This is a genomic window from Peribacillus sp. NPDC096622, assembly GCF_044762665.1.
GTDB lineage: Bacteria > Bacillota > Bacilli > Bacillales > DSM-1321 > Peribacillus > Peribacillus frigoritolerans_B.
Map to the genome: position 1 here is coordinate 115,344 of NZ_JBIWES010000007.1, position 57,671 is coordinate 173,014.

At 40.6% G+C, this 57,671-nt stretch carries 56 protein-coding genes (2 of these 56 cut by a window edge); 39 read left to right on the plus strand and 17 right to left on the minus strand.

Going from position 1 to position 57,671, the window contains the following annotated elements; all coding sequences use genetic code 11:
* Positions 1-208, plus strand: partial view of a cyanophycin synthetase gene (gene cphA, locus ACIQYG_RS14605; protein WP_402839101.1) — the 3' portion only. It extends 2,414 nt beyond the left edge of the window; 208 of the gene's 2,622 nt are visible here — the last part of the coding sequence; the start codon falls outside the window, past its left edge; the stop codon is at positions 206-208.
* 104 nt (positions 209-312) lie between these two features.
* Here cphA and yidC read toward each other — a convergent pair whose 3' ends face one another.
* On the minus strand, positions 313-1,098 hold the full coding sequence (yidC, locus tag ACIQYG_RS14610) for a membrane protein insertase YidC (RefSeq protein ID WP_402839103.1): 786 nt from the start codon (positions 1,096-1,098) through the stop codon (positions 313-315).
* Positions 1,099-1,126: 28 nt separating this feature from the next.
* Entirely contained in the window at positions 1,127-1,414 is a 288-nt protein-coding gene (locus ACIQYG_RS14615; protein WP_402839105.1) for a hypothetical protein, read from the minus strand.
* 299 nt (positions 1,415-1,713) lie between these two features.
* On the opposite strand from ACIQYG_RS14615, the gene ACIQYG_RS14620 reads away from it, so the two are divergent.
* Positions 1,714-2,172 carry a hypothetical protein gene (locus tag ACIQYG_RS14620; protein ID WP_402839107.1) on the plus strand — a complete coding sequence of 153 codons (459 nt, stop codon included), beginning with the start codon at positions 1,714-1,716 and terminating at the stop codon, positions 2,170-2,172.
* Positions 2,173-2,296: 124 nt separating this feature from the next.
* On the opposite strand, the gene ACIQYG_RS14625 is transcribed toward ACIQYG_RS14620, so the two are convergent.
* On the minus strand, positions 2,297-3,118 hold the full coding sequence (locus ACIQYG_RS14625) for a glycerophosphodiester phosphodiesterase (RefSeq protein WP_402839109.1): 822 nt from the start codon (positions 3,116-3,118) through the stop codon (positions 2,297-2,299).
* A gap of 172 nt (positions 3,119-3,290) precedes the next feature.
* On the opposite strand from ACIQYG_RS14625, the gene ACIQYG_RS14630 reads away from it, so the two are divergent.
* Positions 3,291-4,607, plus strand: a complete 1,317-nt coding sequence (locus ACIQYG_RS14630; protein ID WP_402839111.1) for an MFS transporter — start codon at positions 3,291-3,293, stop codon at positions 4,605-4,607.
* Between the two features lie 53 nt (positions 4,608-4,660).
* Here the strand turns inward: ACIQYG_RS14630 and ACIQYG_RS14635 are convergent, their stop codons facing one another.
* Entirely contained in the window at positions 4,661-5,077 is a 417-nt protein-coding gene (locus ACIQYG_RS14635) for an organic hydroperoxide resistance protein (protein WP_402839113.1), read from the minus strand.
* A 189-nt stretch (positions 5,078-5,266) separates the two neighbouring features.
* Between ACIQYG_RS14635 and ACIQYG_RS14640 the strand changes: the two genes are divergently transcribed.
* The 3 genes from ACIQYG_RS14640 to ACIQYG_RS14650 are packed head-to-tail and all read left to right on the plus strand — an operon-like array spanning position 5,267 to position 8,488.
* Entirely contained in the window at positions 5,267-5,650 is a 384-nt protein-coding gene (locus ACIQYG_RS14640) for a GntR family transcriptional regulator (RefSeq protein ID WP_402839346.1), read from the plus strand.
* Complete coding sequence (locus tag ACIQYG_RS14645) at positions 5,647-6,546, plus strand: ABC transporter ATP-binding protein (protein WP_402839115.1); 900 nt, start codon at positions 5,647-5,649, stop codon at positions 6,544-6,546. Before ACIQYG_RS14640 ends, ACIQYG_RS14645 begins: the two co-directional genes overlap by 4 nt.
* A complete protein-coding gene (locus ACIQYG_RS14650) occupies positions 6,521-8,488 on the plus strand; it encodes a DUF6449 domain-containing protein (RefSeq protein ID WP_402839117.1) in 1,968 nt (655 codons plus the stop codon). Before ACIQYG_RS14645 ends, ACIQYG_RS14650 begins: the two co-directional genes overlap by 26 nt.
* 98 nt (positions 8,489-8,586) lie before the next feature.
* Here ACIQYG_RS14650 and ACIQYG_RS14655 read toward each other — a convergent pair whose 3' ends face one another.
* Entirely contained in the window at positions 8,587-8,790 is a 204-nt protein-coding gene (locus ACIQYG_RS14655) for a cold-shock protein (protein WP_061462203.1), read from the minus strand.
* Positions 8,791-9,686: 896 nt separating this feature from the next.
* Between ACIQYG_RS14655 and ACIQYG_RS14660 the strand changes: the two genes are divergently transcribed.
* Entirely contained in the window at positions 9,687-11,261 is a 1,575-nt protein-coding gene (locus tag ACIQYG_RS14660; RefSeq protein ID WP_402839120.1) for a peptide chain release factor 3, read from the plus strand.
* 764 nt (positions 11,262-12,025) lie between these two features.
* Positions 12,026-13,405 (plus strand): Na+/H+ antiporter NhaC, encoded by a 1,380-nt coding sequence (gene nhaC, locus ACIQYG_RS14665; protein ID WP_402839122.1) that lies wholly within the window; start codon positions 12,026-12,028, stop codon positions 13,403-13,405.
* A 108-nt stretch (positions 13,406-13,513) separates the two neighbouring features.
* Here nhaC and ACIQYG_RS14670 read toward each other — a convergent pair whose 3' ends face one another.
* Positions 13,514-14,707 carry an FtsW/RodA/SpoVE family cell cycle protein gene (locus ACIQYG_RS14670; protein ID WP_402839124.1) on the minus strand — a complete coding sequence of 398 codons (1,194 nt, stop codon included), beginning with the start codon at positions 14,705-14,707 and terminating at the stop codon, positions 13,514-13,516.
* Positions 14,708-15,292: 585 nt separating this feature from the next.
* Here ACIQYG_RS14670 and ACIQYG_RS14675 point away from each other — a divergent pair.
* The 4 genes from ACIQYG_RS14675 to ACIQYG_RS14690 all read left to right on the plus strand — a co-directional run bounded on the left by ACIQYG_RS14675 (position 15,293) and on the right by ACIQYG_RS14690 (position 20,276).
* The gene (locus tag ACIQYG_RS14675; RefSeq protein WP_402839126.1) at positions 15,293-16,852 is read left to right on the plus strand and encodes an aldehyde dehydrogenase family protein; all 1,560 of its coding nucleotides are present in this window, start codon (positions 15,293-15,295) and stop codon (positions 16,850-16,852) included.
* A 259-nt stretch (positions 16,853-17,111) separates the two neighbouring features.
* Positions 17,112-17,894, plus strand: coding sequence for a TerC family protein (locus tag ACIQYG_RS14680; RefSeq protein WP_402839128.1), 783 nt, complete (start codon positions 17,112-17,114; stop codon positions 17,892-17,894).
* 355 nt (positions 17,895-18,249) lie between these two features.
* Positions 18,250-18,993 (plus strand): RNA polymerase sigma factor SigI, encoded by a 744-nt coding sequence (gene sigI, locus ACIQYG_RS14685; RefSeq protein WP_402839130.1) that lies wholly within the window; start codon positions 18,250-18,252, stop codon positions 18,991-18,993.
* Positions 18,990-20,276: an anti-sigma factor domain-containing protein gene (locus tag ACIQYG_RS14690; protein WP_402839133.1), complete on the plus strand. Its 1,287-nt coding sequence runs from the start codon at positions 18,990-18,992 to the stop codon at positions 20,274-20,276. Before sigI ends, ACIQYG_RS14690 begins: the two co-directional genes overlap by 4 nt.
* A gap of 56 nt (positions 20,277-20,332) precedes the next feature.
* On the opposite strand, the gene ACIQYG_RS14695 is transcribed toward ACIQYG_RS14690, so the two are convergent.
* Complete coding sequence (locus ACIQYG_RS14695) at positions 20,333-20,524, minus strand: alpha/beta-type small acid-soluble spore protein (protein ID WP_034314196.1); 192 nt, start codon at positions 20,522-20,524, stop codon at positions 20,333-20,335.
* 232 nt (positions 20,525-20,756) lie between these two features.
* Here ACIQYG_RS14695 and ACIQYG_RS14700 point away from each other — a divergent pair, with 232 nt between their 5' ends.
* The 14 genes from ACIQYG_RS14700 to ACIQYG_RS14765 all read left to right on the plus strand — a co-directional run bounded on the left by ACIQYG_RS14700 (position 20,757) and on the right by ACIQYG_RS14765 (position 34,594).
* Positions 20,757-22,109: a TrkH family potassium uptake protein gene (locus tag ACIQYG_RS14700; RefSeq protein ID WP_402839135.1), complete on the plus strand. Its 1,353-nt coding sequence runs from the start codon at positions 20,757-20,759 to the stop codon at positions 22,107-22,109.
* A 193-nt stretch (positions 22,110-22,302) separates the two neighbouring features.
* Entirely contained in the window at positions 22,303-23,625 is a 1,323-nt protein-coding gene (locus tag ACIQYG_RS14705; protein WP_402839137.1) for an ATP-binding protein, read from the plus strand.
* Between the two features lie 106 nt (positions 23,626-23,731).
* Positions 23,732-24,961 carry an acyl-CoA dehydrogenase family protein gene (locus ACIQYG_RS14710; RefSeq protein ID WP_402839139.1) on the plus strand — a complete coding sequence of 410 codons (1,230 nt, stop codon included), beginning with the start codon at positions 23,732-23,734 and terminating at the stop codon, positions 24,959-24,961.
* Positions 24,958-25,731 carry an SDR family oxidoreductase gene (locus ACIQYG_RS14715; RefSeq protein ID WP_402839141.1) on the plus strand — a complete coding sequence of 258 codons (774 nt, stop codon included), beginning with the start codon at positions 24,958-24,960 and terminating at the stop codon, positions 25,729-25,731. Before ACIQYG_RS14710 ends, ACIQYG_RS14715 begins: the two co-directional genes overlap by 4 nt.
* 38 nt (positions 25,732-25,769) lie before the next feature.
* Entirely contained in the window at positions 25,770-27,380 is a 1,611-nt protein-coding gene (locus tag ACIQYG_RS14720) for a long-chain-fatty-acid--CoA ligase (RefSeq protein ID WP_402839348.1), read from the plus strand.
* Between the two features lie 72 nt (positions 27,381-27,452).
* Complete coding sequence (locus ACIQYG_RS14725; protein ID WP_402839143.1) at positions 27,453-28,016, plus strand: TetR/AcrR family transcriptional regulator; 564 nt, start codon at positions 27,453-27,455, stop codon at positions 28,014-28,016.
* 39 nt (positions 28,017-28,055) lie between these two features.
* Positions 28,056-28,940: a 3-hydroxyacyl-CoA dehydrogenase family protein gene (locus tag ACIQYG_RS14730; protein WP_402839144.1), complete on the plus strand. Its 885-nt coding sequence runs from the start codon at positions 28,056-28,058 to the stop codon at positions 28,938-28,940.
* A complete protein-coding gene (locus ACIQYG_RS14735; protein WP_402839146.1) occupies positions 28,940-29,725 on the plus strand; it encodes an enoyl-CoA hydratase in 786 nt (261 codons plus the stop codon). Before ACIQYG_RS14730 ends, ACIQYG_RS14735 begins: the two co-directional genes overlap by 1 nt.
* Positions 29,726-29,740: 15 nt before the next feature.
* A complete protein-coding gene (locus ACIQYG_RS14740) occupies positions 29,741-30,142 on the plus strand; it encodes an acyl-CoA thioesterase (RefSeq protein ID WP_402839148.1) in 402 nt (133 codons plus the stop codon).
* A gap of 29 nt (positions 30,143-30,171) precedes the next feature.
* Positions 30,172-31,233 (plus strand): phosphotransferase family protein, encoded by a 1,062-nt coding sequence (locus ACIQYG_RS14745; protein WP_402839149.1) that lies wholly within the window; start codon positions 30,172-30,174, stop codon positions 31,231-31,233.
* A gap of 4 nt (positions 31,234-31,237) precedes the next feature.
* Positions 31,238-31,996, plus strand: a complete 759-nt coding sequence (locus ACIQYG_RS14750; RefSeq protein ID WP_402839151.1) for a 2-phosphosulfolactate phosphatase — start codon at positions 31,238-31,240, stop codon at positions 31,994-31,996.
* 28 nt (positions 31,997-32,024) lie between these two features.
* Positions 32,025-32,804, plus strand: a complete 780-nt coding sequence (locus tag ACIQYG_RS14755; RefSeq protein WP_402839153.1) for an SDR family NAD(P)-dependent oxidoreductase — start codon at positions 32,025-32,027, stop codon at positions 32,802-32,804.
* 16 nt (positions 32,805-32,820) lie between these two features.
* Positions 32,821-33,600 (plus strand): enoyl-CoA hydratase/isomerase family protein, encoded by a 780-nt coding sequence (locus ACIQYG_RS14760; protein WP_402839156.1) that lies wholly within the window; start codon positions 32,821-32,823, stop codon positions 33,598-33,600.
* A 16-nt stretch (positions 33,601-33,616) separates the two neighbouring features.
* A complete protein-coding gene (locus ACIQYG_RS14765; RefSeq protein ID WP_402839159.1) occupies positions 33,617-34,594 on the plus strand; it encodes a quinone oxidoreductase family protein in 978 nt (325 codons plus the stop codon).
* A gap of 66 nt (positions 34,595-34,660) precedes the next feature.
* Here the strand turns inward: ACIQYG_RS14765 and ACIQYG_RS14770 are convergent, their stop codons facing one another.
* The gene (locus ACIQYG_RS14770) at positions 34,661-34,996 is read right to left on the minus strand and encodes a DUF3905 domain-containing protein (RefSeq protein WP_402839161.1); all 336 of its coding nucleotides are present in this window, start codon (positions 34,994-34,996) and stop codon (positions 34,661-34,663) included.
* A 122-nt stretch (positions 34,997-35,118) separates the two neighbouring features.
* Between ACIQYG_RS14770 and ACIQYG_RS14775 the strand changes: the two genes are divergently transcribed.
* Both ACIQYG_RS14775 and ACIQYG_RS14780 read left to right on the plus strand, forming a co-directional pair.
* Complete coding sequence (locus ACIQYG_RS14775; RefSeq protein WP_057278994.1) at positions 35,119-35,283, plus strand: hypothetical protein; 165 nt, start codon at positions 35,119-35,121, stop codon at positions 35,281-35,283.
* Positions 35,276-35,422 carry a hypothetical protein gene (locus ACIQYG_RS14780; RefSeq protein ID WP_164468810.1) on the plus strand — a complete coding sequence of 49 codons (147 nt, stop codon included), beginning with the start codon at positions 35,276-35,278 and terminating at the stop codon, positions 35,420-35,422. Before ACIQYG_RS14775 ends, ACIQYG_RS14780 begins: the two co-directional genes overlap by 8 nt.
* Positions 35,423-35,459: 37 nt before the next feature.
* On the opposite strand, the gene ACIQYG_RS14785 is transcribed toward ACIQYG_RS14780, so the two are convergent.
* Together ACIQYG_RS14785 and ACIQYG_RS14790 are read right to left on the minus strand one after the other, a co-directional pair.
* Positions 35,460-37,220 carry a B12-binding domain-containing radical SAM protein gene (locus ACIQYG_RS14785; RefSeq protein WP_402839350.1) on the minus strand — a complete coding sequence of 587 codons (1,761 nt, stop codon included), beginning with the start codon at positions 37,218-37,220 and terminating at the stop codon, positions 35,460-35,462.
* Between the two features lie 188 nt (positions 37,221-37,408).
* A complete protein-coding gene (locus tag ACIQYG_RS14790) occupies positions 37,409-38,434 on the minus strand; it encodes an acyltransferase family protein (RefSeq protein WP_402839164.1) in 1,026 nt (341 codons plus the stop codon).
* Positions 38,435-38,709: 275 nt separating this feature from the next.
* Here ACIQYG_RS14790 and ACIQYG_RS14795 point away from each other — a divergent pair, with 275 nt between their 5' ends.
* Positions 38,710-40,869 carry a PAS domain S-box protein gene (locus tag ACIQYG_RS14795; RefSeq protein WP_402839166.1) on the plus strand — a complete coding sequence of 720 codons (2,160 nt, stop codon included), beginning with the start codon at positions 38,710-38,712 and terminating at the stop codon, positions 40,867-40,869.
* Positions 40,870-41,358: 489 nt separating this feature from the next.
* Positions 41,359-41,601 (plus strand): aspartyl-phosphate phosphatase Spo0E family protein, encoded by a 243-nt coding sequence (locus tag ACIQYG_RS14800; RefSeq protein WP_402839168.1) that lies wholly within the window; start codon positions 41,359-41,361, stop codon positions 41,599-41,601.
* A 298-nt stretch (positions 41,602-41,899) separates the two neighbouring features.
* On the opposite strand, the gene ACIQYG_RS14805 is transcribed toward ACIQYG_RS14800, so the two are convergent.
* The 3 genes from ACIQYG_RS14805 to ACIQYG_RS14815 form a co-directional block, all read right to left on the minus strand.
* Positions 41,900-42,631, minus strand: coding sequence for a ZIP family metal transporter (locus ACIQYG_RS14805; RefSeq protein WP_402839170.1), 732 nt, complete (start codon positions 42,629-42,631; stop codon positions 41,900-41,902).
* Positions 42,632-42,744: 113 nt separating this feature from the next.
* A complete protein-coding gene (locus ACIQYG_RS14810; protein WP_402839172.1) occupies positions 42,745-43,968 on the minus strand; it encodes an MFS transporter in 1,224 nt (407 codons plus the stop codon).
* 143 nt (positions 43,969-44,111) lie between these two features.
* A complete protein-coding gene (locus ACIQYG_RS14815) occupies positions 44,112-45,608 on the minus strand; it encodes an ATP-binding protein (RefSeq protein WP_402839174.1) in 1,497 nt (498 codons plus the stop codon).
* Between the two features lie 156 nt (positions 45,609-45,764).
* Here ACIQYG_RS14815 and ACIQYG_RS14820 point away from each other — a divergent pair, with 156 nt between their 5' ends.
* From ACIQYG_RS14820 to ACIQYG_RS14830, 3 genes are all read left to right on the plus strand, one after another.
* Positions 45,765-46,202: a MarR family winged helix-turn-helix transcriptional regulator gene (locus ACIQYG_RS14820; protein ID WP_034314147.1), complete on the plus strand. Its 438-nt coding sequence runs from the start codon at positions 45,765-45,767 to the stop codon at positions 46,200-46,202.
* 219 nt (positions 46,203-46,421) lie between these two features.
* Complete coding sequence (locus ACIQYG_RS14825; protein ID WP_402839178.1) at positions 46,422-48,116, plus strand: M3 family oligoendopeptidase; 1,695 nt, start codon at positions 46,422-46,424, stop codon at positions 48,114-48,116.
* 439 nt (positions 48,117-48,555) lie between these two features.
* Entirely contained in the window at positions 48,556-49,596 is a 1,041-nt protein-coding gene (locus ACIQYG_RS14830) for a YkvI family membrane protein (protein ID WP_402839180.1), read from the plus strand.
* Positions 49,597-49,647: 51 nt separating this feature from the next.
* Here ACIQYG_RS14830 and ACIQYG_RS14835 read toward each other — a convergent pair whose 3' ends face one another.
* Positions 49,648-50,274, minus strand: coding sequence for a hypothetical protein (locus tag ACIQYG_RS14835; protein WP_402839183.1), 627 nt, complete (start codon positions 50,272-50,274; stop codon positions 49,648-49,650).
* 194 nt (positions 50,275-50,468) lie between these two features.
* Entirely contained in the window at positions 50,469-50,645 is a 177-nt protein-coding gene (locus ACIQYG_RS14840) for a YkvS family protein (protein WP_064505160.1), read from the minus strand.
* Between the two features lie 454 nt (positions 50,646-51,099).
* Here ACIQYG_RS14840 and ACIQYG_RS14845 point away from each other — a divergent pair, with 454 nt between their 5' ends.
* On the plus strand, positions 51,100-51,294 hold the full coding sequence (locus tag ACIQYG_RS14845) for a hypothetical protein (RefSeq protein WP_402839185.1): 195 nt from the start codon (positions 51,100-51,102) through the stop codon (positions 51,292-51,294).
* A gap of 47 nt (positions 51,295-51,341) precedes the next feature.
* Here the strand turns inward: ACIQYG_RS14845 and ACIQYG_RS14850 are convergent, their stop codons facing one another.
* Positions 51,342-51,833, minus strand: a complete 492-nt coding sequence (locus tag ACIQYG_RS14850) for a sigma-70 family RNA polymerase sigma factor (RefSeq protein WP_402839188.1) — start codon at positions 51,831-51,833, stop codon at positions 51,342-51,344.
* Between the two features lie 851 nt (positions 51,834-52,684).
* A complete protein-coding gene (locus ACIQYG_RS14855) occupies positions 52,685-53,503 on the minus strand; it encodes a thermonuclease family protein (RefSeq protein ID WP_402839190.1) in 819 nt (272 codons plus the stop codon).
* Between the two features lie 175 nt (positions 53,504-53,678).
* On the opposite strand from ACIQYG_RS14855, the gene ACIQYG_RS14860 reads away from it, so the two are divergent.
* The 5 genes from ACIQYG_RS14860 to ACIQYG_RS14880 form a co-directional block, all read left to right on the plus strand.
* Complete coding sequence (locus ACIQYG_RS14860) at positions 53,679-54,311, plus strand: ABC transporter ATP-binding protein (RefSeq protein WP_483878389.1); 633 nt, start codon at positions 53,679-53,681, stop codon at positions 54,309-54,311.
* On the plus strand, positions 54,311-55,096 hold the full coding sequence (locus ACIQYG_RS14865) for an ABC transporter permease (protein ID WP_402839193.1): 786 nt from the start codon (positions 54,311-54,313) through the stop codon (positions 55,094-55,096). The genes ACIQYG_RS14860 and ACIQYG_RS14865 overlap by 1 nt, the downstream gene beginning before the upstream one ends.
* A gap of 212 nt (positions 55,097-55,308) precedes the next feature.
* Positions 55,309-55,575: a phosphocarrier protein HPr gene (locus tag ACIQYG_RS14870; RefSeq protein ID WP_034314127.1), complete on the plus strand. Its 267-nt coding sequence runs from the start codon at positions 55,309-55,311 to the stop codon at positions 55,573-55,575.
* On the plus strand, positions 55,575-57,293 hold the full coding sequence (gene ptsP / locus ACIQYG_RS14875; protein ID WP_402839195.1) for a phosphoenolpyruvate--protein phosphotransferase: 1,719 nt from the start codon (positions 55,575-55,577) through the stop codon (positions 57,291-57,293). The genes ACIQYG_RS14870 and ptsP overlap by 1 nt, the downstream gene beginning before the upstream one ends.
* 319 nt (positions 57,294-57,612) lie before the next feature.
* A protein-coding gene (locus ACIQYG_RS14880; RefSeq protein ID WP_402839197.1) for an SDR family oxidoreductase crosses the window boundary here: on the plus strand, positions 57,613-57,671 show its start. 727 nt of this gene lie beyond the right edge of the window; the window shows 59 of its 786 coding nt (coding positions 1-59); it begins with the start codon at positions 57,613-57,615; its stop codon lies beyond the right edge, outside the window.

Below are 57,671 nucleotides of genomic sequence, written 5' to 3' on the forward strand. Positions count from 1 at the left end.
AGAAGTAGCCGGGCTGCTTCAGGAAGCTGCGGTAGAAGCCGGGTTACAAAAAGATCGGATATTCATCGAACCTAATGAATTGGACGCATTCATAAAAGCCTGGGAAACATCACAACCGGGTGACCTATTATTGTTCTTTTACACGGATTTCGAATATGTAGAGAGGTTTTTCGAAAAGGTTTCAACAAATCCGTTGCCGAAGAAATAAAACAAAGTGGGTTTCGCCCTTAAAAACCCTTTACTGTCAAACGCAAGCTTGAGGAGTTTCAGAGAAGTGGGAAGTGAATGTTGAAAAAAGCTAATCCAAGTGGATTAGCTTTTTTTCATAACCGTTTCATTTGCAGCCGGGACAGCGGCATGGTCTTTTTTATATATTCGCTGAAGCACGATTGACTGAACAATCATGAATATACCTCCGATTGACCAATATAGCGGCAATGCAGCAGGAGCGGAGAAAGAAATGAATAAAATCATTGCTGGTGAGAGCAAGCTCATCATCTTCATTTGTTTCTGCTGTTCTTCCGGCATTTGTCTCATGGAAATGACCGATTGGAAGTAATAAATGACACCAGCAATAATCGCCATGGCAATATTCGGCTGGCCTAGGCTGTACCAAAGGAAACTATGTGTAGCAATTTCATGGGAACCTTGAATCGCATAATAAAAGCCCATTAGAATCGGCATTTGAATTAAGAGCGGCAGACAGCCCATGTTTAAAGGATTGACTCCATGTTTTTGGTAAAGCTGCATCATTTCCTGTTGGAGAGCCTTTTGTTTAGCAGGGTCTTTCGTCTCTTTGATTTTCTGCTGGATTGCTGTCATTTCCGGTTTCAGCCCATTCATCTTCGTTTTCATGCTAAGCTGTGTTTTATATTGCTTGGCAGTCAGTGGAAGCAAGACAAGGCGAATCAAAAATGTCATCATGATGATGCTTAAACCATAGTTGCCATTAAATAAATCAGCATTAAATTCTAGCATTTTTGTCATGGGGTTAACCAATGCTGTATGAAATGGACCGCTAGTTGCTGCTGAGCAACCTGTCAAAAGGGTCGTTGCCAAAAATAGGATGGCAATTAAAAACATGTTTTTCTTCTTCAATATAATTTCCTCCTCGAATTGTTATTGTTTAAACAACTAGAAGGAGGCTTGGCTCATCGGAATCATCTGGTGAACCCTTTTGCCGGATAAATGTGAAAAAGCGCTGTGCACCGCGCCAGTCAAAAATGCTGCCTGCATGAACAGGGGATTTACTTTTATCTGTATGAACTGAAGCTTGATATTTGTCATTCAAGAGCGATTGCTTTTTATTTAAGAAGTAAAACGCGGCCAGTGGAAAGACAAAGGTAAATAAGTAACCTGCCCATACCGCATGGCGAACGGTCTGATAATCGAATTCTAATAATAATTCCCACATAGGAATCCCTCGTTTTTTCTAAGATAAGAAAATTTGTTCAAAAATGATTTAGGGCCTGAAATGACTTTTGACCATATTGAGTTTAAATCATTAACAACACTATATCAATTCTAGTGCAAGAAAGCTAAAAATTATAGGGATTTTTTCAAAAAATAAACAGGGAATATTTTCTGAGGCATTATTTTTAGATAATAGATCAAATAGAAACCAAATTCGAGTTTGTACAGAGCAAAGATTGCACACATGGTCGTTCATCTACATACGGATAAAAGGAAGTTCATATATGAGGTGAAAAAGGTATGAAACCATACGATTCATTCGATCAACGGAACCACCATAACGGTAATGGCCAAAATGCACATCCCCGAAAAATGGGCAATGATTTCTTGGCAGCGCCATATCCATTAGAAAATCAGATAATGGATGTAAGGACCCCCCCTGGCCCGCCTGGTCCGTCCTACGGAGGGGGCCAGCCGCCGCCACGGCCGCCGCACGGAGGAGGCCCGCCTCATATAGCTCCGCCATTATTCACTCCACAACTTCACGATGGAATGTATAAGTCAATGGACACTGGTTCAATGAAAGGGTGTTTATACAAACATACGTATGTTTGGCTTAAGAATGGCCGCTCATTTTGGTTTTACCCAACATATGTCGGCTATAATTCCGTGGCGGGTTATCGATGGAGACGAAGTCAACAGCGATGGGCCTATTATGGAACGGATGCCCATGAGATACAATTCTTTCATTGTTATTAAAAAAACAATCCGCATTTGCGGATTGTTCAGTTTGTAGACAAAAGGGGGGATTCGGAATGGTCTCACCCTGAGCCGTGTAAAGAACTAGTCATCCTTCATGTTTTTTCACATATCATCCAAAGTTTCAATCCAAAAAGTAATCAGGAAAATCAGAAATGATACCATCTAACTGCATCATTTTGAACATGCGTATTTGTTTTTTATTGTTGACGGTCCATGTAAATACTTTCATCCCGTGCTTTTGGATCCGCATTTGCAGCTTCGTACTCAAAATCGTTTGCTTTGGATTCAAAAATGATGCAAACTCGGCAATTTCTTTTAATTTTTGGTCATTAATTCGACGTTTTATCAAAACGCCCACTTGTATGTCAGGCATTAATTGATGAAACCTTTTCATGGATTCCATATCGAATGAATGAACCATTATCTTATTTTTACTTGTTGAATTTTCCTGGAATTTCACTAATTCTTCTGCAAGTTTCTGTTCAATGCCGGGATAAGCAGAGGGATGCTTCAATTCGATTAAAATTCCTGCTTCAGACCCGAAATTCTCCAATACCTCACTTAGTAAAGGAATCCTTTCGTTTTTATAGCGAGAATGATACCAGCTTCCTGCATCCAGTTCCTTTAATTCGGCTGCCGTGTAATCACGGAGATTCCCTTTGCCGTTTGTGGTTCGATCCAGGGTGGGATCATGATGAACCACAAGGACATCATCTTTACTAAGATGGATATCCACTTCGAGGAAGTCAGCTCCCAATTCAATTGCTTTACTATAGGATGCCATTGTATTCTCGGGGCAATATCCAGATGCACCTCGATGTCCAATTTTAAGGGGGGAATGCTTCATCATTAAGCTTTCAGGGAAATCACTCTTTGATCTTTTAGTGTAGAGAGTGAACAGGACAAGCATGGTTACCACGATAATTAGAAAAAATGCAATCATCTTTCACACTCCTATTAGGCACAATGATTTAGCAGGACAGTCTCATTTCATAATTTTACATGTTAGGCAGGAAAAAATCATGTTTTAAACAATGTTATAATCCGACTTAAAGGATTTATTGGAAAGGTATGGAATACATATAATTTAAGTATCAATAAGGGGGGGAAAGAAGATGGAAATGCAGGTGAAACCGAAGTCAAAAAAATGGAAGGGGAATTTTGGTTTATATTTTTCCCTTCCCATTCTCTCTTGGGCGTTTTACGATTTTGCCAATACGATTTTTTCTTCTAATATCAACACGATTTTCTTTCCATTCTTCCTACAGGAACAGATTGGGGAAAATGCCGTTCTTGATCAGATTGCGAGTACCTTCATTTCCTACGCTAATGCGATTGCCAGTTTGTTTCTTGTTTTGTTTTCCCCACTGTTCGGTGTCTTGATCGATCGAACGGGAAAAATGAAAAAATACATTATGATTTTCACACTCATTTCTGTTGTGTGTACATTTTTAATGGGGGTATTTGGAGGGACGCCGTTCAATGGAAAGATTCTGGGCATTCCCATTTCCTTGGCGATCGTCATTCTTTTATTTGTGATAGCAAAGTTTTTCTATCATTCGAGTCTTGTTTTCTATGATACGATGATGAGTGATTTAGGCACGAAACAGCAATTGCCGCTTATATCAGGGTTTGGCGTGGCGGTAGGCTACCTTGGAACGTTAGTGGGACTGTCAATCTATCCATTCATAAGTAAAGGGAGTTCACATGAAGCCTTCATTCCCACGGCCATTTTATTTCTGGTTTTTTCCCTTCCCTTATTCTTTTTTTTAAAAGAGTCTCCAAAACAGCAAAAGGCGAAAGAACCTTTTTTATCCGGTTATAAGGAAATTAAATCAACATTTAAAGAGATGCAATCCTATCGATCGGTTTTTACATTCATGATTGCTTATTTCTTTTTAAATGATGCAATTGCGACCACTATCGGCATGATGGCCGTATATGCCAAGACTGTTGTTGGATTTTCCTCTAGCGGATTCATTTTGCTTTACTTGGTATCGACAATATCGAGTATTGCCGGATCGTTTCTGTTTGGATACATCACGCAGTCGAAGGGACCGCGGGTGGCTGTGACATATGTGGGAGTTCTGCTCTTGGTCGCTTTATTTATAGCGGTCTTCGCACAAACCGCCCTTTGGTTCTGGGTTGCAGGGAGTATGTTCGGCATTTCGCTAGGTTCGATGTGGGTGACATCACGGACGTATATCATTGAATTGACTCCGGATGAGAAGAGGGGGCAATTTTTTGGGCTATTTGCATTCTCTGGAAAAGTCTCTTCAATAATCGGTCCGCTATTATATGGAACGATAACGTTGATATTCCATGACCTCGGTACATTGGCGAGCCGGATGGCATTAGGGTCATTGATCATCATGGCGATAATAGGTTTGGGCTTTCTTTTGAAAATGAAGGGATTGGAAGAAGTGAAATAAGAAAAAGGGAATGGAGCCGGCCTTAATGCCGCATCCATTCCCTTGCATAAACTTTATACCAAAATCAAGGTGACATCGACGTTCCCGCGAGTTGCTTTTGAATAGGGGCAGGTCATGTGTGCTTTTTTGGCGAAGTCTTCGGCTTCTTCCCTGCTTAGGTCGGGAATCGAAACATCCAACCTTACAGCCAATTTAAAACCGCCGTCATCCTCATCTTTTCCGATCGTGACATTTGCCGTCACGGACGTATCAACCTTTTTCTTTTCTTTTTGCAGAACAAGGTTCAAGGCACTGTCAAAACATGCCGCGTAACCGGCTGCGAATAACTGTTCAGGGTTTGTGGCGCGCTCACCGGAACCACCTAATTCCTTCGGTGACCTCACATCGAAATCCAGAATCCCGTCCTCAGATTTAACATGTCCCTCACGACCACCGTGTACGGTAACTGTAGCTGTATATAATGGCTTCAATAAAAACAACTCCTTTTATTATTCTTACTATCATTAGTTCCCTGCTGTAAGTCTTTTAAACAAAATGAAAGCGAGTTTATGGAGACTACTGTTTGAAAATGGTATTAAACTGGTTTTAAATTGGAAGATATTGTTTTATAATGTACTGTATTAGGAGTTGTAATACACCCATTGCAAGGAGGGTTTATGATGTTTGAGTTGGATGTTCAAAGTGGAAAGCCGATATATGAGCAATTGATGGATAAGTTAAAGGAATTAATGATCAATGAAGTTTTACAGGAACATAATCAGCTCCCATCCATTCGAATATTGGCTCAGGAATTGACCATCAATCCAAATACGATCCAGAAAGCGTACAAGCAGCTTGAATCTGACGGATTTATATATGCATTACCAGGCAAAGGGAATTTCGTGGCACCTCCTAAATCCTTGAAAAATTCATTGAAAGAAGAAGAAATCAGAAACGAGCTTTCAAAGGTACTCGCTGAAGCTCTGTATATTGGAATCGATAAATATGAAATTTATAGAATAATAAAGGAAATCAGTCCATTGGCAAAGGGGGGAGATTCATGATTGAAATAAAACAGGTGAGTAAATTATATGAAGGAAAAGAAGCGATCAAAAACGTCACCTTGGTCATCCAAAAAGGCTCCATATTCGGGTTATTAGGTTCAAATGGGGCGGGGAAAACGACTCTATTAAAAATGCTTTCAGGCAATTTGATACAGGATGCAGGTGAAGTTCTTATTGATGGATCATATGTGTTTGAAAACCGTGAAGTGAAAAATCGTTGCTTCTTCCTTCCTGATACGCCTTATTTCCTGGCTAACTATACGATCATGCAAATGGCAGGTTTTTATAGCCAGATTTATAGTGAGTGGAATCAAGAACGTTTTTATCAATTACATGAAGTATTCCCGATACCCGTCCAAAATAAAATACATAAACTATCGAAGGGGATGCAGAGACAGGTTGCTTTTTGGCTAGCACTCTCGACGATGCCGGAAGTTCTAATATTGGATGAACCGTTTGATGGATTAGATCCGGTCATGCGAAAAAATGTGAGACAGTTGTTGATTCAGGATGTATCGGAAAGGAATATGACGATTTTACTATCGTCCCATAATCTCCGGGAAATTGAAGATTTAGCCGATCATGTAGGGATTTTGCATAAGGGTGAGCTTGTTATCCAAAAGGTCTTGAATGACTTAAAAGCTGATGTACATAAAGTGCAAATTGCCTTTAAACATAAAATTCCCCACGGTTTATACCGCGGAATTCAAATTCTTAACAAGGAAAGGCGCGGCAGCGTGATCGTTTGTATCGTTAAAGGTAAAGAATCCATGATTAAATCGCATTTTAATCAGTTTCAGCCAGAAATATTAGATATTCTCCCCCTTACTCTAGAGGAGATATTCATTTATGAAATGGGGGATATCGGTTATGTCATCCAGAATAACCTGGTTTAATAGGGAACTGATTATCTATATTTTCAGAAGCACTGGCTGGATTGGTTTCCTATATCTCGTAGGCCTCATATTTGCGCTGCCTCTGGAAATGTTAGCGATTATCTTGAATGAGAACAATGAATATGTGGAATTCGAAAACCTTTTTTCCTGTCAGCGGATGATACAGTTTGTCTTGGTCATCGTAATTCCAGTATTACTTGCCATCTTCCTTTTTCGGTTTTTACAAATGAAACAAGCTTCAGACTTCATTCATAGTTTACCGATTACCAGACGCAGCATCTACGTTCATATGATTGGAACGGGAATTGGCTTCATGGGTTTACCGATTTTACTTACAGGTTCAATATTGATATTATTTCACTCGGCAATTGATATAGAAAGGCTATATACCATGCCGGATATATGGTCTTGGATGGGGACTACATTTATTTTGGAAGCTTTGATCTTTTCTGTTGCCGTTTTAATTGGAATGGTTACGGGATTATCAGCCTTTCAAGGAGTGCTGACCTATATTTTTCTTACTTTGCCGGTGGGGCTTTTTGTTTTGTTTGCAGCCAATGTGAAATTTTTGATAGCAGGATTTTCTGCAGATTATTATCTAAGTGCCAATATGAATGGCATCTCCCCATTATTAGCAGCAACGGAGTTGGAGAAAATCACTTTCTTCTCTATTAATATATTAATTTATAGTATATTAACCTTTCTTTTTCTTATCAGCTCTCTATTTCTCTATGAGAGGAGAAAGCTGGAACATGTGTCGCAGGCATTTGTTTACCCGAAGATTAAGCCAGTGTTTAAATTCGGCCTGACATTATGCATGATGCTGTTTACAGGGCTTTATTTTAGCGAAACGACGGGCGAACCTGGGTGGATTTTCTTCGGATATACCGTTGGTTCTTTGCTTGGATATTATTTAGGGGAAATCGTCCTGCAAAAGACTTGGCGAATACGGGTCAACCTGAAAGGTTATGTAGCATTTATGGTGGCTGTCATTGTGCTGGCACTCATTATAAAAATAGATCCCCTTCAGTATAAGACCAAGATTCCTGATGAAAAGATGATTAGCCAAATTTATATTGGTGATTCTCCTTTATTTTTTGAAGACGATGACACGTCGAATAATGCTTCCAATTATCTTAAAGAGAAGGAAAATATAGAAGCGGTCAGGTTATTGCATCAGGAAATTATCGATAAGGGTAAAAAGGTTTCCATTGGTGAATTGAATGATGGGCAATCCGTATTTCTGATGTATGAACTCAAGAATGGAAAACGGTTGGCAAGAGAGTATCATTTGCAGAATTACGACTCATACATGCCACTATTGGCAAGAATTTATGAGTCGAATGAATATAAAAAAATGGTTAATCAGTTATTGAATGTTTCCGCTGAAGACGTTACTAAAATCAAGATAACGGCGAGCGGCCAAGTGGACAAATCAATTACGATCACGGACGGTCAACAGCTGGAAGCTGCTGTAAAGGCATTGTCGGAGGATCTGAATAATCAATCATTCGCGCAAATGACTTCTTCTTTTGGTGATTATGCCTCTATCGACATTCTTTTGAGTAATAACAAAACCATTTATATGAATTGGGACTCTTCATATACTCAGTTTTCAAAATGGATGGAAAGTACCGGACAATCGGAACAAGCGCGGTTAATGGCTGATGATATCTCTTATATCCTGGTTGCGAAGACCGACTCGGAAATTTATCATTCGAATTCTGAAAGTGAACTCGCACAGCAGATTGAACAACAGCCAAATCGCTTGAAAATCAAGACCGTTTCCGAAATCGAGGCAGCCATTGATAATGCCCAGATCGATTGGGGCGGAGAGTATTCAGCTGCCTTTTATTATAAAGAAAGCAGAGATGTGGACATCAAGAGTTTTTCTGGCGAATATGTTCCCGGTTTCATTTTGGATCATTTTAATGAAAAATAACGTGAATATCTCGTATGTACACATAACGGAAAGGATGCCGCCCAATATGGGAGGCATCCTTTTGCATGGCCTATCAATTATGTTTGTGTATCTATGCTTTAGAGTTTTACGACGTTTTTAGCTTGAGGTCCGCGGTTTCCTTCTTCGATCTCAAATTCAACCTCTTGACCTTCATCAAGGCTCTTGAAACCTTCTCCTTGAATGGCGGAAAAATGTACGAAAACATCATCTTCGTTTGGTACTTCGATGAAACCAAATCCTTTGTCACTATTGAACCATTTCACTTTACCTGTTACTGTCATTCGATGAATCCTCCTAAAAAGTTAAAAAATATTAATGGTGATGATTTTACCTAGATGGAAAAATCAATTTCACACATTATCCAGCACCCTCATTCAAGTTAAAATTATCATACGATGATGCTTGATAATATGTGAAAGCCTACAGGAAAAATTAACCCACTAACCTCGGAGCAATTTCCAGTTTTTCAGTATATACCCACCTTTATAAAGGATAAAACAAATGGAAGTAATTTATACATTCCCATTTGGGGAAAATAATATTAGACAGGTTTTATACGGGGAAATATAACGGTATTGTCGCGCAGGATTTTCCTGGATTGAAAATTGACGCGGATGCCATGTCCAATACGAAATGCCTTTATGGTTGAAATCAGGGAAACAATTTGGCATTGAAGTTTTTCACGAAAATAATCGGGTATAGGATTAGAAAGAAAGGACTGATGAAAAATGAAGAAATTATTAAAAAGGGCTCTCATTTTTGCTGCTCCAATCATATTCAAGGAAGTAAAAAAACGCTGGAAGAACAAGCGGAATCAAAAATCGATTAAAACTGCAAGGTAAATAAATAAACCATGAATAAATGAACGGTAATCATATGGATTAAGATAGGGGGCGCTGATTAAGCGTCTTTTGTTTTGCCATCTGAACAAATCCCCTAATGGGTGATTCATTCACCTCTACATCTTTCCTTCATATCGTGTTAAAATAGAAAGGTTGATTGAAATGAATGCTGAGTAGCCAATGCTTAAGCCTTATGATATATTTCTTCTTACATATATTGTGTATGATCAGGATTTTTGCATACAAAGAAAGGTTGCCATTCCAATGTAAAAAATACAGTAAAAACCTCCTATAAATTTTTTTATTGATGACTCCAATAATGAAAGGAACATATTATGACTAATTTAAAAGACGAGGTTCAATCCCGACGGACCTTCGCAATCATCTCTCACCCGGATGCTGGGAAAACGACTTTGACAGAAAAATTATTGCTGTTTGGCGGCGCGATCCGCGATGCCGGAACAGTTAAAGCTAGAAAAACAGGGAAGTATGCAACCAGTGACTGGATGGAAATTGAAAAGCAACGGGGAATTTCCGTTACATCTTCAGTCATGCAATTCGATTATGAAGATTTCCGTGTCAATATTCTAGATACACCAGGCCACCAAGATTTCAGTGAAGACACATATCGTACACTGATGGCAGTTGATAGTGCCGTGATGATCATCGACTCGGCAAAAGGTATCGAGGATCAAACGGTTAAATTATTCAAAGTATGCCGGATGAGGGGTATACCGATTTTCACTTTTATCAATAAAATGGACCGACAAGGTAAAACGCCGCTAGAATTGCTTGCCGAACTTGAAGAGGTATTAGGTATAGAAACATATCCAATGAACTGGCCGATTGGGATGGGAAAAGACTTCGTGGGCATTTACGACAGGTTCAATAATCGGATTGAACAGTTCAAAACTGAAGGGGAAGAGCGTTTCCTTCCGTTGAATGAAGATGGTGAACTCGAAGTCGATCATAAACTTAAGGATTCCCAGTTATATGAACAAACTTTGGAAGAAATCATGCTGTTGACGGAAGCGGGTAACCAATTCTCTGAAGAAAACATTGCGAATGGAAAACTTAGTCCTGTATTTTTCGGAAGTGCGTTAACGACATTCGGTGTTCAGACGTTTTTGGATGCTTATCTGAAATTTGCACCAGCTCCACAAGCAAGGATGACAACGTCAGGTGAAATGGATCCTGTCAGTAATGATTTTTCCGGTTTCATTTTCAAGATCCAGGCGAATATGAACCCAAAACACCGTGACCGAATCGCTTTCCTTCGCATTTGCTCTGGGAAATTCGAGCGTGGAATGAGCGTCAACTTGAGCAGGACAGGGAAACCGATCAACCTTTCTTCCTCTACTCAATTCATGGCTGATGATCGAAACACAGTAAATGAAGCGGTAAGCGGAGATATCATCGGTTTATATGATACCGGTAATTACCAAATTGGCGATACGATTACCACAAGCAAAGACATGTTTCAGTTTGAAAGGCTGCCTCAGTTTACACCGGAACTATTCATGAGGGTAACAGCTAAAAACGTCATGAAACAGAAACATTTCCATAAAGGAATTAACCAACTTGTACAAGAAGGGGCAATTCAGCTCTTCAAAACGGTTCGGATGGAAGAATATCTGCTTGGTGCGGTCGGGCAACTTCAATTCGAAGTATTCGAGCATCGAATGAGGAACGAGTACAATGTTGAAGTCGTGATGGAGCGCATGGGCAGCAAGATTACACGCTGGGCTGAAGATGAAAAGCTTGATGAAAATCTTCATAGCTCAAGAAGCATCCTTGTTAAAGACAGGTTTGATAAATATGCATTCTTATTTGAAAATGAGTTTGCACTTCGTTGGTTCCAAGATAAAAATCCTGACGTGGAATTATATAATCCAATGGATTTGAAATAATGAAGAAGCCCGTGTTTATACGGGCTTCAGACTGTAGACAAACTCGATGAAAATCAAGTTTGTCTACAGTTTTTTTAGGGTGTGGTGAAAACTCGAACGTTGATTTCCACTACAGGCACTCGCTTTCCGCGGGCGGTCCGTGAGCCTCCTCGACGCTTTTTTCCCGCAGGAGTCTCGCACCTTCCGTTCCAACCAACATTGTCTTATTTTAGATAGAACTCCCTTTGTCTGTAAACTCGAACCCCGTGTGTTTTGAATACACGGGCTTTTTTCATTATCTGGAGATATTTTAACGTTACTATAACTTATCGCTTACTTTAAGGTTGACCTTACATACAGGGAATGGGAGTGCCGATTGCTTCCTAATAGTCTCTAGCGGACTTTTCTCGTAGGAATGTAGGGTGATTTCTTCATAAAGAAGAAGGTCTGTACTTAAAACAGGCTATATTGTCCTGGTCGATCATAATGAGAAAAAAATGTTTTCAATATTTAGTCAAGATCAATGGGACAACCAAGGCATTGCAATTAGCCCAAACTAATTATCGAATCACAAAAAAGTCATAATGATGGTATGAATTGAACATGAAGAGAAATATCATTGGTGAAATCCAAGTCTACTAAAATATTCATTTGACAATCTCCTGAAACTCCTTTATATTTAGCTAGTACTTTAGTGCTTAAAAGCGTTTCAGTAATTGTGAGGGGTGAAAAGGTCCGATCCTTACCTCAGAGAATATACAACATTGAAAGCGGGGAAATACATCATGCGTCTTGAAGATGCAAAGCTAAAACTCTCCTTACCTGAAGCAATTGGGGTTTTGGCCATTCTATTCTTAATCATTGCAACTGGTATCATACATTATGGACTTGCCCCCCATATTCCAATTATAGCGGCAATCCTTTTCTTATTTGTTTATGGGAAGTTCAAGAAGCTGCCATTTTCAATTATGGAGGCGGCTATAGTCAAAGGTGCAGTTTCTGGTATGGGAGCCATCTATATATTCTTTTTCATTGGAATGCTGATTTCCATCTGGATGGCAAGCGGGACGATTCCTACCATCATGTACTATGGGTTTGACTGGATTTCTGGTGAATATTTCTATGCGATCACATTTCTGGTGTGTTCGTTAATTGGGCTCTGTATCGGGAGTTCCCTTACTACATCAGCCACAATAGGTGTTGCCTTAATAGGTATGGCGGCGGCGATGGATTTATCGTTGGCGATCACAGCCGGAGCAATCATTTCCGGTGCATTTCTTGGGGATAAAATGTCTCCATTATCCGACTCGACCAACCTTGCATCGGGAACGGTTGGAGCATCATTATTTGAACATATTAATAATATGCTTTGGACTACGATTCCAGGTTTCTTTATATCACTTATCATCTTTTACTTCCTTTCACCGAATGTCAAAGTTACTCGTGTTGAGGAAATCGAAGCCATGACAAAGGCCTTGGAAATGGAAACGAACATTAGCATATGGAGTTTGATTCCGTTTGTCATCGTTCTAGTCATGGCTTTGAAAAAGGTGTCTGCGATTCCGACATTGTCAGCAGGAATCATTTCGGCGGCTGTAATTGCTTTCATACAAACGCCAAGTTTGACCGTTGCAAAACTAGCGGATATCTTATACGGGGGTTTTGTACTGAAAAGTGAAATGGAACAACTCGACTCAATCTTATCGCGGGGCGGGATTGAAAGTATGATGTTCTCCGTTTCGATGGTGTTGTTGGCATTGGCGATGGGTGGACTATTGTTCGAATTGGGAGTCATACCTTCTATTTTAAATGCTGTCCAGGATTCATTGACGAGTGTAGCGAAAGTGATTTCCGCTACCGTATTTGCAGGAATCAGCGTGAATTTCCTGGTGGGTGAACAGTATTTGTCAGTGATACTGCCTGGGAAAGCCTTTCAGCAGAAATATGAGGATTTAGGCTTGCAGCCAAAAACGCTTGCAAGGGTACTTGAAGATGCGGGAACAGTTGTGAACCCTCTGGTTCCTTGGGGTGTCTGCGGTGTATTCCTGACACAGGTATTGGGTGTTTCAACCCTTGAATATGCCCCATTTGCATTCTTCTGCCTACTTTGTCCTTTGCTCAGTCTGATTTCTGGCTTTACGAAAATCGGTATCCATTATAAATGAAAAAAACAGGCTGTCGGCTTCGACTGCCTGTTTTTTACTTCCATAACTTTGAGAGAAGGAAAACCCCCTGACATGAACAGAAATGTCAGGGGGTAAAGGTTTTGATGTTTATTTTGAAGACGCAATCTCATCTTTTGGGATGGACACGACCTTTTCTTTCTGTTCAAGTAAATTCATTCGCATGACGACATTTTGGAATATGCCCATTGAAAGCATGAGCAGCAGTAAGGAGGATCCTCCATAACTGATGAACGGAAGGGTAATCCCAGTAATAGGGATAAGTCCAGTCACTCCGCCAACGTTGATGCCGACTTGAATGCCGATCATGGATGAGATGCCGATCAATAAAAGACTTCCAAATGGATCTTTGCATTTTGCTGAAAGTACAAATCCCCTTAGGACGATAAAACCTAGTGTCAATAGTACGAACCCCACTCCGAATATCCCGAGCTCTTCTGCAATGACGGCCATGATGAAATCAGTATGTGATTCAGGCAAGTATCCGTATTTTTGTACACTGTCACCAAGTCCCACTCCAGTAAGGCCGCCGGATCCTATCGCGAATAAGGAATTCACGAGTTGATAACCGCTTTCTCCCGCCTTTCCGAAAGGGTCTGCAAACCCCGTAAAACGAGACACTTTATTTTCAGAGAGAACGGCTGAGAAATTTCCTGTCACGAGTACTCCTAATGCAAAAATGGCAACGAATATCGCAGTGATCAAAGAGAGTTTGAATATACTCTTAAAAGACATCCCGGATGATATGATCATGGTGCTCGAAATCAGGAAAATGACTGCTGCCGTTCCATAGTCAGGCTGTATTCCGATTAAAAAGCAGATGAATACCAGAAAGAAAATCGGCGGGATGACGGCTTTATCAATACTATTGATTCGATCCTGCCTTTTTCCGTAAATGGCTGCCAGATAAATGATCATGGCTAACTTGGAAAATTCAGCGGGCTGGATCGATGCTGTCCCTAACTTGAACCAGCTAGTGGCGTTTCCTGCTGTATGACCGAAGATAAAGAGCAGCAAAAGGACACCGGCCATCCCAAACATCATAGACATCAAGAACATTTTGTTTTTGTACATCTTATAAGGAAGGATCATCGTGACGATCATTGCCAGGAATGAAATGATAAAGGCCGTTTTTTGTTTCTCAAAGAAGAAATCCATAGGCTTTTCGTATCGAGCGACAGCAGTGATCATGCTCGAACTGTAAATCATGACTAAACCAAACAAACAGAGTAATACGACAGCGATGAAAATAGGGAAGTCGTATGCTTTAATTATTCTTTTCACTTGTGCGCTCACCTCGAATATGTATGCGCGAAAAAATCGCCTTCTTATATAGTAACGGAAAATTGATTATATAGATAATAATTTTTATCCGATAATATGAATTTATCCGCCATTACCTCATATTAAACACTCAAACCGATAAATTGGTCTGCCAGATTTATAGCCGAATTCGGATTCCTATACATTACCTTCGATAGCAAACGTGAATACTCCTTTTTATAGCAGAATTTTTTTACTATATATTCCATTGCGGTGCCATTATGTCTGGAAGAAGACCATTTAAGGTTATTTGTGACAAAACTTGAAGTGAAGCAGTGGATACTGTAAGCGTATTTGTTAGAGAAACTCAACTTAAGAGGTATACTTATTTTAGCACCGATTATATGGCACGGAATCGGGCAGGAATAGAGGGAACAGGTTGTGATCTTGTTTCCAAGCGATTATATTATACAGGATTGAGTCTCTGTCATTATATAAAGAGGGTTCAAGGATTAGGAAAGGAGTACCTCCTCGGTCGACCTTTATTTAAAGTATAAAAATGATATGGAGTACCGATAAAAATATGTTAAAGCAAGGGGAGTAGTTATGGAAGAAATACATGACAAGTTGGAAGTATTTTCTCCGGCAACAGGTGAAAAGATTGCGGAAATCGTCCCAACGCCATTGGAGTCGATTCCTCATATATATAAGAAATCAAGACATGCTTTCCGATCATGGTCGAATCTTCCCGTCGAGGAACGGTTGCACTATTTAAAACGGCTCCGTTTATTGATGGTTGAAAAAATGGATGAAATAGCAGAAGTCATTTCAAAAGATGCGGGAAAAGTGAAAATAGAAGCGCTGGTTGCTGACATCATGCCAACGATTGATGCAATCAAGCATATCGAGAAACATGCAGTGAAAACTCTTTCTGGACGGAAGGTCACCACTCCACTCATGTTAATTGGTAAAAAATCTTCTATCCATTATATGCCCCGTGGAACGATTCTCGTCATTTCACCATGGAATTATCCGCTGCAGCTTTCCATGGTTCCCATTCTTAATGCTCTGGCAGCGGGAAATACAGTCATCGCCAAACCTTCAGAGGTAACTCCTTTAGTTGGGGTGTGCATCGAAAATCTGTTTCTTGAAGCTGGTTTCCCAGAAGGAACTATACAGTTTGCCCATGGAGGGAAAGAATTGGGTGCGGCATTAACTGAGCAAAAACCAGATTATATATTTTTTACTGGATCGGTAAGGACCGGAAAAATGATTGGTGAGGTTGCAGCAAGACACCTGATCCCAACGACTTTGGAGCTCGGCGGTAAGGATCCGATGGTCGTTCTGCGTGATGCTAACCTGGAACGGGCTGTGAACGGGGCTCTTTGGGGGGCTTTCACAAATAGTGGTCAGGTGTGCATGAGTGTTGAAAGGGTTTATGTGGAACGTCCTGTTTATAAGGAATTCCTAATGCTTCTTAAAGAAAAAACGAAGTCCATGAGGCAGGGGGTGCAATCACAGGATGATATAGGTTCAATGACTTTCCCTAATCAAGTTGATATTGTGGCTGAACATCTGGAGGATGCACTGAATAAGGGGGCCGTACTTGAAACCGGAACACCTCCGAAAGAATGGAAAATGGCGCAGGGCCATTTCATTCCGCCGACGATTCTTTCCAATGTCGATCATTCCATGAAAATCATGAAAGAAGAAACGTTCGGGCCCGTGTTGCCTGTTGTGCCTTTCGATACGGAGGAAGAAGTGATCGCCCTGGCAAATGAAAGTGAATATGGACTCAATTCCAGCGTTTGGACGATGGATAGGGAAAAAGCAAGCAGGATTGCGTCACGGTTAGTAACCGGGGCGGTGACGATCAATGATGTGCTGATTACTGTTGCCAATCATCATTTACCATTTGGCGGTGCCAAACAAAGTGGGGTTGGCCGCTATCATGGCGAGCATGGATTGAAGATTTTCTGCCATGAAAAAGCGATCATGATCGATAAAGGTAAAAACGATACAGAAATACAGTGGTATCCATATGAAGGGAAATACCCGAGTTTTTTATCGCTGTTTCAGAACTATTTTTCTGCCAAACCGAACTGGATTCGGTTTGGTAAAGAATATTTGAGATTGACAAAAATGTCTAAAAGGAACCGAAAATAGAGCCTTTTATAAAAAAAGATTGTTATTTTCATATCGAGCGCGTATACTATTAATATACTTAATAACTGATTTTCCTTTTCAAAGGGGAGTAGCGTTAGGGTTCGCCCTAAAACAAAGTCGTCATTACGTGAATGTTAAACATTCATCGGCTTTGTTGACATGATTTCATGTTCAGCAAGACCTTTGCCTATACGGCAGAGGTCTTTTTATTTTGCCAATGCCAATAGGAAGGAAATACTAACTATTGGAGGTTGAATGGATGGAAGCATCAATATTATTGGAATATGGCTGGGTCCTTCTTATCTTGGTTGGATTAGAAGGGATACTTGCTGCTGATAATGCAGTCGTCATGGCTGTCATGGTTAAGCATTTGCCAAAAGAACAACAGCGAAAAGCCTTGTTTTATGGTCTGATGGGAGCTTTTGTTTTCCGTTTTGCAAGTTTATTCCTTATTTCCTTTCTTGTCGAGGTGTGGCAAGTTCAAGCAATCGGTGCGATTTATTTACTTTTCATCGCTTTTCAGCACATTTACAAAAAATACGCTGGCAAAGGTGAGAAGGAAATCACAAAACCTAAAAAGCAATCTGGCTTCTGGATGACCGTGGTTAAGGTTGAAGCGGCTGATATCGCTTTCGCAATCGATTCCATGTTGGCTGCCGTCGCATTGGCTGTTACACTTCCTGCAACAGGCTGGATGAAAGTCGGCGGTATTGACGGTGGGCAATTCACTGTCATGTTCCTCGGCGGTATGATCGGGTTGATCATTATGCGATTTGCAGCAAATGGATTCGTGAAGCTGCTTCATCAGCGTCCTTCCCTTGAAACGGCGGCATTTTTGATAGTGGGTTGGGTTGGAGTGAAGTTGGCGGTACACACACTTGCACACCCTTCACTTACTGTCATCGATCATCATTTCCCTGAATCAACTCTTTGGAAATCGATTTTCTGGACTGTATTGATTGGAATTGCAGCAGGTGCATGGATCATTTCAAGCAAAAAAGAAAAAAAAGAGAAAGAAGAGAAAAAAATACAGGAAGCTTAAAAAAAAAGGCGTGCCAGTCACGCCTATTTTTTTTGCTTCTTAATGTATTTTATGGAGATGACCCTCAAAAGCGCAGGTATGTTTACGAATGATATGTTAAAAGATGTGAATATTAAATTCCGGTTATAAAAATGACAATTGTCCCATTGTATTGGACAAATAAACGGAAAAAGATATTTTACTGTAATTGCACTGTAACAAACGAGAAAAAACTAAGTATTTTATCATGTTGATATATTATGTGATTTCATTTTTATCGCAAAAATAGTTCTTTTGGTACTGTCTTTTAGACTCCCTCCGCTTAAGATAAGTATGTTGATGCGTATTTTATGTTCAACAGGAGCGAGGTGAGCAAATGCTTGGTTTGTTGTTTACAGCATTCAAAAAAAAGCGTTCTTTAGAAGAAACCGTATTGAAAATTCAACAAGGCGATAATAGCCTCCGTAATGATACTATAGAGTCATTCAAACCTTTTATTGCAAAAACAGTCTCATCGGTTTGTAAACGTTACATATACGAATCAGATGATGAATTCAGTATTGGAATGATTGCTTTTAACGAGGCAATTGAAAAATACTCCCCGGAAAAAGGCCGTTCTTTATTGGCATTTGCCGAAACCCTCGTTAAACGAAGGGTTATAGATTATTTAAGAAGCCAGTCCAAACAAAAGGAAGTCCTATTGGATTTATCAATGAATGATGATAATGATCAAAGCCAAATATATATCGATAATGAAAATTCCATCAATGAATACGAGATGCAGAAGGAATCGGAAAGAAGAAGAGAAGAAATTCAGCTTTATATAAGCCATCTACAGGATTTTGGTCTGTCATTTGAGGATTTAGTTGAAAGTTCTCCCAAACATGCAGATGCCAGGAAGGGAGCTATTATGATCGCTAAATTGTTAATGGAAGATGACGAATTGAAGGAAATCCTGTTTGCAAAAAAGCGGCTGCCCGTAAAACAGCTTGAGGGAAAAGTGGAAGTAAGCAGAAAAACGATTGAACGGAACAGAAAATACATCATTGCTGTGGCAATCATAATAAACGGAGATTTTTTGTATTTGAATGATTATATAAAAGGGGCTATCGATGAATGAAAAAAGGAGTAATTCTTTCAGTGAATAAACGATTTGTAACCCTATTGACCCCAGAGGGTGAATTTCTGAAAACCAAAAGGCAGGAAAGGGAATATGAAGTGGGTGAGGAAATCACTTTTTCACCAGCAAAACAAAAATTCACTTTAGCCTTTTCCAATATACATTCATCTTTCAAAAAAACGGCCGTGCTAAGCATTGCTTCCACCTTCTTGATTCTCTTTTCGATTCTTCCTTCTTATTTCTCTGGTCCTGTGTCAGCATATATGACGATAGATGTGAATCCAAGCATTGAATTGGAGCTTGACGATGATTTAGAAGTTCTCAAGCTTACCGGATTAAATGAAGACGGCAAGATTGTGATTGGTCAGCTGAAGGACTGGAAAGGCAAGGATATAAAGACTGTTACAAACCGAATCGTTGAAACGACGGAGCAACTTGGTTATTTGAAAGGAAATAAACAAATAGTCGTTTCCACAACGTTAATGGAAAAAAATAAAGAACTGGATAAGAATTTAAAAGAAGAGATAAAAGAAATATCTAAGCAGGATAATGTTTCCGAAACAAGAATGAAAGTGATCCGGGCAACAAAAGGCGATCGGAAGGAAGCAAGGGAACAAGGCATATCCACGGGTAAGTATCTCGAAAAGAAGTTGAATGAAGATAAAGAAAAGGTAAAAGTCAATAAGAGGGAGCCTGCTCCAGCGCCAGATAAAAAAGTCGAGGAAAACGTTGTTATTACGAAAGAGAAGAGCGTAACGCTGAGTACGGAAAACAAATCGGATGGAGAGAAGAAAAAAGAGAATAATGAAATTGAAATGAAGCAAACGCCGGCCAATGAAGCCAAACCGACTGAACGGAAAAAACCGGGAACGGAATTTACCAAAGAACAAACTGAACGGGAAGATAAAGTTGGAAAACGGAATTCGATAAATGGATTCAAGGAAAAAAGCAACGAGACTAAAGGAAGTTCCGATAGCGATCACAGCAACCAATCAAAGAACAAGCAGAAAAATAAACAGAATGATAAAAAGTTCAATGTGAAAAAAGTTTCATCAGCCAAAGAAACTAATAATCCCAATGATCATTTAAGGCACGAAAATAAAAATAAACAAATGAAACAAGTGAATCAAATGAAACAAGTGAATCAAACGAAACAAGTGAATCAAACGAAACAAGCGAAACAAGCGAAACAGAATAAGCAAAAAAAACAAGACAAGCAAGATTGGGATAAGTCGAAAAGGGGTAAAGGCAATAATGGAAATGGAAATGGACATAATGATTAAAAAGAGTCCAGCATGCAGCTGGACTCTTAGCCATGGATATTTAATTGTGAAAAGAATTATTGACCTTTAAGTTGAGATTGTGCTTGTTGGACAAGACGTTTCGTGATTTCTCCGCCAACTGAACCATTGGCACGTGCTGAAGTATCGGAACCTAATTGTACACCGAATTCAGATGCAATTTCATATTTGATTTGTTCTAATGCTTGTTCGATTCCTGGAACAAGAAGATTGTTACTGCTGTTAGCCATTTGAATCTCCCCTTTACTTTTTCAACGGCTTTTGCCGCTGTAATGATAGTATAAGTAGAATGTGGAGTTTTACTTATATGAGCGGCATCAAACTTATTGGTAAACCTGCCTTTTTGTTGTAAGTAAGTCAGTTTTAAAAGAGAATGGAAAAAAGAATGAAAAAAGGGTAAACTAGATTTTTAATGGTTATGTGATTCGCATAACTATAAAGGAGTAAGAAAGGAAACTCTTTATGGTTGCTATCAAAAAAATATTATCAAAGTTAACACCAGCTCAGCTTATCGTCGGTTATTATTTTTTGGCCGTCAGCATCTCGACCATACTGTTAAGTCTGCCGGTCGCTCTTAAGCCGGGCGTGGAATTTGGATTCATGGATGCATTATTCACAGCCGTAAGTGCAGTTAGTGTAACAGGTCTAACAGTTGTAAGTTTGCCCGAAGTGTATAATGAGGTAGGCTATTTCATTCTCATGTTCGTTCTCCAATTTGGCGGTATTGGCATCATGACACTCGGAACCTTTTTCTGGCTTATAGTGGGCAAGAAAATCGGCTTGAAGGAAAGACAATTGATCATGACAGATCAAAACCAATCGAATCTTTCTGGTCTTGTTAAATTATTGATCCAAATCATTCAAATATTTGTCGTAATTGAAATGATTGGAGCTCTCGTATTAGGCATTTACTTTCTTAATTATTTTCCAAACGGGAAAGAAGCCTTTTTAAATGGCTTATTTTTAGCCGTAAGTGCCACCACGAATGCTGGTTTTGACATTACCGGTATTTCGATGATTCCATTTAAAGACGATTATTTTGTACAGTTCATTACGATTATCCTGCTTACCCTTGGAGCCATTGGGTTTCCGGTCTTGATTGAGCTGAAGGAGTTTTTATCCAATAAGGCCCGTACTTATAAGTTTCATTTTTCTTTATTCACGAAGCTGACCTCAGTCACTTTCTTTTCCCTTATCGTTGGGGGAACGATCCTGATTTACCTTCTGGAAATTAATGGATTCTTCAAAGGGAAGAACTGGCATGAATCGTTCTTTTACTCTTTATTTATGTCCTCCAATACGCGAAGCGGCGGGTTGGCAACCATGAATGTGAGTGACTTTTCGGAACCGACCCTTTTATTGTTGAGCATACTGATGTTCATTGGAGCATCCCCAAGTTCAGTCGGGGGAGGAATCCGGACAACTACACTGGTCATCATGATTCTATTTTTATGGAATTTCATGAGAGGAAGGCGTTCCATAAAAGTGTTCAAACGTGAGATTCATCCCGATGATATCCGAAAAGCGACAGCAGTCATGATCATGGGATCGCTTCTTTGCATAATGGCGGTCTTCATTTTATCAATTACCGAAAATTTCACTTTGATGCAAATCATTTTTGAAGTATGTTCGGCTTTCGGTTCAGTCGGCCTTTCGATGGGAATCACGCCTGACCTCAGCAATACCGGTAAAATTGTCATTATGATCATTATGTTCATTGGCCGTGTCGGGATAACCTCCCTGCTGTATATCATAGGCCATAAAGAAGTTACGGAAAATTTCCATTATCCAAAAGAACGCGTCATCATTGGGTAAATGATTTAAGTTGAACAGTGACCTTTCCACCCTTGGAAAGGTTTTTTGTGTTGTTTGCAGGAATCATGGATAAAATGTGGAAATTTACCTATAAGTGAGTGTCCTGCCATTTCTACAGAAATATGCTCAATTTGATCCCTACTTGGAATTCGGTCGGAGAAGTATTAATCATTTTGGTAAGGAGGTGGAAAATGTGAAGAAATATACTGGAAGGATCATTGTCCCTGCTCTTTTTTTTGTATTGATATTACCCTATATAGGGTGGCTGGGTCATGAGGAACGCAGGTTTTCCGCCTTTGCAGGAATATATTTAATCGTAATATTAACCATAGCCTGGTGTTTGGGTGCCATTTATGATCATAAACGGAAAACGATTGCTTTATTGCAAGATAGTGAAGGGCGTTATCGCATTTTCTCCAATTACTCTAAAGAATTGGTCAATAGCTTCAATGAAGTTATTTTCCAAACGGATGATAAAGGAAAATGGCTGTACTTAAACCCGGCATGGAAATCGATGAGTGGTGCATCCGTAAATGAATCCCTGGGGCTTCACTTTTCTAAACATATGGATAACGATTCTTATCAAGACGTATTAAAGGCCTTCGCGGACTCCTTTCATCGGGGGAATAAATATTTTCGTGCGGACATTAAACTAAATGCGAAAAAGGGAACAAGTTGGGTTGAGGCATTCGTTAAACTAATTTACGATGACGCTGGGAAATTCATCGGGACAGTGGGCATATTATCGGAAATTAATGAACGTAAACATGCGGAGGAAAAGCTTGTGAGCCTAAACGAACATTTGGCGATCACATCAAGCAAGTTATCAACGGCTGCCCAGCTTGCGGCTGGGATTGCACATGAGGTCAGGAATCCGATGACGGCGATAATGGGATTCGTGAAGTTGATTAAGGATGGCGGTGCCGAAAAGCAGGAATATTACGATATTATTTTTTCGGAAATAAATCGGATCGAGAAAGTGCTGAATGAACTCTTGCTGCTATCGAAACCCGCTGGGGCGGTTTTTCTTGAGAAGGATTTGAAGGAAAGCTGCAACCATGTCGTAACGCTGTTGGAGACAAACGCCGTACTGAACAATATTCAAATTCATAAAAATTATGATCCAGAACCTATTTTAATGTACTTTGATGAAAACCAAATCAAGCAAGTACTAATAAACATGATAAAAAATTCCATAGAATCGATGCCGAATGGCGGAAATATTTTTGTGAGCATAAATGAAAAAAATGGGGAAGTTTTTTTGAGCATTTTGGATGAAGGGGAGGGCATTCCGGAAAACTCCCTTCAAAAAGTAGGAGAACCATTTTTCACCACAAAAAGATCAGGAACGGGTTTGGGTCTTTCCGTTTGTTTTAGGATCATCGAAAAGCATGGCGGTAAAGTTTTCATCACAAGTGAACTGAAAAAAGGTACGAAAATCGTTTGTATATTTCCAGCCGTCCAACAGAAGCAAAATAGTGAGAACGAAAAGGTCCAGATACAGGACCTTGAATGACAAGAAAACAAAAGGTTTAATTGTTGAAAAAATCTGAATGTTGTGTATATACTTTAAAAGTAATAACATACTAACCGGTTAGTAAGTTTAAAAGGAGGAATTCAATTTGAACTTTGAACATACTCAAAAGGTGAAAAATCTGGAAAAGAAGTTAACGGAATTCATGGAGAAGCACGTTTACCCAAATGAATCAATATACAAAAAGCAGCTCGAAACACAGGAAAGCCGCTGGAGTGAAATTCCCCCGATATTATCTGAATTGACGGCAAAAGCAAAAGAAGAAGGATTATGGAATTTATTTTTACCTGATAGCGGTTATGGCGCAGGTTTAACAAATCTAGAATATGCCCCGCTTTGCGAAATCATGGGTAGGTCGTCGATAGGACCTGAAATCTTCAACTGTAATGCACCGGACACTGGTAATATGGAAGTGTTGGTGAGATACGGTTCGGCTGAACATAAAGAACGCTGGCTGAAGCCCTTGCTTGCTGGGGAAATCCGCTCATGCTTCTCGATGACAGAACCGGAAGTGGCGTCTTCCGATGCGACCAATATCGAATGTAGGATAGAAAAGACGGGTAATGAGTATGTCATAAACGGCCGAAAATGGTGGTCTTCAGGAGCAGGCGATCCACGGTGCAAGATTGCCATCGTCATGGGTAAGACAGATCCCGAGGCGGCCAAGCATGAACAACAGTCAATGATTCTTGTACCGCTCGACACACCTGGTGTCAAAATCGAGAGAATGCTCCCTGTGTTTGGTTATGATCATGCGCCGCATGGCCATGCTGAAATCACTTTTGAAAATGTGAGGGTCCCGGCAACGAATATTCTATGGGGTGAAGGAAAAGGTTTTGCGATTGCCCAAGGAAGACTCGGACCCGGAAGGATACATCATTGCATGAGGCTGATCGGCGCTGCTGAAAGAGCACTTGAAGAATTATGTAAGCGCATTCAAAACCGTGTCGCTTTTGGTAAAACATTGGCGAGACAAGGTGTAGTCATGGAGTGGGTTGCTGATTCAAGGATTGAAATCGAACAAGCAAGACTTCTGACCTTAAAAGCTGCTTACATGATGGATACTGTCGGGAACAAGGAAGCGAAGGCGGAGATTGCGATGATAAAAGTGGTTGCACCAAATATGGCATTGAATGTGCTGGATAGGGCCATCCAAGGCTTTGGAGCTGCAGGGATTTCCGATGATTTCCCTTTTGCCGCTCATTGGGCCAATGCACGGACTTTAAGGCTTGCTGATGGTCCCGATGAAGTTCACCGATCACAAGTTGCTAAAATAGAACTTCGAAAATATCAACAAAAGCATGAGGTGAAAATATGAAAGTTACCGACTTATTCGATCTAACTGGAAAGACGGCGATCATAACCGGTGGAGGGAGAGGGTTGGGAGCACAAATAGCGACCGGCTTTGCCGAAGCTGGGGCAAATGTCGTACTTTGTTCAAGGAAGAAGGAGGCATGTGACGAAGTTGCTTCGCAAATCCAAAAGCTTGGAGTCAAGGCGCTTTCCTTCAAGTGTGATATCACCAATCCGTCAGATGTACAGGAAGTTGTTAACGAAACTTACCGTGAATTCGGTGCCATCGACATTTTAGTGAACAATAGCGGGGCATCCTGGGGGGCACCGGCCGTCGACATGCCCCTTGAAGCGTGGCAGAAGGTGATGAATGTCAATGTAACCGGAACCTTTATCATGAGCCAGACAGCAGGCAGGGTCATGATTGAGCAGGGACATGGGAAAATCATAAACATCGCTTCCGTCGCCGGATTAGGGGGTACCGACCCGAGGGTGCTCGATACAGTCGGATATAATACGAGTAAAGGTGCGGTCATTACCTTGACGAAGGATTTAGCTGTTAAATGGGGTCAGCATAATATCAATGTCAATGCAATCGCACCCGGTTTCTTTCCGACAAAAATGACGAAAGCGGTTCTTGAGCAAGGAAAGAATCCTATCTTGGATTCCACGCCGCTAAAAAGATTAGGGAGTGATGATGATTTGAAAGGGGCAGCGGTTTTCCTTGCCTCGAAGGCATCTGACTTTGTGACTGGCAATATCTTGATCGTCGATGGTGGTTCACATGCAAAGTAATGCAAGGTAAGTAAATATGGCTGGAGGGGTATGAAATGATGAATGAAAAAAAATGGCTTTCCGTTTATCCTGATTCAATTTCAAAGGAAATAAAAGTCCCTGAGTTTCCGATGCAAAGAATCCTTCAAAATGCAAGTCAGTCCCATCCAACCAAAACAGCTATTACTTTTTATGACCGAAAGATATCTTATCAGGAACTTTTTCATGCGTCGCAAGCCTTTGCTTCAGCCCTGCAAAAAAAGGGTGTTCAAAAAGGCGACCGTGTCGCCATCATGCTGCCTAACTGCCCGCAATACGTCATAGCTTATTATGGATCATTGACAACAGGAGCCATTATCACCCAAATCAACCCAATGCTGGTTGAAAGGGAGCTACAGCATATTTTACAGGACTCCGGTGCAGAAACGATTGTGGTATTGGACGGATTATACCCGAAAGTGAAAAGTGTGCAGCAACATGCAAATCTGAAAAATATTATCGTCGTAAGCCTTCAGGCATCGGATGCAGATTTCAAGCCTGATGCTTCTTTTGACCAATTCATGAAGACGGGAGACGGCAAAATCAATCCCGTATCAATCGATCCTGAAAATGATATAGCCGTTCTTCAGTATACAGGAGGAACGACTGGCCGTTCAAAAGGGGCGATGCTGACTCACAGCAATATTCTGGCCAATGTCGTTCAAACGTATGAATTCTTCAAGCATGAATTAAAAATAGGTACTGAAAGAACGCTGTCGGTCATCCCGCTATTTCATGTTTTTGGAATGTCGTCCGCAATGAATTTATCCATATATATTGCGGGTGACTCCATCATGCTGCCACGATTCGAAATAGAAGAAGTGCTGGAAACGATTAAGCGTGAACAGCCGACCACTTTTCCTGGTGTACCGACCATGTATGTAGCGTTGACGAATCATCCAAAGGCAGAAGAATATGGAATGGGCTCAATTCAGGTCTGTAACAGCGGAAGTGCACCGATGCCCGTGGAACTGCTGCGTGAGTTCGAACGAAAATCGGGTGCGAAGATATTGGAAGGCTACGGTCTTACGGAAGCTTCGCCAACAACGCATTGTAACCCGGCATTTGCAAAAAGGAAACCTGGGAGCGTCGGGATAGGCATCCCTTCGACTGAATATAAAGTGATGGACCTGGGAGACGGGACAAAAGAAGTGGCATCTGGCGAAATGGGGGAATTGGTCGTCAAAGGACCCCAAGTGATGAAAGGTTACTGGAATATGCCTGAGGAAACGGCGGTGACCCTTAGGGATGGTTGGCTTTATACGGGGGATATCGCCAAAGTTGATGAAGATGGGTATCTCTATATTGTCGACAGGAAAAAAGATTTGATCATCGCAAGTGGTTATAATATATATCCGCGAGATGTGGAGGAGGTACTCTATGAACATCCTGCTGTCCAGGAAGCGGTTGTCATCGGAGTTCCGGATGCTTACCGAGGGGAGTCGGTAAAAGCGGTCCTTGTACTTAAAAATAATAAAACGGCAAATGAACGGGAAATCATCGATTACTGCCGGGCAAACCTATCGGCCTATAAAGTTCCGCATTTCGTTGAATTTCGTGAAGAGTTACCGAAAACTAATGTCGGAAAGATTTTAAGGCGGGCTTTAAGAGAAGAACTTTCCAGGAAATAAGAGGGCTTTGATAGTACGAAAGCGTATGATATCAATTCAGCTGAAATTTTAACAGATTGCGAGGATGCAAACATGAAAGAAAAAATGACAGAACATAGCATACGCTTATTTGAAAAGAAGGGCTTTAGTGAAACGTCGATTTCTGATATCGTCGAATCGGTCGGGGTGACGAAGGGAACGTTTTATTATTACTTTACGAGCAAAGAGCAGTTGCTTATGGATATTCATCTAGCTTATATAGACGAGTTGCTTAGTGAGCAGGAAATAATCATGTTGGAACCTGGGAAAAGCTGCAAGGATAAGCTTTTCGATATCGTATTGATGCTTTTAAAAAGCATCAAAACCAAAAAGTCCAGCGCAACGGTCTTTTTCCGTGAAATGAAGAATCTAAGTGACGAAAAACTTGCACAAATCCTTCCTAAGCGGGATGAGTTCCGTAATAAAATCGAGCAAGTGTTGATAAGTGGCATCGAGAGCGGAGAACTACGTTCCAATCTCGATGCATCCATCATTTCTTTTGCTATTTTGGGTGTGGCCAATTGGAGCTATCATTGGTTCGACCCAGAAGGTGAAAAAACGGAACAGGAAGTTGCAGCCATTTTTATGGGGATGATTCTGCAGGGAATTGAAGCGTGAGTTATATACTAACCGGTTAGTAGAAGGGAGATAGAAGGCATGACCAACAAGCAAATTCAATCAATTACCGTTATTGGGGCTGGGCAGATGGGGCATCAAATTGCGATGCTTGCTGCACTTGGAGGTTACGAAACGATTCTTCAGGATGTTCAGGAAAACGCTTTGAACACAGCCAAAGAAAAACTGGACGTCATTTTGACTAAATGGGTCCAAAAAGGAAAATTGTCTGTAGATCGTAAATTGGCTGCTTTTAGCCGTCTTCAATATACCACCGATCTTGAGAAAGCGGCCAGTGGAGCTGATTTGATCATTGAAGCGGTAGTTGAAAAACTTGATGTGAAACAGGAAGTTTTCGCTAAACTTGAAGAATTGGCCCCAGCAGAAACCATCTTTGCAACGAATAGTTCAACGATTGTCAATAGCCTGATTGCGAGTGTGACGAATCGTCCGGATAAGTTCATAAATATGCATTTCTTTTTCCCGCCTCTAGTGATGGATTGTGTTGAGGTTGTGATGAGTGACCAAACATCTGAGGAAACAGCGAAACTTGCGATGGAAGTCACGGAGAATATGAATAGGACAGGAGTTTTGTTGAGGAGGGAGATATCGGGATTCGTAGCCAACCGAATCTTGGGAGCGTTGCAGCGTGAGGCCTTATATTTGTATGAAGAAGGAATTGTTGACTATAAGGATATCGATTTGATTTGCAGGAAAGCTTTAGGCCATCCAATTGGTCCTTTTGAACTGATGGATCTATCAGGTATTGATGTGGGATATTTTGTCATGCAGCAGCGTTACAATGAAACGGGAAATCCAGAAGACAAGCCGAATGCTTGTATAGAAGAAAAGGTGAATAAAGGACATTTAGGAAGGAAAACTGGCAAGGGCTGGTATGATTATCCAAACCAAGGAGTGAAGAATTGATGACAAAATTAATTAGAGTGGTTAAGGAAAAGGAAAATAAGCTTGCGGTCATCACCATCGATAATCCTCCATTAAACGTAATCAGCAAACAAGTATTCAGGGAATTGGGAGATACATTCGATGAACTTTCAAAAGATACTGAAACTGTTGCGGTACTCATAACCGGTGCAGGCAATATCGCATTTGCGGCCGGTGCGGATATAAAAGAATTCCCTAGCATGATGGGGAACCCGAATATGAAAGAAATGGTAAAGGAAAGTCATGCCGTCCTAACTAAAATCGATCAGTTTCCTAAACCTACCATAGCTGTATTAAATGGCCTGACTTTGGGCGGCGGATGTGAACTGGCTCTGGCCTGTGATTTGCGAGTGGCCGAAACACAGGTTCAAATTGGTCTGCCGGAAGTGAAATTAGGCTTATTCCCTGGAGCGGGCGGTACACAGCGTTTGTCAAGACTTGTGGGGAATGCAAAGGCAAAAGAGATTATATTTACCGGTGATCCGCTTTGTGCCATGGAAGCGGAAAAAATCGGGCTTGTCAATAAAGTCGTTGAGCAAGGAAGCGGCTTATCGGAAGCGAAAATCTTGGCCTCACGAATGACAAGGCACTCACTTCAGGCACTTTCGAGAATCAAAAAGGCGATTAATGAAGGAAGTGAGACAACGCTTGAACAAGGTCTAGAGATTGAAACGAATCTTTTTGAAGAAATCTTCCAAACTGAAGATGTTAAAGAAGGGGTTTCCGCTTTCTTGGATAAACGTAAACCTGCATTCGTACATCGTTAATCAAGGAGGGGTCTTATGCAAGAATTGGAAGTCAATGTCCGTTTTTCCGAAACGGATGCTTTGGGCCACATCAATAACACAAGCTATTTCATATACCTCGAAGAAGCACGCATGAAATTTTTTGAAGCTTTAGGCCTAGCGACAAATGTAGAATATTGGAATTTTTTGTTAGCCTCCACTAAATGCGACTTTATTGCTCAGGGATATTTCAATCAACTATTGACCATTCGTACCTCTTTGACAAAGATAGGTACGAAAAGCTGTGAAATGGTCCATGATATCCTCTGTTCACAAACTGGGGAAGTGATTGCTAAGGGAAGTGCTGTATTAGTCTGTTTTAATTTTTTGAATCAAAAAAGTGAACCCATTCCAGAATTTATTAAAGAAAAGCTCATTTCACATCTTGTTCATAATTAGAATGACAAAGTCTAAAGGAGTGGAAGAACATGGTTGACGATACGATTCCTGTTCGGCCCGGCGAGGAACTGAATATTGGTGCATTAGAAGGTTTCTTAAGAAAAAATGTATTGGACCTTCCAAATGAACCTTTGGAATTACAACAATTTTCTACGGGCTATTCCAATTTGACCTATCAGCTGAAAATTGGTGAGTGGGAGGCTGTTCTAAGAAGGCCACCGCTTGGCCCTGTTGCTCCCAAGGCACATGATATGAAGCGTGAACATCATATCCTTTCCTCAATCAACCCGTATTTTCAAGCAGCTCCCGAGCCTATTCTGTTCTCGGATGATGAATCGGTTGCGGGGGCCCCTTTTTTCCTAATGGAAAGGAAACATGGAATTGTAATAGATACCGAATTTCCCAAGGGAATCAAGCCGACTGTTGAAAAGTGCCGACAGCTTTCTTATATCATGGTGAATCGGCTTGCTGATCTTCACTCGATTCCCTATGAGAAAACGGGATTGGTCGAAATTTCCAAACCTGAAGGGTTCATTGAAAGACAAGTACACGGATGGATTTCCCGCTATGAGAGAGCAAAGACAGATGAAATCAAGGAAATTCGTCCGCTTATCAATTATTTTCAACAGAATATTCCGAAGTATAGCCAGACTTCAATTATCCATTATGACTATAAAATCAATAATGCCATGTTTAATCAGGACCTTACAGAGATGGTTGGTTTATTTGATTGGGAAATGTCCACCGTTGGTGATCCGCTAGCCGATCTAGGAGTGGCTCTAAGCTACTGGACGGAAAGCGGTGACCCGGAACTTATCAAAATCGGTGTGGGTCAAGCGTCCGTCACGACTTTAACTGGTTTCCTGACACGAAGGGAATTTATCGAGACATATGCAGCAAGAAGTGGCAGAGATGTTACCAACGTCGATTTTTATTTAACCTTTGGTTATTTTAAGTTAGCTGTCATCCTTCAGCAAATCTATTATCGATTTAAAAAAGGCCAGACTGATGATCCCCGTTTTTCCAATCTTGGCAAAACGGTTAAAAGCTTACTCACTCATGCTGCAAATGTAGCTGCGAAGGAAGTTTAATAGAATGGGATATATACAAAACATTCATTTACTACTAAAAAAAGAAGAGATAGATGTGGAAAAGCTTCAAGAAGGGGAGAAAGTCGCGGTCATCCTTGATGTGTTATTAGCGACCACAACGATTATTTCAGCACTTCATGATGGAGCACGCCAGGTGATACCTGTCATGGATCCAGTGGATGCCTTGGGGAAAAGCCAGGAATTGGTCCATGGGGATTTTATAGTGGCAGGAGAACTAAAAGCAAAGCCGGTTGATGATTTAATGTATCCAAGTCCGACGCTATTGAGTAAGTTTGTACGCGGCAAAACATTAATACTGTCCACGACTAATGGAACGGTTGCGTTGAAGAATTCAGCCGCTGCCAAAAAGGTTTATATCGCTTCTTTGTTGAATAATCCGTCTGTTGCGGAAAAAATAAAAAAACATAATAAAACAGAAACGATCATCATCGTTTGTTCGGGAAATTCAGGTGAATTCAGTCTGGAAGACTTTTACGGTGCAGGTCATTTGATAGATTGCCTGATTTCTGGATCACAAGGTACGTTCATACTCAACGATGCAGCAAAGGCTGCCAATGCGCTTTATCGCAAAAATAGCGAAAATGCCTTTGATATCCTGAAATCATCGTATGTTGGACAGTTGTTTGACAAACATAGTTTGATCGCCGATTTGGAATTGGCAGCGCAAATAGGTTCGTCGGATCTTGTGCCAGAGTTGGTTGATGGAAGGATCGAAGCAGAATTGAAAAGGCAGGAAACGTAGTTCGAAATTCGGATAAGGAGTGAAGGGGATGAGGTTTTCACAGTCAATAGCGGTGGTGACAGGTGCAGGCTCTGGTATTGGGAAAGCTACGGCGATGCGCTTGTCGGACGAAGGGGCAAAAGTGTTGTTGGTAGGGCGGACGAGAGGAAAACTGGAGGAAGCAGCTGCAGAAATCAATGCCAGGCACACGATTCCCGTTGCTGATATTTTCCCTGCAGATGTTTCCGTCGAGGAAGATGTAATAGAGCTGGCCAAGTATGTGAAGGAACAATATCGTGACCTTCACATTTTAATCAATAACGCAGGTGGTTCAAAGTCCTCGAAGCTCCTGGATACATCTGCAGCTGATTGGGATATGATTCAACATGTCAATTTGAAAAGCGTCTTTCTAGTTTCCAAGTACTTGGGGAAATTGATGGAAGAAGGAGCTACCAGCGGAAATGAAGGTTCGATCAATCGGGCAATCGTGAATGTAGCTTCACTGTCAGGGCATCAGGCAGGAGCATTCATCCCGCATTACAGCTCTGCTAAAGCCGGGGTCATCAGTTTAACGAAATCTTTGGCACTGGAACTTGCTGCAGTCGGCATTCGGGTCAATTCCGTATCACCGGGATTCATTGAAACGCCATTAACGGAGGATGGATTGCAAAATGAAAAATTCGTAAAGTCCATTCAACGGAACACGGCACTGGAAAGAGTGGGGAAAGCGGAGGAAATAAGTAATGTCATTACCTTTGCTGCTTCCCCGGAGGCTTCCTATATGACTGGGACGGATTTATTGGTGGATGGCGGCTGGTTGATCAAATAGAAAAGGGGATGTGTATATGTTAAAAGAACACTTATTGACAGAAGTAATCGATAATGTAATGATCCTGACTTTGAATCGTCCTGAAAGCTTGAATGCATTTAGTCCGGATATGATTGCAAGCTTAACGAAAGCGATTAAGGATGTAAAACAAACACCGCATATAAGGGCAGTCATCATCAAAGGTGCGGGAAGGTCATTCACTGCAGGAGGTGACGTCAAGTCAATGGGGAAGGCCTCTGCAGGTCAATTGTATGATCATGTTGGCAGAATGAATGAATGCATATTGGCTCTGGATGCTTCCGAGGTTCCCGTAATCGCTGCCGTCCATGGATTTGCTGCTGGGGCCGGATTCAATTTGGCACTCGCCTGTGATTTGATCGTAGCTTCCGATGATAGTCAATTTGCCATGAGTTTTTCACAGGTAGGCCTGATCTCCGATGGAGGGGGTTCATATTTTTTACCTAAATTAGTAGGGCCCCACCTTGCAAAGCAGCTCTTCTTTTCAGCTGAGCCAATTTCTGCGGAACGCTTATATCATTTGGGTGTCATTAATTATATATATCCACTCAATCAACTTGAAGAGGAATCATTGAAACTTGCGGAAAAGCTGGCAAATGGACCGACAAAAGCATATGGGATGATGAAAAAGCTCGTTAGCCATTCATTTACGGCTACACTTGATGAAATACTGGAACAGGAACGTATAACGCAAACCTTGATGGCCTCCACAGAAGATCATCTGGAGGGAGTTGCAGCATTCAAAGAAAAAAGAAAACCGGAATTTACAGGAAATTAATAAGGGAGGGATAAAGATGAGGGCTATTCATTTTGAAGAATACGGCGGACCGGAAGTACTGAAATTGACTGAAATGGAAAGACCTGTGCCAACAGGGCATGAAGTTCTGATTGAAATCGATTGTGTCGGCGTCAATTATGCAGATACAGCCAGGAGGGAAGGGCAATATGTAGTACCTACGCCGCTTCCGTTCATTCCAGGTGCGGAAGTGGCTGGCGTAGTGGTGGAAGTTGGTGGAAAGGTGACCAAAATCAAACCTGGAACAAGGGTCGTCAGTTTAATTGAATCTGGTGGATATTCAGAATATGCCCTTTCTGATGAATTCTCGGCCATCCCGCTTCCTGATGCCATTCAGTTCCATGAAGCTGTTGCCTTGCCCCTCCAAGGTCTGAGCGCCTATCATATTCTGAAGACAATGGGACGCATGCAACAGGGGGAAACGGTATTGGTCCATGCTGCTGCAGGGGGAGTGGGAACGATTGCCGTACAGTTGGCCAAAATCTTCGGGGCTGGAAAAGTGATTGCCACCGCCAGCACAGTGGAAAAGCTGGAACTGGCTAAAGAGATGGGAGCAGATGAACTCATCGATTACACGAAAGAAGGATGGGAAATGAAAGTCCGTGAGGTCACGGGAGGAAAGGGAGTAGACGTCGCGCTGGAAATGGCTGGAGGGGATATTTTCAATAAAACTTTGAAATGTTTGGCTCCATTTGGACGTCTTGTTGTTTTTGGTAATGCAAGTCGTAAGCCTTATACGATGAATCCGCAGCAATTAATGAGGCGCAATCAATCCGTCGTGGGTTTTTTCCTGCCACAGATCATGAAACACCCAGATTTGCTGTTGCCCAGCATTCAAGACCTTTTTGCATACGTTGCGTCTGGGGAGCTTAAGCTAACTATCGGAGGCATCTATCCAATTGAAAAGGCAGCAGCCGTTCATGAGGAAATGAACGCCCGTCAAACGAAAGGGAAGTTGATTTTGCAGGTGAAATGAGAAGAAGGGGTGTATGATGCACCCCCTTCTAGGACTTCAATTGTCCCTTTGCCCCTAAAGAACGCCTCAATCCGTATCATTGCTAACATCTTTATCTGGATGCATGAAAGGCGGCTGCGGCGCTTTTTTAGACTCTAACAGTTCACGGTTTTCAGTTGAATTCCAGCCTATATCATTGGTGGGGTGTATCCATTCGTCTCCAGCCATGATTTCCGGGTCTGTATCTTCGCTCCAGTTTTCGAGTGGTGAGTTTTCAGATGCATATTTACTGTCGCCAATGACGACTCCATAATCATTGATGAATGGAGCCTGTGGTTTTATGCCGGTCCCTTTAAAGCTTGGTGCGTTAATTTGGTGTGGTTGTGTATCGTCGATAATTGGTGAATCCAATTTCTTTTTCATATCGTGTCTCCCTTTCCGTTTTACAGTTATGTTTCTCGTCTGTCCCTATATTATCCCTGAATAATTTCCGGCATTTTTACCCCATTCTAAAAGGTAAACTATATTAAAAAGGATGGATGAAAATGAAACGGAAAGCCAATGTGGATGGTGCTGTCAAAGCGAGTAAAACGCCAAAAAGAAACCAAGCTGAAAATGAATTTTCCAATGAGTTCGCAATGGAGGAAAATGCAATGAAAGGTGCCAACCGCAATTCAAAGCAAGGCAGAAAAGGAAGAAGTAATGGATAAAGAAAAACGGAACAGCGGGGAAAAGATGGGAGAACATGTACGAACTGAATTTGGAATCGAATTCAGCGGCGATATGAACGCAACTAAAATTTATGAAATTTTGGCAAAAGAAAACAAAAAACGTGAAAGTGATAAGTAAATAAGGACGGACCCGAATCTTGGGTCCGTCCTTATTCTTAAAGCATGATGCTGCCGGATTTTGAGAGAGGGAAAATCGTTGATCCTTTACCACTCGGATCAAAATAGGCAAGCATGAACGATGGTTTATCGACGATTGTTCCCTCAGCTAAATACATTTCCAAATCAAAGGGAAGTGCCTCGAGCAATGTGTGTTTGTGTATTTCCTTTTCGTTAAGAGCTAAAGCTGTGAAAGAGGAACCAAGCTGTTCAGGCTTATTCAGAATATATTCATATATCTCTTTCCGGCCATTTTTATCTAATGAAGCTTCCCACCAAGGTTTACGTGGTTTGTATTTTTGATTCATGAAATAATCCAATTTCATGAGTCCGATAATGTTTTTCAGTTCGGCAGATTCCCGGGAAGCCAAAAACTGCTGTAAACGTCTGAACAAGTCTTCAAGCTGATGTCCGATTCGTGACCAACCTTGTTCATCCCAATAGGTACCGAAATCTTGAAAGAAGTCAAACGGTGATTGAAATACCGTTTTTACAAGATATTCCGTAGTATGATCCATTCTATGGTCGTTCCAGTATTTTTCAAGGACATCTTCAACTTGTTTAATGCGGACGATGTCATCGAAGGATAAAACATTATTCCCCAGGATTTCATATGGAGCATGTTCGCTGTATATATATTGGTGTTCATCGGCACGTATCCGTAAGCCAGTGCCCCGAAGCATCTTTAAGAAACCAAGCTGCATCTCTTCGGGTCTGAGCTCGAAAACATCATTGAAAGTCTTTCTGAAAGAATGATAATCTTCTTCTGGCAAACCGGCAATAAGGTCTAAATGCTGATCAATTTTCTGGCCTTCTTTTACCATGGTTACGGTCCTGGTCAGTTTTTCGAAATTCTGCCTTCTCATTACTAGATCATTCGTATGATCATTCGTCGATTGTACCCCTATTTCAAAGCGGAACAGTCCTGCAGGGGCATTATCGTTCAAGAACTGGATAACTTCCGGACGCATGATGTCCGCCGTGATCTCGAACTGGAAAACCACACCGGGATGATGTTCATCTATTAAGAATTGAAACATTTCCATGGCGTAACTTCGGCTGATATTGAAGGTTCGGTCAACGAACTTTATGGTCTTTGCACCATTAGCCATAAGGTACCTTATATCTTCTTTGATCTTTTCACGATCAAAATACCTGACACCCACTTCAATCGATGAAAGGCAAAATTGGCAGCTGAATGGGCACCCTCGGCTAGTTTCGATATATGTGACGCGTTTAGATAGGTCGCCACGGTCTTCCTCCAAACGATATGGAGTAGGGAGGGATTTCAAATCAACCTTGCCGTTCTGAGGCTGGATGATTTTCTTCCCATCCTGTCGATACGCAATGCCACCGATCCTCTTATAGTCATTCGAACCTTCAATTTCAGATAAAAGGGCCTTGAAGGTGACTTCACCTTCTCCAATTACGATGAAATCAGCCCCAGGAATCTGATCAAGCCATTCCCCAACATCATAAGTGACTTCAGGTCCGCCCAGAATGATAACCAATTCCGGGTTGATCTTCTTCAGCATGGCTACCACTTTCATTGTTTCCTCGATGTTCCAAATATAGCAGCTGAACCCAATGACATCAGGTTTTTTGGAATGAAGGTCACCAACTATGTTCATAATTGGATCTTTTATCGTATATTCTGCCAGCTGTACATCATAATCCGGCTGGGCATAAGCTTTTAAATATCGGATGGATAGCGATGTATGGATATATTTTGCATTAAGAGTACTGATTATTATATTCATGTTGAATGGCGTAAAAGAAACGCCTGGCTCCTTTCGTGTACATGTCTTTTTAAGCCAACAAGCACTAACGAGTAATTTTACCATAGCGTGCTTCATTTGAAAAATGAGTTATTGTATTGGGGAATCTTTACAGATTGAAATTTGATTGAAAAAAACGGATAAAGCAGAAAATGCTTCATCCGTTTTATTTAAAAAGCTTGTTTAATATACTCTTTAGTTTTAGTCATGAAACGCTTTGGTTTGGTCGCCTTCAATTCGATGATCGGCTGGGCCATGGTAGCGATCATTTCACTTGATAATAACACGGTAATCAAGAAGGAGAGGCCGGCGAGCATGATAAAGCTCTCTGTATTGCTGAAGTATTCCTGTATGGTGCTTTCACGGAAGAACCGAATGAGGAAACCATGCAGCAGATAGACATAAAGGGTTTGTTTACCCCAATTCGTAAAGAAATATTGTCCGCGTGGGATGAATGAAAGGAAGCTGAACACTGAAATGATGCTCAATCCATAAAACCCCAGACGTTTAAACATGGACACGATTGTCGCATCTTCAAGTTCGGCATATGGTTTCGAACCGAGCAGCCATTTATAATTGATATCGGTATTTAAATAAAAACCGATAAAAATCACTAACATGATACAAAGCGAAGCCAAACGAACTTTGGGAGTGAAGAGTTTTTTTAAATGTTCCTTGCTTAAATGGTACCCGATCAAAAACATCGGGAAAAAAACGAATGTCCTGGAGAGACTGAGATAATTGGAGATATTGTCAATATATCCAATCAATAATGCGATTATAATAGATAAACCTATGCCTACTGAAGGCTTTATCTTTGAGAAACCAAGCAGCATGATGTTCCAACAGAATAAACTGATCAAGAACCACAGCGACCATTGGGGGTCAAGCAGGTCTACAGTGATGGCAGAACGTTCATATAAGAAATAATAGTAGACGGTATATATCAATTGGAAAATGATGTAGGGTAAAATCAGTTTTTTAGTAATTTTCCCTAAATACCCTTTTTGATAAAAACCTTTTGCAAAGAACCCTGAAACAAGGATAAAGGCAGGCATGTGAAAGGAATAAATGGTTTTATATAAAGCATATATCGTTTCACTGTCATGTATATACGTATTCAGCAAATGTCCAAAGACGACAAAAGCCATGAGAATGAACTTGGCGTTATCAAAGAAAAAATCACGTTGTTTCATTATTGCCTCCATTTAATAAATTTTTAAGGTAGCTAGAAAGCATTGTTATTTCTTATTCCCTAAATACCTTGTACTAAATCAATATTTATTAAATTTATTATAAAAACCTTAAATTAAGCTTAACGCTAAGTTTTACAGGATTCAATATACTATAATTTGATATATAGGATAATTTTGGCTCTTAATGATTGCGCCGATTTTCGAAAAATACCGAGGAAAATCAAGATGGATGTCGAATAAAGTTGGTAAGTATGGGTTTTGATGAGGGGGTTAATATGAATATCGGTTATAAGAATGAAACGGAGTATAAACAGGAAATCTTAAAATTGAATAAACAAATCGAAGGGTTTTTAAAGGTTTTCAATTCGATGTCAGAGCCTTATATTAGGGTTGATGAGGAACTGCGTCTCACTTATGCCAATGATGCAGCTTGTGCTTTGCTGGAAACAGCGAAAGATCAGCTGGAGTCCATGAAGATTACTGATTTTCTCGATGTTATCCCATTAAATAACCAGGAAGTGTCAAGCACCCTAAAAACCTCGAATGAAAGTGAAAGGCAAATTATCCAGCTACATACCGGAGCCCTTAAGCAAATAGAGTTCATACCAATGGGATCACTTTCCGAAGGACAGCAGTTCTATCGTTTGGGGGATGTGTCATTGGATGTTTCTTCGTCAAGGGAAACAGGGATGTCAAGGCAGATGTTTTTGGACATTTTCGATACAGCCATAGAAAGCATCGTTCTATTCGACAGTTCAGGAATAATAATGGAAGTGAACCATGCTTTTATCCATGTCTTGGGCATCCCGAAAAAAGAGATTGTCGGTAAAAATATGAGGGACCTCATATCCCCAGATTATAGGGGATATTGGGATGTGAGTGTACAAAGAGCCTTTGATGAGTCGAACTACAAAGGAGAGGTAGAGATAAAGGTTGGCGAAGAACTGCATCATTTTACTTTCTCGATAAGTTCAACGGTAGGAAATGAATTATATATGTCGGTGCTTCGACGAATTACAGAATCAAATATTATAGAAAAAAAGTTAGAGACGAGCGAAAGGATTTTTGCGGAATTATTCGACCAGTCCATGGATGCGATCATATTCTGGAATGATGACGGAATCATTTTTCGGGTCAATCATTCAGCATGTAAAATATTCGAATCCAGCAGAGAGGATTTGATAGGCAGTTATATCTGGAAATATGTGTACAGCAACAATCACCATTTCAGTGAGATGATGGAAACGTTTGAAAGAGACACCCAGGTGCGGGGTGAGTTGATTTATAAAATGCCAAATAACCAAATTAAATTGCTTGAATTGACTGCCAAAAAACATGAAGGTGACGGATATAACGTAACGATCTTTCGAAATGTCAGTGAGCGCTGGCTGATTGAGAAGGAATTAAGGGATAGTGAGAAGAAATTCAGGAAGATCTTTGAGGGAACATTAGACGGCTTGATTTTATGGAATCATGAAGGGTTCACGGATATTAATGAAGCGGGTCAGAAAATATTGGAGATTTCGAAGCGCAAACTGCTTTCTTTATCTGTAAAGGGATTCATCGAAAAAATTCCTGAAAATGCTCCTGACTTGAACGCTCACATTGAAAATGTTTATAAGCATGAGGTCTACTCTTCCATCATTCCGATAACATTCGAAGATGGAAGAGTTAAGCATATTGAATTTTTGACGAGGAAAAATTTATATTCGAACCTGAATTTAAGCATTTTCCGTGATGTGAGTAAAAATCTCGAAATGCAGGAACAAATACGAAAATCGGATACTCTGAATGTCGTTGGTGAATTGGCGGCAGGAATCGCTCACGAAATCAGGAATCCAATGACAGCCTTAAAAGGTTTTATACAGTTGCTTGAGGATGGTGTTAAAGGGGAGTTTTCCACATATTTTCATGTGATTACATCCGAAATTAAACGAATCGAAACCATAATCACGGAATTTTTGGTACTGGCAAAGCCGCAAGCGTTAAAAATTTTCAAACAGGATGTTCATACCATATTGAGAGAGACACTCGAATTGATGGCTGCTCAGGCACTGTTGGAAAATATTCAGTTCGAGACAGACTTTGAAGAAGATGTATTTAAGGTATTATGTGAAGCGAACCAGTTAAAGCAAGTGTTCATTAATATCATCAAAAATGCACTGGAAGTCATGCCGGATGGCGGATCTGTTCACATTAAAACAAGCCGATTTTCAGAGAAATACGTTTGCATTTCAATTACAGACAAAGGCATGGGGATTTCAACGGAAATGCTAAAAAAATTGGGTGAACCTTTTTATACGACGAAGGATAGGGGAACAGGGCTGGGGCTCATGGTCAGCTATAAAATCATTGAAGAGCACAATGGCTATATAGAAGTGGAAAGCGAAGTGGGAAAAGGGACGAGCTTTCATATTTATTTGCCATTCGAGTAATTTAGAAGGGAATGCTCTATACCTTTCTTAAGTTAACTGAAAGCATGGATATTTCATTGGGGATCCTTTATTGGATTCCTTTTTAGTTCCATCATTATTATCCTGGGATTAAAATTGAGGTTAAAACTATGATAAACATTTTTGTTTCCCTTTCAGGGGCTTTCCTTCTTTTAAATCATAGAAAGATTGGTCCTTGTTTGCTTTTGTGGGTAGCTGCCGAATTAAATAAGCGGAAACTAATAATAGAATCCAAATTGGGAGATCTTTCGAAGTAATCTTCGGAGCTGTCTTCATATGGAATCTTCCTAATCATTATAAGATGCTTATGCTTAGAAATTTCCGTCATATCCTGTCTGCTGATGGATAAAGCCTTATCGCAATTTAAGAAGTTTTGTCTTTTTTTGCGAATCTATTTACATATAAGGCATATTTTGTAATACTTCTTTATTATAATGTAACTTTAAAAGGGCAGGAGTAGTGAATGTAGTTATGAATTCTAGGTGTGCAACGGAAATTTGTTCTGAGATTCGAATGAAGCGTTGGGAAATGATGGAGTTGGCCAAAATGTATGGACTTGGCCATGAGTATACCCTTCGCCAAAGTGAGCAGCTTGACAAACTTATAAATGAGTATCTGATCCTTCAACATCATTCATCATTGGAAGTGAGAAATAAGCGAGACGAAATGGTTGTTATTGTACAGCAGCCCTTTAATGATGACATTACCTTTTAGAAGGAACTGAATGCATGACTTTTTAAATTAGCACGCAAGAGACAATCAACTTTGCGTAATTTCTGGTGAAATGAACCTTTGCAAACATATCATGAAAACAATTCAAAGAAAGACTTATATAAACAAGAATATATCTTATGAATTTCCTATGGATTTGATTAATCGAGGGGAGGCCACCAGAAGGTGTCCTTCATGCATTGGATTGTTTAGAAGTCTTAATTCTTCTGAATGAATTACACTGAGAAATAAAAAGTAAGGGCTGACTCACTTGATGGAGCCAGCCATGGAAGTTCCGCAATTATAAAACTTCCAATAATATTACCATGAACAAAAGGCCGACAATGAAGGAATAGGTAGATGTGCGTTCATTACCATCCCCATGGCTTTCAGGGATCAGTTCCTTATAAACGATGAAAAGCATGGCCCCGGCGGCGAAAGCTAGGCCGTATGGAACCAGGAACCCAATGTAAGAGGTTAAATAATAACCCAATAAGCCCGTAATTATTTCGATGGTACCGGTTAAGGTTGCTATCAGGAATGCTGTGAGTTTACCGATTTTTTGATTAATTAAAAACAAGGCGACAAGTAAGCCTTCCGGAGCATTTTGCAGGCCGATGGCAAAAGCGATCAAGTTACCTGTATCAGCTGTATCAGAGGCGTAACTGACCCCGACAGAAAGCCCCTCAGGAATATTATGGAGTGTAATGGCAGTGATGATGAGCAAAGCCTTTTCATCGAACTGAATGCCACTTTTCGTATGGCTGAGATCGATATGAGGAATGTTTTGTTCCATGATCGTTAATGTCATTACCCCGAGAAAAACCCCAATTACTAGCTGAACATACCCTCCGGTGGCCAGAGACTCCGGGATCAGGCTCAATAACGAAGCAGCCATCATGATTCCAGCGGTAAATGCCAGTAGTGTGTCTCTGAATCGATGTGTGATTGAACCTTGAATGAACAAGATCGGTAACGCACCAAACCCTGTAGACATAGCAGATAGGATGCTGCCTAATAAAACTCCACTCATAAATTTCTCCTTTGTAAGGTACTTATCGTTACTTCTTTGTGAATTTTTGGGTGAAACAATAATTCATTGTATTTAGACATAAAGAATATGTTCCAGGAAAAACCCATTTTGCATCAATCTTCTGCATACCATTTTTTCAATGTTAGATCAGTCGGCAGCAATATGCTGATGATTCCCAGTAATGGCAGGAATCCCACTAGCTTAATCATGGATTCGATTCCAATTATATCTGCAATGGCCCCCAGTGAAACGGATCCAATGGCACCCATTCCAAAGGCTAAACCTACAGTCAAGCCTGCCATCGTACCGACTTTTCCCGGGACTAATTCCTGTGCGTATATTACAGTGACGGAAAAACTGCTCATTATAATGAATCCCGCCATCAATAATAAGATAAAAGCGGCTGTAGGAGGTACGAATGGTAAAAGTGCGGTTATTGGCATGCTGGCAGCGAAAGAAAAGAAAATGATATTTTTACGCCCGAATCTATCAGCAAGCGGTCCTCCGAAAAACGTACCTACAGCACCAGCTGCTAAAAAGGCAAATAGGAAATATTGTGCGGCCTTTATCGTGAAAGAATACTGCTCGATTAAGTAAAAACTATAAAAGTTTGTCATGCAAGATACATACCAGGAACGGGCAAAGATTATGAATAAAATCAATACAAGGGCTTTGGCCACTTTATGCGACCGCTCTTTATTGATTATTTTTGCAGCAAGCTTTTTAGGCTGGAAGTGAACTAATTTTTGGGAATACCACTTGGCAATATACAGCAATAGGATAACGGCCATTAAGGCAACCAGGGCAAACCAGAGTGCACCTTTTTGACCAAACGGAACAAGTACGATGGCTGTGATGAGTGGGGCAAGTGCCTGCCCGCTATTCCCGCCGACCTGATAAATGGATTGTGCCAGGCCTCTCTTTGGTCCGCCTGCCATGTAGGCAACCCTGGAGCCTTCCGGATGGAATATGGCCGACCCTAAGCCCATCAAGATGACTGCACCAAGGATAATGGTATAGTTTGGGGCAATTGCGAGAATGATGACCCCGATTAAAGTACTGGTCAACCCGATGGGCAATGCATATGGAAATGGTTTTTTATCCGTATAGAACCCAACTGCCGGTTGCAGGAGCGATGAGATGATATTCAGGCAGAATGCAATCATTCCCAGCTGTGTATACGTTAGCGACATTGATTTTTCGAGGATTGGGAACATGGCAGGTACGACGGCCTGAAGAGAATCATTCATTAAATGGCATATGCCTATGATCACCATGATTTTAAGAGTCATATCTTGTTTTTGCGGTTTTGTTTTAATGGCAGCGATACTTCCCATCTGTATATTTCCTTCTTCCTGATTAAGATTTTTACCTATTCCATAAATAGATTCAAGAAGCATACACCGTATGCATGACACCTATAAATAAATCGGAATCGTTACTAGTCTTCATGAAAAATCGAAAACCCTTCAAAGTATTGCTAAGGGTGGTCTTTTATAAGCGGCAAGCTGATTGTAACGGTTGTACCGTTCAGAGGTTTACTTGAAAACTCGATGGTGCCGTTAAAAGATTCAATTATACGTTTACACACGAATAGCCCTAATCCCGTTCCTTCCTTTTTCGATGTATAGAAGGGATCGAACACCTTCCCTATATCTTTTTCATTCAGTCCTTGACCATTATCGATGATCATGATTTTAGCCCATTCATTTTCATGGTGAATTCGAATCCTTAACTTTTTCCCATCTTCCATGGCCTCGAAACCGTTTTTGGCAATGTTGAGAATGACTTGTTTGAGTTGGTCCTTTGTACAATGAACCAGGATGGGCTCCTTTATGATATTCCATTCCACTTCAATATTGAAATGACGTGCTTCTGATTCTATTATTGGTCTCAATTCAGCAATGATACTGCGAATATCATATAAGGACAAAGTCTGTACCATTGGCTTCCCTAAAATCAAAAATTCACTGACAATACTATTGATCCGTTCAATTTCCTTCATGATGACAGAGTAATAGAACTGATCTTGTTCTTCAGGGTGTTTTTCAACCAGTAACTGCACTAGCCCCTTTATGCCGGTAAGTGGGTTTTTTATTTCATGGGCAGTACTGGCAGCCAATGTACCGACAAAATCTATTTTTTGGCTTTCGTATAGTAACTTTTGGTTTTTGGCATTCCTGCGAACGATCAGTTCCTCCACGATGATATAGATCATGTGAGTAAAAAAGAAGGTGAAAAAGACAAGCATTAAAAAAACATTCATGTTATTTGTGTTAATCTTGTCGGGCACTTTGACGGACAGTGTCCAATCGACTTCGGTCAAAGGAACATCCACCCATGTTGAATGTCCAGTGAATCCCTCGGCATTTACATCTAAAATTCGGGTTTTGTCCTTTGTTTCCAATATAAAGGTATGACCAGGGCTGAGCATTTTTAATGTTTTTTCCATATGATCCAGCTTGAGATGTGCCAATAAAAACCCTTGCACTTTTTTATCATGATCCAGTATGGGAGCAAAAATGGAAAAATAATTAAAATCAGCGTTATATAGCTCCTTTGTTCCTGCAACAACTGCTTTTTGAGTTTTTACTGCACGTTCAATATCATTTTGTTCAATTAAATAGGAATGATGGAAATTCTTATTTGTACCTGAAATGGAAACACCGTCGCGATTTAGCCAATATACTCCGGCATACCTGGAATCTGTATCTTTGATCCAGTTCATAAGAAGTTCGGTTTTTTTGTCATCCATATAAAGCACGGAACTGCTAAGGCTAAGCAGCTCAAGGTTTTCCTTCGTTTCCTTTATAACTTGATCTATGTATTCCTGATAAACCGTTCCTGCCCATTCTGCTTGTTCCTGTCTTTCTTTTTGAAGGGAACGTTCTAAATGCATCCAATAAATGATTGAGAGAAAAATTAATGGTAAAATAACAATAAGTAGATATGTGGTGAATTTATGCCTTGTTTTCATGTTTGTCACTACTTTAGCTTTTTTTTCAAGTATATCAAAATGATTGATTAAACAATAGTGCATACTAACAGGGCAGATTGACAAAAAATTCTTTATGTCATATAATAACTTTTAATTCAAGATATTTTAATTAAAAACTTTTAAGGTTGTGAAGTTATGGAGAATAATAACATCCAACAGTCTTTGAAACTGTTCATTGTGATGTCTAGAGCTCATCGATCCATTAATGATGTGGTAAATAAACATATAGCTGAAGAGGGATTGAATCCCACTGAGTTTGCAGTACTGGAATTACTTTATCATAAAGGGGATCAGCCTCTTCAGCAAATAGGCGGAAAAATCCTGCTAGCTAGCGGCAGCATTACCTATGTCGTGGATAAACTTGAACAGAAGGAATATCTGCAGCGTATAGCATGTAAAGAGGATCGCCGTGTAACCTTTGCAAAAATAACGGATAAAGGAAAGGCCTTTATTGAAGGAGTATTTCCAGAGCATGAAAAAAGAATCGATGATATCATGAGTGTACTTACGCAAGATGAAAAGGCCACCGTGATCGAATTGCTTAAAAAGATTGGGTATTCCGCTCAAAATTAGCTAAAGAACCAGCACCAGGATTTGACTACAGGTGCTGGTTTTTTATGTCTCATAAAACAGGAATTTGTTTTGGGGACATAAAAAGGTTTTTAATAACGCTGTGGCGAATTAAATTATATTACGATAACCGTGATAATGCTGAAGGTGTCTTGGAAACGAACTCGATTGGATAACGTCATAGAGGAAAAAATGTTTTTATATTCGAAAAGGAGCCTGCATATGAAATTTAATGAGTATGAATACAAACGTCCTGAAATGGATGAAATTAAAACCCGGTTCATGAAAGCTTTGGAAAAGTTTACTGATGCTGCAAATGCCGATGCACAAATAAAAGCCATGGAAGAAATAAACGGAATTCGAAATTATGTAGGTACGATGTTTAATTTGGTCTATATCCGTCATTCCATTGATACCAATGATGTTTTTTATAAAGCGGAGAATGATTATTTAGATGACTTTTCCCCTGAAATGGAAGAATTGACCTCCAAATTTTACAATGAACTCGTTCGCTCGAAATTCCGTAAGAAGCTTGAGGAGAAATGGGGAACTCAACTATTTGACTTGGCTGAGGCCCAACTCAAAACTTTTTCGCCCGAAATCATACCACAGCTGCAAAAAGAAAATAAATTATCAAGTGAGTATTCACAATTAATTGCCTCTGCAAAAATTCACTTTGATGGAAAAGAATTAACACTAGCGCAGCTTCAGCCTTTTATGGAGTCCTCGGACCGTGAGTTAAGGAAAAATGCAAGTGAGGCATATTACGGTTTCTTTGAAGAAAAGCAGGAGGAATTGGATCGTATATTCGATGAACTTGTCAAGGTGAGGAATGGGATTTCGACAGCGCTAGGTTATGGGAATTTCGTGGAACTTGGGTATTATCGAATGACTAGGACTGATTATGATGCTGAAATGGTTGCAGCATTCCGCAAGCAGGTGAAAGAGGAAGTGGTACCGCTTGTCACTCGGCTGAAGGATCGGCAGCGGGAACGTCTTGGATTGGAGAACTTGAACTATTATGATGAGAATTTTCATTTCAGAACGGGTAATGCCATTCCAAAAGGCGATGCTGAGTGGATCATCGAAAATGGGAAAAGGATGTACCAGGAACTATCTCCTGAAACGAATCAGTTTTTCAACTATATGATTGATAATGATTTGATGGACCTTGTGGCGAAGAAAGGAAAAGAAAGCGGTGGCTACTGTACTTTTATAGAAGACTATAAAGCTCCATTCATCTTTTCTAATTTCAACGGTACTTCCGGGGATATAGATGTTTTGACACATGAGGCAGGTCATGCATTCCAAGTGTATCGCAGCCGTGATCTTGACATTCCTGAGTATTATTGGCCTACATATGAAGCGTGTGAAATCCATTCGATGAGCATGGAATTTTTAACTTGGCCATGGATGGAGCTATTTTTCAAGGAAGATACGGAAAAATATAAGTTTTCCCATTTAAGCGGTGCCCTCATATTCCTCCCGTATGGGGTAGCTGTTGATGAATTTCAGCATTTTGTCTATGAAAATCCTAATACCTCCCCCATTGAAAGAAAGAAGGCTTGGCGTAAAATCGAGATGGAATATTTACCGCATCGCGATTATGAAGGAAATGAATTCTTGGAGAATGGCGGGTATTGGCAGCGGCAAAGCCATATTTATCAATCACCTTTTTATTATATCGACTATACATTGGCCCAGATTTGTGCTTTCCAATTCTGGAAAAGGTCGACTGAAAAAGATGGATCGGCTTGGGAGGATTATTTGAATCTGTGCCAACTTGGAGGCAGCAAGTCCTTCCTTGATCTCGTTGAATCTGCGAATCTGAAATCCCCATTTGTTGACGGTACTGTACAGTCCGTTGTGAAGGTGATAGACGAATGGCTCTCCACTGTAGATGATAAGGCATTATGAAATATTAGCCTTTAAGATACGAACCGGATTCTTGAAAGGAATGGCCTAACTCCGAAAACCAAGATTATAAAAGAAGACTTGGTTATCTTTCATGAACAGTTTTTATTTAGAAAAACCTATTGAATTGATGAAATTTTCCACACTCCTGCCGTACCCGAGACCCCACAGCGCTTACTTTGATGAGGCTTGGCAGACAGTCGTCGGAAAGAAAGCGTATTTCTGAAATCATCTGGAACTTTTATTAATTATTGTAGAGTTTGAACGCTTGGGGAGTACTCCAAGCGTTTTTTTAAATCTTTCATACGTTCGGGATGAAGGGAGTTTCAGACTGCACAATGAGAGAATGCAACCCAGGAAAAAACAGCCGACGAAAGTAATATTGCTCGGCTTGTCTTAAATGTCTCTTCCCTACATATAAATGTAGGGAGGAGGGGAGAGTATGCTGTCAAGGTGGTCAGGGAGTTTTCAGATTGCAGCGGTTTATGTAGGCACAGTCGTCGGTGCAGGATTTGCAACTGGAAAAGAGATTGTCGAGTTTTTTACCCGTTATGGTTTTTATGGCTTTATCGGGATTTTAATAGCAGGTTATATTTTCATTTTCACTGGGACGAAAATCATGCTGATTTCCGCAAGGATCAGAGCATCTTCTTATGAGGAGTTCAATCAATTTCTTTTTGGCAGGAAAATAGCAGGAATCATCAACTTCTTTTTCCTTATCATGCTGTTAGGGGTGACGGCTGTCATGATTTCGGGTTCAGGAGCCGTTTTTGAAGAACAACTTGGCGTGCCTAAAAGTATAGGAAGTTGGTCTACGATCATACTGGCATCCTTGGTCCTGATGATGGGCATGCGCGGTGTTTTCACTGTGAACTCTTTTGTTGTACCAATCATGATTTGTTTTAGCGTGATCCTTTTTTTCTCGACTTTGGGTAATGGGGATTTCTTTAAGACCCTTACAAAAGTTCCTGATGAAGTGATCACCGTAAAAATGATTTTGTCACCCTTTGCCTATACAGCCTTTAACCTTGCTTTGGCACAGGCTGTGCTGGTTCCGGTTGCGTATGAGGTTCGAGATGAAAAAGTCATTAAACATGGTGCAATTCTTGGAGGGATATTCCTGACAATCATTTTATTGACGGGGCACTTTTCACTTATGACACTTCCTGACGTGAATAGTTTTGAAATTCCTTCAGCAGTTATTATGAGAACGGCGGCCAGTCAGTTGTATTGGATGTTCATTTTGGTGATATACGGGGAGATATTCACTTCGGTCATCGGAAACATATATGGATTACAGAGGCAAATCAGCAGTTATATTAAATTGCCAGGCATGCTGATCATAGCGGTGATTTTTTTAATAGCTTTAATCATTAGTGAATTCGGATATGGAAGGTTACTAGGATATATTTATCCGGTTTTTGGATACATAAGCCTCCTTTTTTTAGTGCTGGTCTGGAAAAGCAAGGCAGGGAAGGAGTGATGAAGAACGGGGGGCCTGACCCTAGCCCTCCGTACCAGGGGGAATCAATGATCATCCTATCATCAGCGTCTTAGCCATCTCTAGAAAGGCATCCCGGTAATCTCTATCTTTTTTCGTGAACATAGTTAAGCGGACGGGTGCTTTTTCATCCTTGAGCAATATGGAAGTGATGACATCATCCCCATTTTCCACTTCAAATCCTGTACCGCTTTCGATATCAAGTGAAGGATCCCTAATCGTTTCTGAAATGCCTTTCAGCTGGGCTTGAACATTTTTTTCCACCTCATCCCAACTGACATCGGCCTTCAACAATTCGATTCTCATATAAATGGAGTCATCTTCAATCAGGAACACAATATCTTTTCCTGGTTCTTCGGCACTTAATTTGAATTGTTGCAAAACATAGAGGCTGAACGGTTGATTATCACTTTTTTTTAGGAACGCTGTTTTTTCTTTTGCTTCCCCGTTAATGTTATACTGCAGGTTTTGCTCCATCAGTCTTATTTTGTTATCGCTTCGGTTATTGCGATTGCCTCTTTGAGAAGTATTCCCTTCGTTCCCATCTTCTATTGAATCTTCCTGTGGCTCATCTGCATTTTCGTCTGTAGTCGCACCGCAGCCAGTCAGCAGAAAAGCGGCGAATGTGACACAGCCAATATAACGTGTCCAACTAGTCATGTGTTTCCCTCATCTTTCTGATAGAAATTTCAATCTGGATATTCCTGCATCACATACAGGTGCTTTGCCCTTTAATGAATTAGACGGCATGAAATGGAAATGGTTACAAAAAGCAGGGAAATCAATTGGGACGATTGCTAAAAAGTGAAAAACGGAATGGTCATCTAGTAACCATCCCGTTTGAGTACATTGAATTATCCTATGATTTTATAATTTTTATGGTTTACGACGGTTTTTTGTTCAAGTTCCAAATCACGATAATTTTCCATATACGTGACGTCCACGATTACTGAGTTCTCGTTCACTTTCTCGACGATTCCTTTTAAGCCTTCTCTAAATTCAATGATATTTCCAACTTCCGCTTTCTTCATGGTAATCATCCTTTCCCATTTTGTTTCCAATGATCAAAAAGTAACAATGGAGTAATTGGATTATTCGAACATCTTGCCGTTTAGATTTTGACGTGGGAAGTGCTAGTAAGAGAAATAGTTATCTCTTATGTCGGTACAGTAAGCTAAACTTTTAAAAGGAGGTACGATTCTTGTAATGGAGCAGCTGTAAAGATATGGCATAATTTGGTATATCTTGAAAACGCAGTTATGCGTACCAGTATGTAATTCCCAAGTACAAAAAATGCCAATCATTTTACATTATGATATTTTAATATACAGTTTGCACTATTTTAAAGCATTCGTAAAGAATAATGTAGTGAGTGGGGCTCAAAAAATTCTGATTTATATTAAGTGGCAAGCTTATGTTAAAATGATAACGGAATTTCTCCTGTCTGAAAATGATGGAACATTCGATAATTAAGGGGGATAATATATGAACGCAGAAGAAGCAAAAGATGTACTCGATAAATTGGCAAATCGGGAAATGGAAGAATTCCGGATAACAAAAGAAGAATTTTTAGCTTTTCGTGAGGTTCTTGTTAAAAGGGAAGACTTTAAACATTTTCGGGGGAATGCACAACATAACGGTGTGATAATTTATACGTATTTAGATGAAGCGAGAAGTTGAAGGATGTATGATTTGGGGTGGCTCATGATTGAGCCACCCCAAATTATTTATAATGGGAAAATCAATTGTTTCCTTAATTTATTTAATGCGGACTTTCTCCATGATTTGACGGCTGCTGCAGTAACTTGATATATCTCAGCGATTTCAGTAACCGTTTTGTTTTCATGGTATGTCTGTATAAGCCAGCGTTGCTGATTCAGTGTCAATCCTTCCGTGTAGGTTAATATATTATCGATGGCAAAGGCCTCTTCATGCATTGAAAAAGGATCTTTTATCTCTAATATGAAGGAATCAAAGGGTTCGGTACGGATTTCATATTTATGTTGATGCTTTAATTCGTTCAGGATTTTGCCTTTGATCACCGTATAGGCATAGTTGGAGAATTGTCCGTATTCCTCATTGAATTTCCCTAATGACTCCCATAAAGCAATCAAGCCTACTTGAAAATATTCTTCCTTATTTTTATAAATGGAAAGTGAGCGGATAATATGATGGATCATCGGGGTGAATTCTTCCGTTAGCGTTGAGAAATCTTTCATAAAGCAAGTCACCTTTAGAAAGTGCACTTTCCTGTATTCCCGGGTGCTTCTACCATAAATAAATCGATTGGATTTAGCCAAATGGCATAACCGAAAAATGGATGTGGAAAAAAGTGGGTCTTGAGGGTGCTATAGTGAACCTTATTAAAGGATAAAAGGATGATTAAGGTAATATTGCGTGTGGGGGTTACCAAATGAAAAAACACATCCTAATATTGGATGTGCAAAAGAATGATGTTCAGTTTGTCGACAAGCGAGTTTGGAATGGTCTCATTTAAGAACCTTGTTTAAAAAACAAGACAAATCACCCTTCGTGTTTTTTAGTGTAATTTTATAGGATTAAAGAAATATGCGACACTCCTGCCGAATAACAGGCTGGCCGAGACCCCGCAGGCGTTTGCTCTGATGTGGCTTGGCAGACAGCCGTCGGCGGAAAGGGAGGTGGAATTCTGAAATCAACTGGATCTTTTTAAATAAAGGCTGTTTTCACATACTTTGTTGCTATTTACCAAGTAGTGCGGTGTGGTTGATTTCCCCTCCAGATGCTCGCTTTCCGCGGGGCGGGCGGTGAGCCTCCTCGGCGTAACCCCTGTGGGGTCTCACCTGTCCCGCTGCTCCCGCAGGAGTCTCACACTTCCGCTCCAATCAACCTTAAATAGTTTCGTTTTAAAAACAACAATCTTTACGAAAAGAGCCTAAATAAAAAACTGCCGGCAAACTGATCTTCTTTAAATTTGTCTGCAGTCTGACATATAAAGATGTGTTTTTCTTATTCCAGATGAATTTTCCAAACATCATTTACCGGTTATTGTGATTTCAGAACAGGGTATATTATTAAACCATTGTATTTGTTAACTTTGGGATTTTCGGAATCCAGCATCCTGTGCGTCTTGTTCAGTACAAAACATTTCTTCTGGTTTAGTTATTTCGTAATATTGGCCCGAAGGAATGTGATAAATTTTATTGCCTTTGGAATTTATATTCCCTTTAATTTGCGGGTTATTGCAAGACCCAGTGGGCTTTTCCACGGATGCTTCTTTTGACTTCGAATTATCAAACCCTTTTGAAGTTGCATAGTTTTCAATTGACCAAATACCGATTTCGTCTTGTTGCGCTTGTTTTTGAATATTTTCCAATTCATCAAGGTATTTCGTGTTTGGTGCATAAACATAGGCTACCCTTGCCAGTCCTTTTTCCAGCAGGAGTTTATTCACCATTTTACCATCAACATAAAAATAGGCCAGCAGCCGGCCATATTTATCTCTTTCACCTATGCCGGTTTCTACTTCCACTTTAGAGCCCGCAGGCATAAGTTCCTTGGCGAACTTGCTTGCTTCAGGTCCAAAAGGCTGAACGGGCTTGGATGGGTGCACGGTTTCTGGAGTATCTATCAAAAGGAGCCTGACCGTTTCTTCATTTCCATTAGCCATATTGATTTTTACTGTATCTCCGTCAATAACTTTGATGATCTCGGCTGTGAATGTCTTGCCTTTTTCTTCATTTGAAGAATCCGAATTGGATCGGATGTCTTCGTTGGAAAGTGAATATTCCTGTTTGGATTGATTGATCAGGTTATCCGATGCTGCCTGGCAGCCAGATAACGTGATCAGGCAAAGTGCAGTAAGGAGAAAAACATTCAGGTAAGAATGTAAAAAGGATTTTCCTTTCATGATAAGTCCCTCCATTTATTAAGGTGTTTTCCACGTACGTCATGGATATATTCAGCAGGACTAATACTAACCTATAAAAATCCGAAAGAAAATGAAAATCTTTACATGCATCGCTACCCCATATCATGATAGTTTCTTATAATGATATGGTGGAGTATGGGAGGCAGGCGGTAAAATGATATTCAGGCTAGAAAATATTGAGTATAAAGGGATTTTGAAAATTGATGATTTGAAAATACCGGCGGGCATGGTCACTTGTTTGACTGGGGAAAGCGGTGCAGGAAAAACTTCACTGCTACGATTATTGAACAGGATGGATGACCCGGATAGCGGGTCGATTTATTTTCAAGATCAGTTGCTGGATAAATTCAACCCGATAGAGCTCCGGCGTAAAGTCACAATGCTTTCTCAGGCACCGTTCACTTTACCGGGTACGGTTGAAGAAAATCTTCAGGTTGGCCTGGAATTGACAGAACGGGAAAAAAAAGATAAGGCAGAATTGGTTAAAGCACTTGAAACCGTCCAGTTGCAGAAGTCTTTAGAAGAGAGTGCGGAGAATCTTTCTGGCGGGGAGAAACAGAGGCTGGCACTGGCAAGGTTACTTTTATTGAACCCCGAGGTGTATTTACTGGATGAGCCGACTTCAGCTCTTGATGAGGAAGCCGAGCTGACGGTCATGAGCCGATTTTTAGAAGAAGTAAAGCGGGAAAAAGGAACGGTCATCATGATAACCCATTCAAAACAGCTGGCGGACATTTGTGCTGAAAAAAGGATCGTTCTGAAAAAGGCGAAGGAGGGTGACTATTAATGGAGGCGAATGGGATAATAGATATTGAGTTCTGGCGTCTTTGTGCAGCCTACGTGTTTGTAGTGATTCTGCTCATAATCGTGAAATGGCGCGGGATTTCACGGGAAAAGCAAATCATGCTCGCTACGGTGCGGATGACTGTACAACTCATTCTCGCAGGATATGTTTTGACATATATCTTTGAAAATCCCCACCCTTTACTTTCTTTAGGGTTTTTATGTGCGATGGCCATGTTTTCCATCCATAACATTTTTAAGCAAGTGTCCCATACACTCAATAAGAAAATCAAAAGGATGGTTATCTTAAGTATGTTGTCAGGTCCCATGGCTGCCTTGTTTTATTTTAATGTGGTCGTGATCCATTTCACGCCATGGTACGAGCCGAGGTATTTCATTCCAATTGCAGGGATGATCGTGGGGAATGCGATGACAGGAGTGACATTGGCGCTTAAAAACCTCCATGATGGGATTAGCAGTAATCGTGAAAAGGTAGAGGCGATGTTGATGCTTGGAGCGACTCCAGCGAGGGCTGTTAAGAAATATGTGGATGCTGCATTCGACTCGGCTGTGCTCCCGACTTTGAACAATATGCTCGGGATGGGGATTATCTTCCTTCCAGGAATGATGACAGGGCAAATCCTGTCGGGGATAAGCCCGCTCATAGCGATTGAGTACCAGATTGCGATACTAATCGGGATTCTCGGAAGTGTTTCATTAACGGTGGTCCTTTTCATTATGCTGAGTTTCAGGGCTTTTTTTACCAAAAATGCACAGCTGTCCATTTAATCATTGAAGAATCTGAAAAGTAATAGTTGCAGTTCCATCTATATTTTTGTACTATTTTGTAGGTACCAATAGTTTTGGTTTGTTTGTTGGGAATGATAATGCTATCCTGATAAGGAAAAGGGCATTTCTTTTTTCATTTCTTCCTGATTGGATGGAGAAAACCCCTTACATAACCTATTTTTGTTAATTTATCTTAAAGGAGATTGATTTATATGGTAGAAAAAACATTTACAGTAACTGCAGAAACAGGAATTCACGCTCGTCCGGCTACATTGCTTGTACAAGCTGCAGGAAAATTTGATTCAGAAATAAACCTTGCATATAAAGAGAAAAAAGTGAACCTTAAGTCCATTATGGGTGTAATGTCCCTAGGTATCGGCAAAGGGGCGGAAATTACGATTTCTGCTGAAGGAAGCGATGAAAATGATGCACTAAACACACTTGCTGAAACGTTGAACAGAGAAGGATTAGCAGAATAATGTCCACTTTGATTAGTGGGATAGCAGCTTCAAACGGAATAGCCATCGCTAAAGCCTATCGACTGACTGAGCCAGATTTATCGATTGAAAAAAGAAGCATAGAAGATGTCGGGGCTGAAATATCCCGTTTTAAGGAAGCTATTCAAAAGTCAACAAATGAATTGGAAATAATCAGGGATAAAGCCGAAAAAGATCTAGGGGCCGATAAAGCCGCGATCTTTGACGCACACCTGCTTGTTTTGGCTGATCCGGAACTTATCACTCCGATTCAGGATAAAATACAATCAGAAAACGTCAACGCTGAGTATTCCTTAAATGAAACCGCAAGCATGTTCATTACGATGTTTGAACAAATGGATAATGAATACATGAAGGAACGTGCAGCGGATATCCGTGACGTCACGAAACGGGTGCTGTCACATCTTTTAGGTGTTCATATTCCAAATCCGAGCATGATTGCTGAAGAAGTGATCATCATTGCGGAGGATTTGACTCCATCCGATACAGCACAGTTGAATCCGGCATATGTTAAAGGATTTACGACCGATATCGGTGGACGTACATCCCATTCAGCCATAATGGCACGTTCATTGGAAATTCCAGCAGTCGTTGGAGCGAAGTCAGTGACCTCGTCCATTGAAAATGGTGACTTGGTCATAATTGACGGGTTAAAGGGTGAAGTTCACATCAATCCTACTCCTGAACTCGTGAAACGCTACGAAGAGGAGCAGGAAGCCTATGCTAGGCAAAAGGCTGAGTGGGCGAAGCTGGTTAATGAAAAAACCGTTACGAATGATGGACATCATGTGGAATTGGCAGCCAATATTGGCACGCCGAAAGATCTGGAGGGCGTCCATCAAAATGGCGGTGAAGGCATCGGGCTATATCGTACGGAATTTCTTTATATGGGCAGAAATGACTTTCCAAGTGAAGAAGAACAGTTCGAGGCATACAAAGCGGTGCTGGAAGGAATGTCAGGTAAGCCTGTAGTCGTCAGAACGCTTGATATAGGCGGAGACAAGGAGTTGCCTTATTTAGAGCTTCCAAAGGAAATGAATCCTTTCCTTGGATACCGTGCGATTCGCCTTTGCTTAAATGAGCAGGAGATTTTCCGGACTCAGCTCCGTGCCTTGCTTCGTGCAAGCATTTACGGGGATTTGAAGATCATGTTCCCGATGATTGCCACACTGGCTGAATTCCGCGAAGCTAAAGCCGTCTTGGCTGAAGTCAGGCAGGAATTGCTTGATAATGGTATACAAGTTGCCGAAAAGATTGAAGTCGGAATCATGGTTGAAATCCCTTCAACTGCAGTGATGGCTGATATATTTGCTAAGGAAGTCGATTTCTTCAGCATAGGCACTAATGACTTGATTCAGTATACGATGGCCGCTGACCGAATGAATGAGAGAGTATCTTATTTATATCAACCATACAATCCAGCGATTTTACGCTTGGTTAAAATGGTCATAGATGCAGCTCATAAAGAAGGGAAATGGGCCGGAATGTGCGGGGAAATGGCTGGAGATGAAGTGGCCATCCCGATTTTGATCGGATTGGGCCTTGATGAATTCTCAATGAGTGCCACTTCGATTCTGAAAGCACGTTCTTTAATTAGCCAACTTTCGCTTGAAGAGATGAAAAAACTATCTCAGGAAGTTTTAGGACTGGATACGAATGATAATGTGAAAGAAGCGGTTGTTAACGCTTTGAAGAAATAATTAAAATCAGGAAAAACGCACCCCATCCATAGAACCTTCGGATGGGGTGCTGTTTTCTGTCCTGTTAATTCTTGCTTGAATATTTGAGAAAAAGTGTTTATTGCACCAAAATGGGGGTAAATAAAAAGCAAGCACAGTTGTTTAGCTCTATTAGGGCAGCTGACATTCTCATTTCCCCCTTTGAAGCCGGTTGGTTATCCAGCCGGCTATTTTTTTTGCAAATAAAAAAATCATAAGAATGATTATTCAGATTTTTCACTTTACGGTTATGACGATATAATGGAATTATATTTTTAAGAAGATGGAGGTTAAATATTATATGGAATTACATTTGGAAAAGAAAAATGCCTTGATTTTAGCTTCAAGTCAAGGTTTGGG

Coding starts and splice junctions, on each gene's coding strand:
- ACIQYG_RS14650 (WP_402839117.1), top strand. CDS start 6,521: ATGTCATCCAGAATAACCTGGTTTAATAGGGAACTGATTATCTATATT.
- ACIQYG_RS14630 (WP_402839111.1), top strand. CDS start 3,291: ATGGAAATGCAGGTGAAACCGAAGTCAAAAAAATGGAAGGGGAATTTT.
- ACIQYG_RS14785 (WP_402839350.1), bottom strand. CDS start 37,220: ATGAATATAATAATCAGTACTCTTAATGCAAAATATATCCATACATCG.
- ACIQYG_RS14715 (WP_402839141.1), top strand. CDS start 24,958: ATGAAAGTTACCGACTTATTCGATCTAACTGGAAAGACGGCGATCATA.
- ACIQYG_RS14835 (WP_402839183.1), bottom strand. CDS start 50,274: ATGACTAGTTGGACACGTTATATTGGCTGTGTCACATTCGCCGCTTTT.
- ACIQYG_RS14845 (WP_402839185.1), top strand. CDS start 51,100: ATGAACGCAGAAGAAGCAAAAGATGTACTCGATAAATTGGCAAATCGG.
- ACIQYG_RS14700 (WP_402839135.1), top strand. CDS start 20,757: ATGGTTGCTATCAAAAAAATATTATCAAAGTTAACACCAGCTCAGCTT.
- ACIQYG_RS14660 (WP_402839120.1), top strand. CDS start 9,687: ATGACTAATTTAAAAGACGAGGTTCAATCCCGACGGACCTTCGCAATC.
- ptsP (WP_402839195.1), top strand. CDS start 55,575: ATGTCCACTTTGATTAGTGGGATAGCAGCTTCAAACGGAATAGCCATC.
- ACIQYG_RS14765 (WP_402839159.1), top strand. CDS start 33,617: ATGAGGGCTATTCATTTTGAAGAATACGGCGGACCGGAAGTACTGAAA.
- ACIQYG_RS14730 (WP_402839144.1), top strand. CDS start 28,056: ATGACCAACAAGCAAATTCAATCAATTACCGTTATTGGGGCTGGGCAG.
- ACIQYG_RS14695 (WP_034314196.1), bottom strand. CDS start 20,524: ATGGCTAACAGCAGTAACAATCTTCTTGTTCCAGGAATCGAACAAGCA.
- ACIQYG_RS14615 (WP_402839105.1), bottom strand. CDS start 1,414: ATGTGGGAATTATTATTAGAATTCGATTATCAGACCGTTCGCCATGCG.
- ACIQYG_RS14680 (WP_402839128.1), top strand. CDS start 17,112: ATGGAAGCATCAATATTATTGGAATATGGCTGGGTCCTTCTTATCTTG.
- ACIQYG_RS14675 (WP_402839126.1), top strand. CDS start 15,293: ATGGAAGAAATACATGACAAGTTGGAAGTATTTTCTCCGGCAACAGGT.
- ACIQYG_RS14755 (WP_402839153.1), top strand. CDS start 32,025: ATGAGGTTTTCACAGTCAATAGCGGTGGTGACAGGTGCAGGCTCTGGT.
- ACIQYG_RS14780 (WP_164468810.1), top strand. CDS start 35,276: ATGGATAAAGAAAAACGGAACAGCGGGGAAAAGATGGGAGAACATGTA.
- nhaC (WP_402839122.1), top strand. CDS start 12,026: ATGCGTCTTGAAGATGCAAAGCTAAAACTCTCCTTACCTGAAGCAATT.
- ACIQYG_RS14770 (WP_402839161.1), bottom strand. CDS start 34,996: ATGAAAAAGAAATTGGATTCACCAATTATCGACGATACACAACCACAC.
- ACIQYG_RS14775 (WP_057278994.1), top strand. CDS start 35,119: ATGAAACGGAAAGCCAATGTGGATGGTGCTGTCAAAGCGAGTAAAACG.
- ACIQYG_RS14645 (WP_402839115.1), top strand. CDS start 5,647: ATGATTGAAATAAAACAGGTGAGTAAATTATATGAAGGAAAAGAAGCG.
- ACIQYG_RS14790 (WP_402839164.1), bottom strand. CDS start 38,434: ATGAAACAACGTGATTTTTTCTTTGATAACGCCAAGTTCATTCTCATG.
- ACIQYG_RS14740 (WP_402839148.1), top strand. CDS start 29,741: ATGCAAGAATTGGAAGTCAATGTCCGTTTTTCCGAAACGGATGCTTTG.
- ACIQYG_RS14830 (WP_402839180.1), top strand. CDS start 48,556: ATGCTGTCAAGGTGGTCAGGGAGTTTTCAGATTGCAGCGGTTTATGTA.
- ACIQYG_RS14800 (WP_402839168.1), top strand. CDS start 41,359: ATGAATTCTAGGTGTGCAACGGAAATTTGTTCTGAGATTCGAATGAAG.
- ACIQYG_RS14840 (WP_064505160.1), bottom strand. CDS start 50,645: ATGAAGAAAGCGGAAGTTGGAAATATCATTGAATTTAGAGAAGGCTTA.
- ACIQYG_RS14735 (WP_402839146.1), top strand. CDS start 28,940: ATGACAAAATTAATTAGAGTGGTTAAGGAAAAGGAAAATAAGCTTGCG.
- ACIQYG_RS14625 (WP_402839109.1), bottom strand. CDS start 3,118: ATGATTGCATTTTTTCTAATTATCGTGGTAACCATGCTTGTCCTGTTC.
- sigI (WP_402839130.1), top strand. CDS start 18,250: ATGCTTGGTTTGTTGTTTACAGCATTCAAAAAAAAGCGTTCTTTAGAA.
- ACIQYG_RS14750 (WP_402839151.1), top strand. CDS start 31,238: ATGGGATATATACAAAACATTCATTTACTACTAAAAAAAGAAGAGATA.
- ACIQYG_RS14690 (WP_402839133.1), top strand. CDS start 18,990: ATGAAAAAAGGAGTAATTCTTTCAGTGAATAAACGATTTGTAACCCTA.
- ACIQYG_RS14805 (WP_402839170.1), bottom strand. CDS start 42,631: ATGAGTGGAGTTTTATTAGGCAGCATCCTATCTGCTATGTCTACAGGG.
- ACIQYG_RS14725 (WP_402839143.1), top strand. CDS start 27,453: ATGAAAGAAAAAATGACAGAACATAGCATACGCTTATTTGAAAAGAAG.
- ACIQYG_RS14865 (WP_402839193.1), top strand. CDS start 54,311: ATGGAGGCGAATGGGATAATAGATATTGAGTTCTGGCGTCTTTGTGCA.
- ACIQYG_RS14810 (WP_402839172.1), bottom strand. CDS start 43,968: ATGGGAAGTATCGCTGCCATTAAAACAAAACCGCAAAAACAAGATATG.
- ACIQYG_RS14640 (WP_402839346.1), top strand. CDS start 5,267: ATGTTTGAGTTGGATGTTCAAAGTGGAAAGCCGATATATGAGCAATTG.
- ACIQYG_RS14745 (WP_402839149.1), top strand. CDS start 30,172: ATGGTTGACGATACGATTCCTGTTCGGCCCGGCGAGGAACTGAATATT.
- ACIQYG_RS14760 (WP_402839156.1), top strand. CDS start 32,821: ATGTTAAAAGAACACTTATTGACAGAAGTAATCGATAATGTAATGATC.
- ACIQYG_RS14855 (WP_402839190.1), bottom strand. CDS start 53,503: ATGAAAGGAAAATCCTTTTTACATTCTTACCTGAATGTTTTTCTCCTT.
- ACIQYG_RS14825 (WP_402839178.1), top strand. CDS start 46,422: ATGAAATTTAATGAGTATGAATACAAACGTCCTGAAATGGATGAAATT.
- ACIQYG_RS14795 (WP_402839166.1), top strand. CDS start 38,710: ATGAATATCGGTTATAAGAATGAAACGGAGTATAAACAGGAAATCTTA.
- ACIQYG_RS14815 (WP_402839174.1), bottom strand. CDS start 45,608: ATGAAAACAAGGCATAAATTCACCACATATCTACTTATTGTTATTTTA.
- ACIQYG_RS14720 (WP_402839348.1), top strand. CDS start 25,770: ATGAATGAAAAAAAATGGCTTTCCGTTTATCCTGATTCAATTTCAAAG.
- ACIQYG_RS14820 (WP_034314147.1), top strand. CDS start 45,765: ATGGAGAATAATAACATCCAACAGTCTTTGAAACTGTTCATTGTGATG.
- ACIQYG_RS14870 (WP_034314127.1), top strand. CDS start 55,309: ATGGTAGAAAAAACATTTACAGTAACTGCAGAAACAGGAATTCACGCT.
- ACIQYG_RS14655 (WP_061462203.1), bottom strand. CDS start 8,790: ATGACAGTAACAGGTAAAGTGAAATGGTTCAATAGTGACAAAGGATTT.
- ACIQYG_RS14850 (WP_402839188.1), bottom strand. CDS start 51,833: ATGAAAGATTTCTCAACGCTAACGGAAGAATTCACCCCGATGATCCAT.
- ACIQYG_RS14620 (WP_402839107.1), top strand. CDS start 1,714: ATGAAACCATACGATTCATTCGATCAACGGAACCACCATAACGGTAAT.
- ACIQYG_RS14860 (WP_483878389.1), top strand. CDS start 53,679: ATGATATTCAGGCTAGAAAATATTGAGTATAAAGGGATTTTGAAAATT.